This is a genomic window from Borreliella burgdorferi B31, from assembly GCF_000008685.2.
Lineage (GTDB): Bacteria > Spirochaetota > Spirochaetia > Borreliales > Borreliaceae > Borreliella > Borreliella burgdorferi.
On record NC_001857.2, the window covers coordinates 1 to 53,657 of the forward strand.

Annotated in this window: 62 protein-coding genes and 1 pseudogene; 44 read left to right on the top strand and 19 right to left on the bottom strand. The window is 28.1% G+C overall.

Features of this window, described 5'->3' with window-relative positions; translation table 11 throughout:
• Positions 1 to 651: 651 nt before the first annotated feature.
• Both BB_RS05120 and BB_RS05125 read left to right on the top strand, forming a co-directional pair.
• Positions 652 to 1,137, top strand: coding sequence for a P13 family porin (locus BB_RS05120; RefSeq protein ID WP_010258574.1), 486 nt, complete (start codon positions 652 to 654; stop codon positions 1,135 to 1,137).
• A 323-nt stretch (positions 1,138 to 1,460) separates the two neighbouring features.
• A complete protein-coding gene (locus BB_RS05125) occupies positions 1,461 to 1,970 on the top strand; it encodes a BBA03 family outer surface lipoprotein (RefSeq protein ID WP_010258570.1) in 510 nt (169 codons plus the stop codon).
• A gap of 74 nt (positions 1,971 to 2,044) precedes the next feature.
• Here BB_RS05125 and BB_RS05130 read toward each other — a convergent pair whose 3' ends face one another.
• The 3 genes from BB_RS05130 to BB_RS05140 form a co-directional block, all read right to left on the bottom strand.
• A complete protein-coding gene (locus BB_RS05130) occupies positions 2,045 to 2,893 on the bottom strand; it encodes a S2/P23 family protein (RefSeq protein ID WP_010890375.1) in 849 nt (282 codons plus the stop codon).
• Between the two features lie 109 nt (positions 2,894 to 3,002).
• Positions 3,003 to 4,256, bottom strand: coding sequence for a hypothetical protein (locus BB_RS05135; RefSeq protein WP_010258562.1), 1,254 nt, complete (start codon positions 4,254 to 4,256; stop codon positions 3,003 to 3,005).
• A gap of 410 nt (positions 4,257 to 4,666) precedes the next feature.
• Complete coding sequence (locus BB_RS05140; protein ID WP_010890376.1) at positions 4,667 to 5,140, bottom strand: BBA07 family lipoprotein; 474 nt, start codon at positions 5,138 to 5,140, stop codon at positions 4,667 to 4,669.
• Positions 5,141 to 5,313: 173 nt separating this feature from the next.
• Between BB_RS05140 and BB_RS05145 the strand changes: the two genes are divergently transcribed.
• The 15 genes from BB_RS05145 (at position 5,314) to BB_RS05210 (ending at position 15,801) form a co-directional block, all read left to right on the top strand.
• The gene (locus BB_RS05145) at positions 5,314 to 5,649 is read left to right on the top strand and encodes a contractile injection system sheath initiator (protein ID WP_010890377.1); all 336 of its coding nucleotides are present in this window, start codon (positions 5,314 to 5,316) and stop codon (positions 5,647 to 5,649) included.
• Positions 5,646 to 6,518 (top strand): DUF276 domain-containing protein, encoded by an 873-nt coding sequence (locus BB_RS05150; protein ID WP_010258108.1) that lies wholly within the window; start codon positions 5,646 to 5,648, stop codon positions 6,516 to 6,518. Before BB_RS05145 ends, BB_RS05150 begins: the two co-directional genes overlap by 4 nt.
• A 2-nt stretch (positions 6,519 to 6,520) precedes the next feature.
• The gene (locus BB_RS05155; protein WP_010258110.1) at positions 6,521 to 7,147 is read left to right on the top strand and encodes a DUF735 family protein; all 627 of its coding nucleotides are present in this window, start codon (positions 6,521 to 6,523) and stop codon (positions 7,145 to 7,147) included.
• A 61-nt stretch (positions 7,148 to 7,208) separates the two neighbouring features.
• Entirely contained in the window at positions 7,209 to 8,243 is a 1,035-nt protein-coding gene (locus tag BB_RS05160) for a DUF685 domain-containing protein (protein WP_010258113.1), read from the top strand.
• Between the two features lie 22 nt (positions 8,244 to 8,265).
• A complete protein-coding gene (locus BB_RS05165) occupies positions 8,266 to 8,445 on the top strand; it encodes a BlyA family holin (protein WP_010258115.1) in 180 nt (59 codons plus the stop codon).
• Positions 8,442 to 8,867 carry a BlyB family putative holin accessory protein gene (locus BB_RS05170; RefSeq protein WP_010258117.1) on the top strand — a complete coding sequence of 142 codons (426 nt, stop codon included), beginning with the start codon at positions 8,442 to 8,444 and terminating at the stop codon, positions 8,865 to 8,867. Before BB_RS05165 ends, BB_RS05170 begins: the two co-directional genes overlap by 4 nt.
• Entirely contained in the window at positions 8,857 to 9,222 is a 366-nt protein-coding gene (locus tag BB_RS05175; RefSeq protein ID WP_010258119.1) for a BBA14 family lipoprotein, read from the top strand. The genes BB_RS05170 and BB_RS05175 overlap by 11 nt, the downstream gene beginning before the upstream one ends.
• A gap of 234 nt (positions 9,223 to 9,456) precedes the next feature.
• Positions 9,457 to 10,278, top strand: a complete 822-nt coding sequence (ospA, locus tag BB_RS05180; protein ID WP_010890378.1) for an outer surface lipoprotein OspA — start codon at positions 9,457 to 9,459, stop codon at positions 10,276 to 10,278.
• Positions 10,279 to 10,287: 9 nt separating this feature from the next.
• Positions 10,288 to 11,178, top strand: a complete 891-nt coding sequence (ospB, locus tag BB_RS05185; RefSeq protein WP_010890379.1) for an outer surface lipoprotein OspB — start codon at positions 10,288 to 10,290, stop codon at positions 11,176 to 11,178.
• A gap of 572 nt (positions 11,179 to 11,750) precedes the next feature.
• Positions 11,751 to 12,947 carry a plasmid maintenance protein gene (locus tag BB_RS05190; protein WP_012622799.1) on the top strand — a complete coding sequence of 399 codons (1,197 nt, stop codon included), beginning with the start codon at positions 11,751 to 11,753 and terminating at the stop codon, positions 12,945 to 12,947.
• A gap of 47 nt (positions 12,948 to 12,994) precedes the next feature.
• Positions 12,995 to 13,579, top strand: a complete 585-nt coding sequence (locus tag BB_RS05195) for a DUF226 domain-containing protein (protein ID WP_010258127.1) — start codon at positions 12,995 to 12,997, stop codon at positions 13,577 to 13,579.
• Positions 13,555 to 14,307, top strand: a complete 753-nt coding sequence (locus BB_RS05200; RefSeq protein ID WP_010258131.1) for a ParA family protein — start codon at positions 13,555 to 13,557, stop codon at positions 14,305 to 14,307. Before BB_RS05195 ends, BB_RS05200 begins: the two co-directional genes overlap by 25 nt.
• Before the next feature lie 30 nt (positions 14,308 to 14,337).
• Positions 14,338 to 14,883 (top strand): chromosome replication/partitioning protein, encoded by a 546-nt coding sequence (locus BB_RS05205; protein WP_010258133.1) that lies wholly within the window; start codon positions 14,338 to 14,340, stop codon positions 14,881 to 14,883.
• A 264-nt stretch (positions 14,884 to 15,147) separates the two neighbouring features.
• A complete protein-coding gene (locus BB_RS07755) occupies positions 15,148 to 15,306 on the top strand; it encodes a hypothetical protein (RefSeq protein ID WP_010259080.1) in 159 nt (52 codons plus the stop codon).
• A 63-nt stretch (positions 15,307 to 15,369) separates the two neighbouring features.
• Positions 15,370 to 15,801 carry a DUF261 domain-containing protein gene (locus BB_RS05210; RefSeq protein WP_010259081.1) on the top strand — a complete coding sequence of 144 codons (432 nt, stop codon included), beginning with the start codon at positions 15,370 to 15,372 and terminating at the stop codon, positions 15,799 to 15,801.
• A gap of 199 nt (positions 15,802 to 16,000) precedes the next feature.
• Here the strand turns inward: BB_RS05210 and dbpA are convergent, their stop codons facing one another.
• The 3 genes from dbpA to BB_RS07950 form a co-directional block, all read right to left on the bottom strand.
• A complete protein-coding gene (gene dbpA, locus BB_RS05215) occupies positions 16,001 to 16,576 on the bottom strand; it encodes a decorin-binding protein DbpA (RefSeq protein ID WP_010890380.1) in 576 nt (191 codons plus the stop codon).
• Between the two features lie 119 nt (positions 16,577 to 16,695).
• The gene (dbpB, locus tag BB_RS05220) at positions 16,696 to 17,259 is read right to left on the bottom strand and encodes a decorin-binding protein DbpB (RefSeq protein WP_010890381.1); all 564 of its coding nucleotides are present in this window, start codon (positions 17,257 to 17,259) and stop codon (positions 16,696 to 16,698) included.
• 558 nt (positions 17,260 to 17,817) lie between these two features.
• Positions 17,818 to 17,943 carry a hypothetical protein gene (locus tag BB_RS07950; protein ID WP_010258358.1) on the bottom strand — a complete coding sequence of 42 codons (126 nt, stop codon included), beginning with the start codon at positions 17,941 to 17,943 and terminating at the stop codon, positions 17,818 to 17,820.
• A gap of 184 nt (positions 17,944 to 18,127) precedes the next feature.
• Between BB_RS07950 and BB_RS05230 the strand changes: the two genes are divergently transcribed.
• The 3 genes from BB_RS05230 to BB_RS05240 all read left to right on the top strand — a co-directional run bounded on the left by BB_RS05230 (position 18,128) and on the right by BB_RS05240 (position 21,626).
• Positions 18,128 to 18,721 (top strand): helix-turn-helix domain-containing protein, encoded by a 594-nt coding sequence (locus tag BB_RS05230; RefSeq protein WP_010890382.1) that lies wholly within the window; start codon positions 18,128 to 18,130, stop codon positions 18,719 to 18,721.
• Between the two features lie 3 nt (positions 18,722 to 18,724).
• Entirely contained in the window at positions 18,725 to 20,077 is a 1,353-nt protein-coding gene (locus tag BB_RS05235) for a PBSX family phage terminase large subunit (protein ID WP_010258365.1), read from the top strand.
• A 1,009-nt stretch (positions 20,078 to 21,086) separates the two neighbouring features.
• Positions 21,087 to 21,626 (top strand): lipoprotein, encoded by a 540-nt coding sequence (locus BB_RS05240; RefSeq protein WP_010890383.1) that lies wholly within the window; start codon positions 21,087 to 21,089, stop codon positions 21,624 to 21,626.
• 57 nt (positions 21,627 to 21,683) lie between these two features.
• Here BB_RS05240 and BB_RS05245 read toward each other — a convergent pair whose 3' ends face one another.
• Positions 21,684 to 23,273: a peptide ABC transporter substrate-binding protein gene (locus BB_RS05245; RefSeq protein ID WP_010890384.1), complete on the bottom strand. Its 1,590-nt coding sequence runs from the start codon at positions 23,271 to 23,273 to the stop codon at positions 21,684 to 21,686.
• Between the two features lie 503 nt (positions 23,274 to 23,776).
• Here BB_RS05245 and BB_RS05250 point away from each other — a divergent pair.
• The 21 genes from BB_RS05250 to BB_RS05350 all read left to right on the top strand — a co-directional run bounded on the left by BB_RS05250 (position 23,777) and on the right by BB_RS05350 (position 38,110).
• Positions 23,777 to 24,415: an Mlp family lipoprotein gene (locus BB_RS05250; RefSeq protein ID WP_010890385.1), complete on the top strand. Its 639-nt coding sequence runs from the start codon at positions 23,777 to 23,779 to the stop codon at positions 24,413 to 24,415.
• Positions 24,416 to 24,497: 82 nt separating this feature from the next.
• Complete coding sequence (locus BB_RS05255; protein ID WP_010890386.1) at positions 24,498 to 25,103, top strand: hypothetical protein; 606 nt, start codon at positions 24,498 to 24,500, stop codon at positions 25,101 to 25,103.
• A gap of 349 nt (positions 25,104 to 25,452) precedes the next feature.
• A complete protein-coding gene (locus BB_RS05260; RefSeq protein WP_012665573.1) occupies positions 25,453 to 26,694 on the top strand; it encodes a phage portal protein in 1,242 nt (413 codons plus the stop codon).
• A gap of 11 nt (positions 26,695 to 26,705) precedes the next feature.
• Entirely contained in the window at positions 26,706 to 27,293 is a 588-nt protein-coding gene (locus tag BB_RS05265; protein WP_010257708.1) for a DUF1357 family protein, read from the top strand.
• A gap of 96 nt (positions 27,294 to 27,389) precedes the next feature.
• The gene (locus BB_RS05270; RefSeq protein ID WP_010257711.1) at positions 27,390 to 27,998 is read left to right on the top strand and encodes a DUF228 domain-containing protein; all 609 of its coding nucleotides are present in this window, start codon (positions 27,390 to 27,392) and stop codon (positions 27,996 to 27,998) included.
• A gap of 15 nt (positions 27,999 to 28,013) precedes the next feature.
• Positions 28,014 to 28,931: a hypothetical protein gene (locus tag BB_RS05275; RefSeq protein ID WP_010257713.1), complete on the top strand. Its 918-nt coding sequence runs from the start codon at positions 28,014 to 28,016 to the stop codon at positions 28,929 to 28,931.
• A gap of 3 nt (positions 28,932 to 28,934) precedes the next feature.
• Complete coding sequence (locus tag BB_RS05280) at positions 28,935 to 29,387, top strand: DUF3890 domain-containing protein (RefSeq protein WP_010257716.1); 453 nt, start codon at positions 28,935 to 28,937, stop codon at positions 29,385 to 29,387.
• Positions 29,384 to 29,758, top strand: a complete 375-nt coding sequence (locus BB_RS05285; protein WP_010257720.1) for a DUF1506 family protein — start codon at positions 29,384 to 29,386, stop codon at positions 29,756 to 29,758. Before BB_RS05280 ends, BB_RS05285 begins: the two co-directional genes overlap by 4 nt.
• Positions 29,755 to 30,072 carry a hypothetical protein gene (locus BB_RS05290; protein ID WP_010257723.1) on the top strand — a complete coding sequence of 106 codons (318 nt, stop codon included), beginning with the start codon at positions 29,755 to 29,757 and terminating at the stop codon, positions 30,070 to 30,072. Before BB_RS05285 ends, BB_RS05290 begins: the two co-directional genes overlap by 4 nt.
• 21 nt (positions 30,073 to 30,093) lie before the next feature.
• Positions 30,094 to 30,633 (top strand): DUF764 family protein, encoded by a 540-nt coding sequence (locus BB_RS05295; RefSeq protein WP_010257727.1) that lies wholly within the window; start codon positions 30,094 to 30,096, stop codon positions 30,631 to 30,633.
• A gap of 76 nt (positions 30,634 to 30,709) precedes the next feature.
• A complete protein-coding gene (locus tag BB_RS05300) occupies positions 30,710 to 31,780 on the top strand; it encodes a DUF787 family protein (protein WP_010890388.1) in 1,071 nt (356 codons plus the stop codon).
• The gene (locus BB_RS05305; protein ID WP_010257097.1) at positions 31,780 to 32,202 is read left to right on the top strand and encodes a DUF1463 domain-containing protein; all 423 of its coding nucleotides are present in this window, start codon (positions 31,780 to 31,782) and stop codon (positions 32,200 to 32,202) included. Before BB_RS05300 ends, BB_RS05305 begins: the two co-directional genes overlap by 1 nt.
• A 58-nt stretch (positions 32,203 to 32,260) precedes the next feature.
• Positions 32,261 to 32,749, top strand: coding sequence for a DUF1473 family protein (locus tag BB_RS05310; protein WP_010257732.1), 489 nt, complete (start codon positions 32,261 to 32,263; stop codon positions 32,747 to 32,749).
• Positions 32,742 to 32,960, top strand: a complete 219-nt coding sequence (locus BB_RS05315) for a DUF1322 family protein (protein ID WP_010257105.1) — start codon at positions 32,742 to 32,744, stop codon at positions 32,958 to 32,960. Before BB_RS05310 ends, BB_RS05315 begins: the two co-directional genes overlap by 8 nt.
• Positions 32,961 to 32,968: 8 nt before the next feature.
• Positions 32,969 to 34,366, top strand: a complete 1,398-nt coding sequence (locus BB_RS05320; protein ID WP_012622802.1) for a hypothetical protein — start codon at positions 32,969 to 32,971, stop codon at positions 34,364 to 34,366.
• 18 nt (positions 34,367 to 34,384) lie between these two features.
• On the top strand, positions 34,385 to 34,948 hold the full coding sequence (locus BB_RS05325) for a DUF792 family protein (protein WP_010890389.1): 564 nt from the start codon (positions 34,385 to 34,387) through the stop codon (positions 34,946 to 34,948).
• 39 nt (positions 34,949 to 34,987) lie between these two features.
• Entirely contained in the window at positions 34,988 to 35,833 is an 846-nt protein-coding gene (locus tag BB_RS05330) for an outer membrane protein (RefSeq protein ID WP_010890390.1), read from the top strand.
• A 120-nt stretch (positions 35,834 to 35,953) separates the two neighbouring features.
• Complete coding sequence (locus BB_RS05335) at positions 35,954 to 36,229, top strand: hypothetical protein (protein ID WP_010257117.1); 276 nt, start codon at positions 35,954 to 35,956, stop codon at positions 36,227 to 36,229.
• 38 nt (positions 36,230 to 36,267) lie between these two features.
• Entirely contained in the window at positions 36,268 to 36,534 is a 267-nt protein-coding gene (locus tag BB_RS05340; RefSeq protein WP_010257121.1) for a hypothetical protein, read from the top strand.
• 87 nt (positions 36,535 to 36,621) lie between these two features.
• A complete protein-coding gene (locus BB_RS05345; protein WP_012665583.1) occupies positions 36,622 to 37,551 on the top strand; it encodes a DUF693 family protein in 930 nt (309 codons plus the stop codon).
• On the top strand, positions 37,541 to 38,110 hold the full coding sequence (locus BB_RS05350; RefSeq protein WP_012622810.1) for a DUF777 family protein: 570 nt from the start codon (positions 37,541 to 37,543) through the stop codon (positions 38,108 to 38,110). The genes BB_RS05345 and BB_RS05350 overlap by 11 nt, the downstream gene beginning before the upstream one ends.
• A 50-nt stretch (positions 38,111 to 38,160) precedes the next feature.
• Here the strand turns inward: BB_RS05350 and BB_RS05355 are convergent, their stop codons facing one another.
• From BB_RS05355 to BB_RS05370, 4 genes are all read right to left on the bottom strand, one after another.
• The gene (locus BB_RS05355) at positions 38,161 to 39,405 is read right to left on the bottom strand and encodes a hypothetical protein (RefSeq protein ID WP_010890392.1); all 1,245 of its coding nucleotides are present in this window, start codon (positions 39,403 to 39,405) and stop codon (positions 38,161 to 38,163) included.
• Between the two features lie 467 nt (positions 39,406 to 39,872).
• Complete coding sequence (locus tag BB_RS05360) at positions 39,873 to 40,112, bottom strand: hypothetical protein (protein ID WP_010890394.1); 240 nt, start codon at positions 40,110 to 40,112, stop codon at positions 39,873 to 39,875.
• A 99-nt stretch (positions 40,113 to 40,211) separates the two neighbouring features.
• Positions 40,212 to 41,045, bottom strand: coding sequence for a surface lipoprotein P27 (locus BB_RS05365; RefSeq protein ID WP_010890395.1), 834 nt, complete (start codon positions 41,043 to 41,045; stop codon positions 40,212 to 40,214).
• Between the two features lie 350 nt (positions 41,046 to 41,395).
• Positions 41,396 to 42,019: a hypothetical protein gene (locus BB_RS05370; RefSeq protein ID WP_010257147.1), complete on the bottom strand. Its 624-nt coding sequence runs from the start codon at positions 42,017 to 42,019 to the stop codon at positions 41,396 to 41,398.
• 247 nt (positions 42,020 to 42,266) lie between these two features.
• On the opposite strand from BB_RS05370, the gene BB_RS05375 reads away from it, so the two are divergent.
• Positions 42,267 to 42,473 (top strand): Lp6.6 family lipoprotein, encoded by a 207-nt coding sequence (locus tag BB_RS05375; RefSeq protein ID WP_010257151.1) that lies wholly within the window; start codon positions 42,267 to 42,269, stop codon positions 42,471 to 42,473.
• A gap of 150 nt (positions 42,474 to 42,623) precedes the next feature.
• Here BB_RS05375 and BB_RS05380 read toward each other — a convergent pair whose 3' ends face one another.
• From BB_RS05380 to BB_RS05420, 8 genes and pseudogenes are all read right to left on the bottom strand, one after another.
• Positions 42,624 to 43,532 (bottom strand): complement regulator-acquiring protein, encoded by a 909-nt coding sequence (locus BB_RS05380; RefSeq protein ID WP_010257154.1) that lies wholly within the window; start codon positions 43,530 to 43,532, stop codon positions 42,624 to 42,626.
• A gap of 152 nt (positions 43,533 to 43,684) precedes the next feature.
• Positions 43,685 to 44,533 carry a complement regulator-acquiring protein gene (locus BB_RS05385; protein ID WP_010257157.1) on the bottom strand — a complete coding sequence of 283 codons (849 nt, stop codon included), beginning with the start codon at positions 44,531 to 44,533 and terminating at the stop codon, positions 43,685 to 43,687.
• 178 nt (positions 44,534 to 44,711) lie between these two features.
• Positions 44,712 to 45,947 carry a complement regulator-acquiring protein gene (locus tag BB_RS05390; protein ID WP_010890396.1) on the bottom strand — a complete coding sequence of 412 codons (1,236 nt, stop codon included), beginning with the start codon at positions 45,945 to 45,947 and terminating at the stop codon, positions 44,712 to 44,714.
• 525 nt (positions 45,948 to 46,472) lie between these two features.
• Positions 46,473 to 47,228, bottom strand: coding sequence for a complement regulator-acquiring protein (locus tag BB_RS05395; protein WP_010890397.1), 756 nt, complete (start codon positions 47,226 to 47,228; stop codon positions 46,473 to 46,475).
• 247 nt (positions 47,229 to 47,475) lie between these two features.
• Positions 47,476 to 48,267 (bottom strand): complement regulator-acquiring protein, encoded by a 792-nt coding sequence (locus tag BB_RS05400; RefSeq protein ID WP_010890398.1) that lies wholly within the window; start codon positions 48,265 to 48,267, stop codon positions 47,476 to 47,478.
• Positions 48,268 to 48,583: 316 nt separating this feature from the next.
• Positions 48,584 to 49,381 carry a complement regulator-acquiring protein gene (locus BB_RS05405; RefSeq protein WP_133155335.1) on the bottom strand — a complete coding sequence of 266 codons (798 nt, stop codon included), beginning with the start codon at positions 49,379 to 49,381 and terminating at the stop codon, positions 48,584 to 48,586.
• A 65-nt stretch (positions 49,382 to 49,446) separates the two neighbouring features.
• Positions 49,447 to 50,095, bottom strand: a pseudogene (locus BB_RS07955) (complement regulator-acquiring protein).
• A gap of 190 nt (positions 50,096 to 50,285) precedes the next feature.
• The gene (locus BB_RS05420) at positions 50,286 to 51,176 is read right to left on the bottom strand and encodes a complement regulator-acquiring protein (RefSeq protein WP_010890399.1); all 891 of its coding nucleotides are present in this window, start codon (positions 51,174 to 51,176) and stop codon (positions 50,286 to 50,288) included.
• Between the two features lie 529 nt (positions 51,177 to 51,705).
• Here BB_RS05420 and osm28 point away from each other — a divergent pair.
• Both osm28 and thyX read left to right on the top strand, forming a co-directional pair.
• Entirely contained in the window at positions 51,706 to 52,479 is a 774-nt protein-coding gene (osm28, locus tag BB_RS05425; RefSeq protein ID WP_010257191.1) for a porin Osm28, read from the top strand.
• Between the two features lie 226 nt (positions 52,480 to 52,705).
• Positions 52,706 to 53,503: an FAD-dependent thymidylate synthase gene (thyX, locus tag BB_RS05430; protein WP_010890400.1), complete on the top strand. Its 798-nt coding sequence runs from the start codon at positions 52,706 to 52,708 to the stop codon at positions 53,501 to 53,503.
• The last annotated feature ends 154 nt before the right edge of the window (positions 53,504 to 53,657 follow it).

A 53,657-nucleotide genomic window follows, 5' to 3' on the forward strand; every position in this document is an offset into this window, starting at 1 on the left:
AAGATAATTTATTAGTATACTAATAAATTATCTTCTAGAATTAAAGAATATTAATATAAAATACGGAAGCCCATGCCAATCATAATACAATTTTTATTTTTAATACAAAAATAAAAATTACTACATTATCAAAGAACTTTTTTTTAAAAAAATTGTAAACATTAATTTGAATTAATAATTTAAAATTATATAAACATAAAAACAAATTAGAAAGTTAAAGTATAAAAACATTATAAAAGCTTAATGCCATTAATAAATGGTCTTAAAAGATTTTAAGAAGAGATAAATTAAAGATTAATCCAAGCTCAATAAGAAATAAATAAAATTCGAAGCTTTAAGACAATCAAAGATCAAAAGAATCTTAAATAACATGGATAACTAGCAGATAGTATTATTCTCACAAAAGAATTTCGAATTAATTATATGGCTCACTTTGAAAACTTGCTTTTCAAAGCTAGATTAAACTTTTAAAAAGTCTTCTTTTACTTTTAATTTATCTTCTTAAGATCTTACATATTTTTAAATATCTATTATTGCAAGCAAACGAGCTCAATCCAAACTTTATTTGCTTGCAATAAATTAATATTAATTTATTATAAATTGCGCTAATATTTTACTTGTCAAAACTTACCATTAGGAGATAATAAAAACATGAAAAAAATTTTCACATTAATATTAATTTTTGGGTTGACAATTCAAATCTTTGCCACAAAAGACACACAAAATAGAATTGAAAAAGGCATTGAAAGTTTTAACAAATATGATAAAGAGAAAAAAAATCCAATAGGGCCATTCCTTTTAAATTTATTTTTGCCCTTTGGAATAGGATCCTTTGTCCAAGGGGATTATATTGGTGGAGGCTCAGTGCTTGGATTTAATTTATTAGGAGCAATCCTTTGGGGAACTGGAATTATTCTTAATCACCGAGAAACACAATTAACCGGATACATATTAATAGGGGTAGGAGCAAGCATGGTTTTAACATCCTACACAGTTTCACTTATTATTCCATTTACATTCGCAAATCGGCACAATGAAAATCTTAAAAAAAGACTCAGCGCTGAACTTGCAGGCTTTGAGCCCAATTTTGATCTTGGAATAAACGGATTCCAATTATCGTTTAAAAAAAGTTATTAAATTAATAATAGATAATAATTTTTATAATCTAATTAAAATTAAAAATCAATTTGGCAACAGAGAAAGTATTCGCACCAATGCTTTCTCTGTTGGCTTATCAAATGCACTTAAAATATCGTTAAACCCCGCCTCCTGAATACTAAACATTGCAAATCTTAAACGCAATATTGAGCCTAATAAAGAAATTATTTTTAATGCTAAATTAGTACAATATTTTTAATAATTAATAATAACAATTATTAAATTAAAATGTTCTAAACATATTATTAAAATGCTATAATTACTAATTAATAATAATTAAAATACTTTTTAAGGAGACTATTTTGAAAAAAACGATTATTGTATTTATAATATTAGCATTTATGCTTAATTGCAAAAACAAAAGTAATGATGCCGAGCCAAACAACGATCTAGATGAAAAATCGCAAGCCAAATCAAACCTAGTTGATGAAGATAGAATTGAATTCAGCAAAGCAACACCTTTAGAAAAATTAGTAAGCAGATTAAACTTAAACAACACGGAAAAAGAAACACTAACATTTTTAACAAACTTATTAAAAGAAAAACTAGTAGATCCAAATATTGGCTTACATTTTAAAAATAGCGGTGGAGACGAAAGCAAAATAGAAGAATCTGTACAAAAATTTCTATCAGAGCTAAAAGAAGATGAAATAAAAGATCTGCTTGCGAAAATTAAAGAAAATAAAGATAAAAAAGAAAAAGATCCAGAAGAGCTAAATACTTACAAAAGCATACTTGCTAGCGGATTTGATGGAATTTTTAATCAAGCAGATTCCAAAACCACACTTAATAAACTTAAAGACACTATATAGCAAATCCAAGTCTGAAATTTATAATTAATTTAAAAAGCTAGTGGTTTTAAACTGCTAGCTTTTAAAATATTTTTTTAGTTAATTAACGAATTAAATGCAAAACTTGCACTTTTTATTTTAGGATATTTTTCAATTATTTTTTTCATAGCAACATTAAAAAGCTGAGAATCAAGCGTAATTCTGTAAACTTTTTCATTTTTTGGATATTGCTTTGACTTAATAGTAATCTCGGCAATCATATCACTCCAAGTTCCATTATTATAAAGAGAAGCAAAAGCTTCAATCACTTTTTTAGCATCGCTAGAACCAAAAGGATATGCGGTTACAAGCCCAGATTCAACTGATTTTTCAGACATTGGAAGTCTTCCCCAAAATCCGCTTTTATTTTCATTAAAATTTATATCATTTCCCTTGCTTATTAATTTAAACCCAGAAACAGAATAAAGCGGATCACTCTCTCTAGTAGTTTCAAAAACTATTATAGGCATGGCATAAGAAATATAGCTTCCATCAACAGGAGAAACAAGATAAGAATACTTAATGCCCTTAAGCTCTTTAATAAAATCTCCACACTCCCCAAACAAATCTCTGGCTTTAATTTTTATCCAACGAACAGAAACTGCCCAAATAAAAGCATTTATTGATTTTGTTCCTTCTAAAAACTCTATTTTAGAGTAATCAATAAATTTATTTTTATTTTCAAGAGCTTTTAAAGTTTCATAATTTTGCAAATCATAAACTACACCAGAATCTCCAGAAAAAAGCCCAAAATTCATCGCCCCCAAGGCTCTATTTTCTTGACCCCGCCTATCTGATCCACTTTCTCTAATAAGCTTATTACTACCCTTTCTCTCCATTTTTGAATTATCATCTAAATTACACCCTAGGATTAAAACCACAAAGGATACAATGACTCTTTTCAAAATGCTCCCCCTTTTAAACTTTTAAAATTCTATCTAATATTTAAAGTTTTTAAATTAGATTATTAGAAGAAAATGTAGAGCAATTAACAAAAAAATCAAAATAAAAACTTTAACGCCTGCTAATCTCTTTTATCAAGCTGTTTAACATGCGATTTATATAATCATAAAGTTTTTTATTCCTGCCAATATTGTTGTAATAAAGTTTAAAAATTTCCAAAAGAGAATTTCTAACCTTAAAAATCACTACTCTTTTGCTTTTATTCCTAATAGAACCTAATGCTTGTTTGAAAGATTTACGTGATTTCTCCATTTCTTTTAAAAACCTATTAACATCGTAATTTAATGTTATTTCTTCTAACTTTCTTAATATCAACCTAGAATATTCCTTTCCAAGCCTTTTAAACAAATCGTCAAGATTTTCAAAATCCAATTCTCCGCCCAACAAAACCCTGCAACATTGCAAAGTCTCTTCTTCTTCGTCTGTTAAATTGCGCTTCCAATTTAAATACCAATCAAGCTCTGACTTTGTAGTAAGAGAAAAATTTTTTAATTCAAGAAGTTCTTTGCTAACACCGCTAATTTGTTGATCGATTGTTTTTTCAAGAGCAACAAGAATGTCTGCGCTTGAACCACCAGCATTAATCTTGGTTAGATAAAATTGTTGACACAAATTCATATCCAGAAGAGAAATTTCATCTTCTCTGTCACTTTTGTCGGAATAATTTCCAATCAATCGCACCAAGGTGCTCATTTTAGAAGACAAATCTCCCCACCGCTTTTTTCCTATATCAATTAAAAACTGATTAACATCTTTTTCGCTGTATCTGTATTTTACTAACACCTCATCATTGTTTAAAAGCCACCCACCAAGAGCATATCTATTCTCATCGTTTTGCAAAGATTTCTTGAAAAACTCAAAATTTTTGTCTTCTTCCAAGTTTAAATGGGGAATCCAAATCTCATCGTGATCATTTTTCAGCAAAGCTTTACCGTATCTTGACTTGCCAATATTGTGCTTTGAAGAAGCTTCTTGCAAAGACTCAGAATTGTCTAAATTTTCAAAATCATTACTCGACTGATCCAAGTCTTTAGGCATTAAATTTTTTGAATTTCTTAAAGTTTGTAAATCCTTTTTAAAGTCTTTGGATTTTTTTAATGTCTGGTCATTTTTTTTGCTTTCAAAATTACTTAACCGAGAATCTTTAAGCCTATTGTTCTTAGAATTTAGAGACTTTTTTTCATTGCTTATTAAATTTTGCTTATTGTTAGAAGTGGTGCTTTTTAAATCTTCTTCTAAAGATTTGCCCTTACAATTAACAAACAACAGAAAGCTAATAATAAATGCAATTCCTATTTTATTCATAAATTAAATTACCTCTATTTAATTATTGGTTTAAATAAAAATATAGCTCACTTTACATACACTAAATGTATGTATTGCACTATTTCTTACTATAAAAGGAATTAGGCTTGCAGCTGCCTTAATAAATTGTTTTTTTAAATAAAAAAACAATTTAAAATAGCTTAAATAAAGTTTTAAGCCTAAATTAACCTAATAATGCCTTTTAAAGCAAAAAAGTATTAATAATCTGCATTATTTAATAATCTAAAATTACACAGATAAATTAAAATCATTAACATCAATCTAAATTACAAAAATTTAAATTTTCAAATCTAGACATATTTACAATAAAAAAACAAAAACAAGCACAAACGGAAAGATTAACTCTTAAGCTTAAGAGCTAATCTAAGGATGAATTAAAAATAAAAAAGTTAAAACGAAGCAGATGCATCATAATTTTTTACAAGATTACAAGCCTCTTCAATGTTTTTAGTAGTCATAAAAGATTGTCGCAAATTATCTATGTAAGTTTTTTCAACCTGTAGCAATTGCTGTTTAGCATTGGCAACATTTGCAACATTTGAGCTCTCAAGAGCCATTTTAGCCTTTCTTTTGGCCTTTAAACACTTAACAACAGTAACAAGCATTTCTTTTACCTTCTCTTCATTTAAATTAAAAATTTGATTAAACTTGTCGGGATTGCTATCAAGAACTACCTGTTCAAGAAAAAACAAAGCTTCTTTTTGATCATCATTTAAAGAATCTACAAAAGAAATTTTAAGTTCTTTATTTGATGCACCATTAGAAGCATTTAAAACCTTTGAAGGCCTTCTCCTAAGATCAGAATAATTAAATTCTTTACAAGAAAAGAATAATAAAATAACAAATAATAAAATATTTTTCATACGTCTCCCACACACATTACTATTATGTAAATATTTAAATTTTAAAAATTAAATAAAATTTTTTAAAAAAAATATAAATTATAATATATCTCAACATTTAAAATAATAAACATTTTGTAAAACTTTATAGTAATATCGAATAAAATATGTTAAAATGACTTTGGTAGTTAAAAATGGAAATTAAAATTGATGAAAAATTTAATATAGTATTTAACAACGATCTTAAATTAATAGAAAACATTGAAGAACAAAAACAGCGTTTATTTTTTTACCTTAAGACACCAAAAGGCAGTTTAAAAGAAAATCCAAATTATGGGCTTGACTACAGCTTTTACTTTAAACTTTGCAAAGCCAATAAACTAGAATCTATTAAAAATTTTTTTTTAAACCTTTCAAAAGAACTCAAAATAGACCTTATCAACGTAAGGCCAAGCATTAAAAACAAAACAATAACAATAAATTTTTTCTTTTTAGGAAAAGACAATTTAAAAATGGATTTTAAAATATGAGTATAATTTTTGATAAAAACTTGGGAATATTGGAAAAAACAATAGAAGAAATTCAAAATGAAAAAAAACATATACTGAGAACAAAATACGGTATAAACATTAAAGACAATTCAATTTACGACATAATAAACTTTCCAAGTTCAAGCATTGACAAACAAATATCAGAAGTCTTAAAAGAACTTTTTTCTAAAATAAAAGAAAATGGAAGCTACTTTAATGCACTAAAAGAGGACTTAAGCACGCCCAAAAGCTCAACTTACGAAGCAATAAGAAAAGCTCTGCTAAATGTTGAAGGAGTTAAGCATATAAATATTTTAAGTGGGCCTGGAACAATCAACCTCTACTTAATACTACAAGACGATTGCTTTCAAGACCAAGAAAAAAAACAAATCAAAATTGAAACTAAACAAAATATTTGGCAAGCAATCTACTATACAGCGCCAAGCGGAACAGTTTTTAAAGGCGACATTGAGATTGAGTTTTTAAACAAGCACAACCAAAAAAAAACATACAAATTCAGCTTAGGCAAGAAGAAATATGCATATCTTAAAGTAGTCTACAAAACAGAAGCAAAAGACGCAATCTACAAAGAAATAGATACTCAAATTAGAGACATTTACAACAAAATATTAACTGACAAATACATTGAAATGGGAACATCTCTTAGGTATCAAGACTTTCTTGCACCAGTTAGCATTATTCGGGGAATAAAAGAGCTTAAAATCGGAATTTGCATTAAAAATGATGAGACAAAAAAAATCACACAACTTAGTGATAGCGATTTCACATTTAATAAAGACGAAAACACCAAAGAGGATGAAATTATTATTTTTAATACAAACAAAAGGCTTCTTATTAACAGAGAATAAAAATGAATAAAGAGATACCAAAATTTTTAGAAAATACCCAAATTGAAAAATTCATTTGCAATGAGCTTGATTACAAAAAAGAGATACTAAGAGAGTTAAAAGAGCTGCTTGAAAACTTTAACACAATTAATGTTAAAAATAGCATTAACTCTAAATACATTGCATTGCTAATGCTTTCAATATTTAATGCATTTCACTTTAAAAAAGAGCTTAACAAAAATCTTGTTAACTCTTTAGATGCTATTATTTTTGCAATAAAGTCCATTGGCACTGATGAGAGCTTTATTGTGCTCTTTAAAGCCTTTTTACACGCAAATGTAGAAGTCAGTTCAAACGAAGACGCTCCAGGCGAAATAATAATAAAATTGCTTGGAAACATTAAGTCCCCCATTGAATTTAATATTGCAGCAAAAAATCAAAACAAGCTAAAAAAAATAACTGCTAAGCACGCGGGATTTAAAAAAGCTCTAACTTCTAACTATATGCCCAAAGATTACAAAAACTCAGTATATGAGTTTATTAAAATATTAATTCCCATAGGAAGAATAGTTAAAATCATAGACAAAAAACAAATAGAAATAAAAGGCACAAGAACAAAAAAATTTAGCACAGCAGATCATTTTTTTTGACCTTCTGCTTACTAGCGTGTAAACACAATTTAAAACTTAAAGAAATTTAAAAGGAGAATTTATGAATACCAACGAACCACAAGAAAGCGTACAAATAAAAGACTTAAACAGAAAAACAAAAGTTAATCAAAGCGACCTTATTCCTATTGATGACATAGTAGAAGATACTTGCGCAATCACATACAAACATCTCCTAGAACAAATACAAAACGATACATTTTATAACAACGAATTTGGATGCTTTAAAAAAGCAATAAAAGACGTAATTAGCAAGGAACTTTTAGAAAACAAAGAATATATAAAAAACATTTACATTAAAGTAATCTCAAAGCTTTTAAAGCTAAGCACACCACTTGAAAACATAGATTTTGATACTGTTTTTAGAAAAGTTAAATCTACACTTATTGAGAGCTTAAAGCACACAAACACAAAGCCATCTTCAAACAAAATTTCAATTTACAACTCAGAAACAAAAGATATTGAACTTATTCAATTTGAAATCTTGATTGAAAGTTTAAAAGAATTTCTTGCAGAAAAATCTGAAATAAATGAGCTTAAAAGCGACCTAACGGGGTGCGTACAAATAAACGATTTTACAGATAAATTTAAAAACTCTTTTAAATTAATACCCAAACATACTCTTGATACAAAAACTGAACAACTTGTAAGCTGCTATAAAAACGGAATTCCGCAAATTGTAGAGATTCCTATTTGGTGGCAAGGAAAACCATACGACTTTGGGGGGCTACACACAATAGTTGATGATGCTAGAATAATAGAATTTCAATATAAAAATAAAGCTACAACCGTTGCACTTAAAAACAGAAGTAGCACATCAATTGTAATAAACGAATCATACAAAGACAATTACATTTATTTACAAATAGATGCAGAAATCAGGTATTCAAGCTCAACAGAAGATCACAATAAACAATTTTACCTTCAATTTGAAAAAAGCTCTGCAAAAATTTTAATAGCTTCATTTTCTTCTCAAAACATGCCCACACTTAAAACACCAATTTACAATGGCTGGTACTACGTTGGATCGGGCAAACTAAGCACGGGAGAAGAAATGCCAATACTAAACAAAGTATAAAAATAAATAAAAGGAGACATTTATGGATACAATACTTATTTTTTTGTCAACAATTGACAATACAAAACTAATTATCTTAGGAGGATTTATTGTGCTGGTAATAATGCCGATGATTTTGGCAATAAAACCACAGTTTAGAGAAAATTTAATTTTGCTTATTCAAAAACTCTTAAAAAATATAAATAAAAAGGAAAAAAAATGAACAATAAAATGAATATCAACTCTGGCATTGACGCTTTAAATAATTTATATGATTTTCTAAAAAGTAGCGATTCTCCAACAGAAGTCAAAGTAGAAAAGGGTATATATTTGGGGCTTAATCTTTACAATCTAATAATGAGCATCTACAAAGACAAAATCACAACCCTTGAGAAAGAAGAATCATTAAAAATATTAAATGAAATTAAAAATGTTAATAATAAGATTACTCAACTTATATCAAGCATTAATGATGAGAGAGATGCAAGCATCATTGAACATTTAAGAGAAGAGAGAAATGAACTAATGTCAATCAAAACTCAAGCACTCCAAGAACAAATAAAAGAGTTTCCAGAAAATACAAGCACTGCTAACAGCAAAGCCCAAAACTTAAAAGAAAATAAAGGAGATAAAATTGCAAATTAAAAATTTCCCCTTTTTGTTTTTATTAAACAGTCTTATAATTTTTTCATGCTCTACAATAGCAAGCCTTCCAGAAGAACCATCATCCCCACAAGAGTCAACACTAAAGGCTTTAAGCTTATACGAAGCGCATCTTTCAAGCTATATTATGTATTTACAAACATTTCTTGTGAAGACTAAACAAAAAGTAAATAACAAAAATTATCCTGAATTTACGCTTTTTGATACCAGCAAATTAAAAAAAGATCAGACTCTAAAATCAATCAAGACAAACATTGCTGCTTTAAAAAATCACATTGACAAAATAAAACCAATTGCAATGCAGATTTACAAAAAATACTCAAAAAATATACCTTAATACTTTAAAAGACATTTAACTTTTCTTTTTCCTGAAAGTCCCAAAACTGGGACTTTTTTTAAATAAAAAATCTACATTAAATCTAAGCTTAATTAGAACCAAACTTAATTAAAACCAAACTTAATTGAAGTTATTATCATTTTATTTTTTTTCAATTTTCTATTTGTTATTTGTTAATCTTATAATATAATTATACTTGTATTAAGTTATATTAATATAAAAGGAGAATATATTATGAAAAAATATTTATTGGGAATAGGTCTAATATTAGCCTTAATAGCATGTAAGCAAAATGTTAGCAGCCTTGACGAGAAAAACAGCGTTTCAGTAGATTTGCCTGGTGAAATGAAAGTTCTTGTAAGCAAAGAAAAAAACAAAGACGGCAAGTACGATCTAATTGCAACAGTAGACAAGCTTGAGCTTAAAGGAACTTCTGATAAAAACAATGGATCTGGAGTACTTGAAGGCGTAAAAGCTGACAAAAGTAAAGTAAAATTAACAATTTCTGACGATCTAGGTCAAACCACACTTGAAGTTTTCAAAGAAGATGGCAAAACACTAGTATCAAAAAAAGTAACTTCCAAAGACAAGTCATCAACAGAAGAAAAATTCAATGAAAAAGGTGAAGTATCTGAAAAAATAATAACAAGAGCAGACGGAACCAGACTTGAATACACAGGAATTAAAAGCGATGGATCTGGAAAAGCTAAAGAGGTTTTAAAAGGCTATGTTCTTGAAGGAACTCTAACTGCTGAAAAAACAACATTGGTGGTTAAAGAAGGAACTGTTACTTTAAGCAAAAATATTTCAAAATCTGGGGAAGTTTCAGTTGAACTTAATGACACTGACAGTAGTGCTGCTACTAAAAAAACTGCAGCTTGGAATTCAGGCACTTCAACTTTAACAATTACTGTAAACAGTAAAAAAACTAAAGACCTTGTGTTTACAAAAGAAAACACAATTACAGTACAACAATACGACTCAAATGGCACCAAATTAGAGGGGTCAGCAGTTGAAATTACAAAACTTGATGAAATTAAAAACGCTTTAAAATAAGGAGAATTTATGAGATTATTAATAGGATTTGCTTTAGCGTTAGCTTTAATAGGATGTGCACAAAAAGGTGCTGAGTCAATTGGTTCTCAAAAAGAAAATGATCTAAACCTTGAAGACTCTAGTAAAAAATCACATCAAAACGCTAAACAAGACCTTCCTGCGGTGACAGAAGACTCAGTGTCTTTGTTTAATGGTAATAAAATTTTTGTAAGCAAAGAAAAAAATAGCTCCGGCAAATATGATTTAAGAGCAACAATTGATCAGGTTGAACTTAAAGGAACTTCCGATAAAAACAATGGTTCTGGAACCCTTGAAGGTTCAAAGCCTGACAAGAGTAAAGTAAAATTAACAGTTTCTGCTGATTTAAACACAGTAACCTTAGAAGCATTTGATGCCAGCAACCAAAAAATTTCAAGTAAAGTTACTAAAAAACAGGGGTCAATAACAGAGGAAACTCTCAAAGCTAATAAATTAGACTCAAAGAAATTAACAAGATCAAACGGAACTACACTTGAATACTCACAAATAACAGATGCTGACAATGCTACAAAAGCAGTAGAAACTCTAAAAAATAGCATTAAGCTTGAAGGAAGTCTTGTAGGCGGAAAAACAACAGTGGAAATTAAAGAAGGTACTGTTACTCTAAAAAGAGAAATTGAAAAAGATGGAAAAGTAAAAGTCTTTTTGAATGACACTGCAGGTTCTAACAAAAAAACAGGTAAATGGGAAGACAGTACTAGCACTTTAACAATTAGTGCTGACAGCAAAAAAACTAAAGATTTGGTGTTCTTAACAGATGGTACAATTACAGTACAACAATACAACACAGCTGGAACCAGCCTAGAAGGATCAGCAAGTGAAATTAAAAATCTTTCAGAGCTTAAAAACGCTTTAAAATAATATATAAGTAAACCCCCCTACAAGGCATCAGCTAGTGTAGGAAGGGTTTATTACAACCTAAAAATTGAATTTATATATTTTTCAATTTGTTACTTCTGGAAAAAGTCTCTTAGGAGGCTTTTTCTCTTTTTAAAAAGAGAAAATACAATAATGCATAAGTCAAGCTATTTAGGTCCTTAACCTTTAAGTCTTTAAAATCAAAATAAAAAGCGCTAATACACTGAATGCATAAAATTTAATAAAATTAATGGGGATAATTCCTTCACCCAAGCCCAACTCTTGAATGAAGGATAAATAAATAAAATAATCTAAATTCTTAATAAAATTAAACCCATCGCTAATAAGCTCACTATTTTAAATAAAAATTAAAGCGTAAAAATAATTTACTCCTAATATAAGTTTATTATTTATTATATTTTATTACAAAAACTTACTTTTGTAAAGTATATTTAACAAATATGTATTAAATATACTTTTTTTTATTTTTTATATAAAAATACTTTACTTTTTTAAGAAACTGTACTATTAATTAAATTATAATTAAAGAAACTACTTATATTAGGAGTATAAAATTGAAAACATTAAAAAAGAAATCACCAAACACTACAAAAAGAGTAAAAAAAACCACAATGAACTTCCAACACAACTTGATTGTATTAATCTCTACCCTTAACTTTATCAACTTAAACTTTAAAAAATACACACAAAAAAACATACTTTATTTACTAAATAAAAACCTTGAAAGAAATAAACAAAAACTCATAAAGCTCAAAACACTACAAAACTATTTATACATACTAGAGAAAAAATTTAAAGTCACGCTAAACTACTGTAAACATTTGGGAAAAAATTCTGGAAGTGAAACTTATTATAAACTTAAATACGAAAAAGAAAAATGCTATTTGATAATTAACACATACTTTAAAGAAAAAATAATAAATAAAATTAACGAATTTACGCAAAGAATAAAAAAATTTAATCAAATAAATAGTAGTGTTAAATGGGAGTGTATTAATAATACTAATAATATATATAAATATAAAGAATATAGAAATATACACAAAAATTCCAAAAAAACAACAAATAATGAAATAATAAAAAAATATTTAAGTAAATGTAACTTCAAAACAGAAATTCCGGCTTTAATAATGAATTTGAAAACAACAAACAGCACTAAAATCTATCATTTAAGAAACCTAAAACACATTGAAAATGACCTAAAAGAAATAGATCCTAAAAAGATTGAAAAGCACATATCAAATGTAATAAAAGAAAATATAAACAACCCAGGATATCTGTGCAAATTTTTCAGAAACAGTGGATATAAAAGAATAATACATAAAATAAAAGAACCGGAAAAAAAATATAAAAACAAAAACGAAATTCTAAAAAAAATACTTGAAGAAAAAATAAAAGAATTAGAAAAAGAACAATATAAAAAAGAAGATCTTGAAAAGTTTTTTGGCAAAACATACGAAATTTACAAAATAAAACCACATTTCATAATAGAACACAAAAAATATCCAGATTTAGAAAAGCTCGTAAAAAGAGCAAAAACAGAGATCCCCAAAATCCAAGATAAAATGGTAAGACAAAAAAGTATAAAAAACAACATTTTTAGTATATTATTAGAACAGTTGAGGCATAAAGTAGATAATGATAAGCTAATTCCTACTTTAAAAAAATTCATTGAGAATGAGCCTGATCTTAAATATAGTAAGGTATTTGACAATTCCTACTATAATAATTTGATTAAAATAGTGAGCTAGGGAGAAAATGTACAGCTTGGCTTTACTATTAAGGAAAAAGGAAAAAAATGACGGCTTTACTTGAACGACTAAAGCAAAAGCAAAAAGAGTTAAAATTGGACGCAGACAACAAGCCAAAGGCCAAAAAAGGAAAAAAGGCTACCGTTTTTTCTAAGATTGAGGAGGTTAAGGGTAGAAAGATATACCATACTAAAATCTTTAATGACTTTTATACATTTGGAATAAGCAAGAATGAACCTACGAAATTTTTCATTTCTTTAAGGGGAATCTTTAACATAGAAGACATAAGCATGTTTCATTTATTCTCTGTAAGAGAAGATGATGAATTTATGGGAATTTATTACGGAATAAGAAAACTTGACAAAGCATTTATTGTAAAGAATTTCAACAAGAAAGAAACTTACACTCTTAGAAAATGTGAATACATTGAATTTAGGTTTAAAAAAGGTTCTGTTTTTTGTTATTTAAACGGTCTTCATATTTTACTTAAAAAGGATAGGGTAAACAGCCCCTATTACAACACACTATTAAATATTATTTTAGAACTAGAAACTGAACTCTACGCTTTTTATAGCAAAAAATTGTCAAAAGGGGGAATTATTCCTGAATGGATAAAAAAGAGACAAAAGTAATAACAATCGCAAGCATAAAGGGTGGTGTTGGCAAGAGCACAACAAGTTTAATTTTTGCCACATTGCTTTCAATCAAATGCAAGGTTCTTTTAATAGACATTGATACCCAAGCTTCAACAACAAGCTATTTTTTTAATAAAATTAAGGACAATAATATAGATTTAATAAATAGAAATATATATGAGGTATTAATATCAAATTTACACATAGATAATGCATTAATCACAATTAACAAAAATCTGGATTTAATTCCAAGTTATTTAACATTACATAAATTCAATTCAGAATCTATTCCATATAAAGAATTTAAATTAAAAGAACAGCTAAAGTTATTAAGTAATCATTACGATTATATAATACTTGATACAAATCCCAGCTTAGATTTTACCCTAACAAATGCCCTTGTATGTAGCAATTACATAATAATACCAATAACAGCAGAGAAATGGGCTGTTGAAAGTTTAGATTTATTTACTTTTTTTATGAACAAGTTATTATTAACTTTGCCAATGTATTTAATTAATACTAAATTTAAAAGAAACAACACGCACAGAGAACTTTTAAAGGTTTTAGAAAAAAACAATAATTTCTTAGGCACAATATCTGAGAGAGAAGATTTAAACAAAAGAATAGCAAAAAATGATAGATTTGATTTGACGAAGGATTACATAATAGAGTACCAAAACACGCTTACTGCGTTTTTAAATAAATCAAGTTACGTACACTAAGTGTACTCAAGCTGTAAAGGAGGATTATAAGTGGAGATAAAGATAAATAAAAGAAATTTATCTGAAAGCGTTAGAGAAGAAGAGCAAGCACTTGTTCATTATAATAAACTTAAAGAAAAATTAAACATTAATTTTCAAAAAGAAATTTATTGCAAAATAGAAGCAATGAAGGTTTTAAAAGAAATTAAAGATAAAGAATATTATAAACTTGACAATTATTCCAGTTTTGATGATTTTGCAAAAGACTATAGACTTGCCAGAACTCAAACTTATAAGTATCTTAAAATTGCAACAGCAATAGAAGAAGGGCTTATTGAAGAAAAGTATGTAGTTAAAAACGGAATCAATGATACAATTTGTCTTCTTAAAACAAAAGAAAGTCCAAGTTTAAAAAAATCTAATCAAAACCCAATAAAACCACTAAGATTTCAGCTTAAAAAGGAAGAAGCTTATTCTTTTTATAAAAAAAATCCCAAGCTTACAAGCTTTCTTTTAGAGAAAATTTTTTTTAAGGAAAAAGATTTTTTATTAAAAATAATTAAAGAATTTGAAACTTTAAGAAATAAACGAAAATGAAATATTTATTTGCAAAACTTGAAAAGTTAGTGTATACTTTATAGGTACAGACTGACACGCAATGTGTCGCTCTTAATATAAGGACCTGTTACCTTAAAGGGTTTATTGGGGATTCTTTTAAAAGAATCCCCAATAAACCCTTTAACTTTTGATTTGAAGTTTTTATTTTTTAACAGTAATTTTGGAAAAATTTAGAAAAGTATTTACAAAACATAAATTTTTTTATACTATAGTATTAGTAAAAAACTTATATTAGGGGTTAAGATGAAAAGGCTTAATAAGATCAAAAGGAAAGAATACTACAAACTTTTAATTGAAACTTTTGCCATTAAAACAATGGTTTTGAGTGGCTTGGTTCTAACAATATTAAAGATTCTTAAACCCAAATGTTTTCTTATTAAGCTTTTAGATTCTAAAGTTTAGATAAAAATTGGTCGGGAATGTTTAATTATTTAAAAATTATATTTAAAAATTGTGTATTTAAAAATGTTTATTGAGAAAATATTACAAAGCAATGCAGAATTGTTTAAAGACGTTCAAAAGTCCGGATGTTATTTTTTGTCTTTGCACTATTGGATATTTGTTTTAACGGGGTTTGATTTTACAGCAAAAGACGTTAATTTAAATTATCAGCGGTTTTTGGAATTAGGCTACATTAGAAAGGATTGTTATATTTTAAATCCATGTAAAATTCTTAGTTGTTATAAAATATTTTCCAAGGTTAGATACGAGAGTCCACTTTATTTGCCTAAAGCCGGCAGAGAGTTTGAAATAACAGAGATTAAGGTGAAAGATCAGGTTTTTGTGCATTTTCTTGTAATGGATAATAATAAGGTGCTTTACGACAGTCTTGATTTAAAGTCTAAAGGAAAGAAATTCCAAATAACATCAAAAAGGATATTTAATTATTTTGTTTGAAAAGATTAATGTCATTTTAAATTCTAAGTCTTTTAGGTGAATTGTTGTAACTTTAACTTATTTTATGTCTTGATTATCGGGCGAAGAGTTTAATATTTGTTGATTTTAATTGCAAGCTAACATTTAAATTATAAGCCCAAACCCAACCAGATGGATTTGGTTGGGTATTGTTTTTAATTGATTATAAAAATGTTGTTTATTAGTTATTTTTGCATTTTTCATCAGTAAAAGTAGAATTTTCCTTCTTTTTAAGGGTGCAGTAGTTTTTTGTATGAACCCTTTGTAATTTTTCTCTCATTTTTTTTGCAATTTCAAGCACTCCTTGAGCTGTAGTTGGAGGATTCTCTTCAGCTGCATCTGAGACTGTTTTTGTCATCTCTTGTATTCCCAATTTTTGTAATGGTTTTGAGACTTCAAACATTAAATCATACATTGCTGAAAATTCACCACTACTTCCAGTTTCTTTGAGTTTAGTAGCTTCCTCTTCTATTGCTATTACGAATTTTTCCGCTACTGTAGTAGCTCGCACTTTTGCTTCAAGTATGAATGGATTTTCTGATACCCCACTACCCGTTTTTTTATCTTTAAAGGCATCAAAATTTACGCCCTTAAGAGCAGCGTCTTTTTTAATTGCATCTATTTCATCTGTAATGTCTTTAGCGCTTCGTTCTAATCTAATTTTTGTTGCTCCTGTTAGTCCACATGATATAAGTAGGTTAACAAGTATAGTTAGTTTAAGTAAATTGTTAAAAGTTTTATTATTACATTTAATCATAACATTATCCTTTTTTTGTATTTTAGTAAAAGCAATAAACCAATATTATTAAATTGTAAATATTAGGACGAGCTAAAAATTTTACTTTTAGTCCATTCTAATGACAATATTTTTAATATTTATTTCTTTTTTTTGCTTTTATTATTTTTTTTCTCTCCACCATTTTCAATATTTTGTTTTTCCTTAACCACTTTAAGTTGATTTTCTATTTGAGCTTTAGCCGCAAGCAATCTTTCAGCTGTGTTTATAGGATTATTTTTAGATTCCTCTAAAACACGGGCTTTTAAGCCTATTATTCCAACGTCTTCTAGCGATTCTACAACCTCAAGCATTAAGTCAAACATAGCCAAGAATTGACCACTGTTTCCAGTTTCTTTAAGCTTTAAAGCTTCTTCTTCTATTATCTTAAGGAACTTTCCTGTTTCAACAATGGCTTGTACTTTTGCTTCTCTTAAGGCTAGTCCACCACTTGTTACCTTGGAACCGGTTTTAAGACCTGTAAAAGCTTCAAAAAGTACACCTTTTCCCGTGGCTTCTTTTTTTATTTTTAAAATTTTGTTTTTTAAATCCTTAGAGGACGATTCAAGAGCTGCATTTGTTCTTTCTACTAATCCAATACTACATGCGACCAATAGTTTAAAAAACAAGGCTATAACTATTGAATTTAGCTTTCCAATTTTCATTTTTTCCTCCTTCTATTAAATTTAGTTAAATTTAAATTTTAGCCCACTTTATGAAAAATAAAATAAAATAAATTAGTTAGTATGTTGATGTAAAAAGTTAATATAATGCCTAGATTTGTACTAAAGTTTAAAACTTTTATTTTAAAAGCGTATCAGTTTAAGTTTTATTTTTATTATTTTTATTGTTAGTGTGAATTTGTTTTATGCAAATATAGCAGTAACATTGTTTGGAATTACAAGCTTGCTATGCAATCTGGCTTGTGATTTTAAGACTTGTTTCCAGTTTGCCAAAATATTTCAAATTGGTTATTTTGCAAATTGAATCAAAGATCTAAAATAATTAGGTCTTAAAAATAAAAGAGAAGCCATGCTCCCGCAATTTATTGGCTTCTCTTTCAAGTATTTTGACTATTTTGATATTGCTTTATTTTTTTTAATTAGGAGTATAAGGATTGGCAGGCTTAAAAGGCATAAAAATACCCTTTAGGCCTTTAAAGAAGTATCCTTTTTTGCTTGCTCCTGAGGCTATTTTGTTTTTTACTTTAATTGTCATGTCTTTTAAACTTTTACTAGATGTATTTTTCCATAAGCTTTTATTAAGCGTTTTAATCTTTCATTTTGTTCGTTAACAACGATTTTTTTGATTTTTGTTTCTTGCTCTTGAGTAAATACCTCGCTATACATATTACACAATAATGTTATTGCTGGCAACAGAATATATTTTGTTTTAAATATTCCCTTCTCCTTTTACCACTTATTTTTATTAATTTTATTATATTTAAAAAATAGATCTCTTTAATTAAATTACTCACGGTAAAAAACATTAATTTTTATTGAGTTTTTAAAAGAACTTAATTAAAATAAAATAATGATATTTAAAAATAGAAAAGAAGAATATATTTTTTTATTTAAAAAAGGTTTAAAAGATTTAGATATCGCTCAAATTTTAGGTGTTAGTGAATCTTTTGTAGCAAAAGCCCGAAATAAATATTTTAAATCCGGTGATTCTGTTTGTAAAAAGAATTCTTTTTCTAGCGACCTGGCAGAAGAAAGCACTACTAAAGTGTCTTTTAATGAGGACAATTTTAACAATTTAGTGCTGCTTGCTACAAAAAAGGCCTGTGAGCTTGAAAATGCCAAAAATGAGGCTGAAAGGTTATTTTACGAGATAGTTTGTTCTTTTATTGATTCCCACCACAGATGTAAAAATCTCAGTTTAGCGGCAATAAAAAAGGAAGTATTAATTTTGGATTTAAAAATTAGCAAACTTCAAAGCGAGATTAGCGCCAATAAAAAAAGAGGGCTTAAAAGCCAAGAAAGCCTTGAAAGAGAGCTTGCTGATAGGATTAAAAAGAGAGAAGAGATTGAAAAAAAACTTATTACTATTTGCATGAGAGAGGATTTTGATACTCTTGTTAAGCTTAAATCTGTTTTAAGTAGTAAGAATTTAAAATTGGAGTAAAATTTGAAATTCTTAAGATCATTAGCGTTTCTCAATCTTCAGAAAAAGTTTAAAAATAAGTTTAATATTAACATTTTGGATTATATTAAGCCAAAACCAACCAAAATTTGTTTTAAAGATTTTGAAAATAAATACTTAACTGCTAAGCAAAAGGAAGTTCTTTTTGACATAGAAAGTAACAATTATTCAAAAGTAATATTTAGCGGTGGGATTGCAAGTGGTAAGACGTTTTTAGCTTCATATTTGCTTGTTAAAAAGCTTATTGAAAACAAATCTTTTTATGAGCAAGATACCAATAATTTTATTATAGGCAACTCAATTGGTTTGTTGATGACAAATACTGTAAAGCAAATAGAGAAAATTTGCAGCTTGCTGGGAATTGATTACGAGAAAAAGAAAAGCGGGCAGTCTTTTTGTAAGATAGCAGGTCTTAAGCTTAATATTTACGGGGGTAAAAACAGAGATGCTTTTTCCAAGATTCGTGGGGGCAATAGTGCAATAATTTATGTAAATGAAGCAACAGTAATTCACAGAGAAACTTTACTTGAAGTAATAAAAAGGCTTAGAAAGGGTAAAGAAATTATTATTTTTGATACAAATCCGGAAAGCCCTGCGCATTATTTTAAAACCGATTATATTGAAAATACAGATGTTTTTAAGACATATAATTTTACAACTTATGACAATCCTTTAAATTCAGCAGATTTTATTCAAACTCAGGAAAAACTTTACAGGCGTTTTCCCGCCTATAGGGCTCGTGTGCTTTACGGGGAGTGGATTTTAAATGAATCTACGCTATTTAATGAGATGATTTTCAATCAAGATTATGAATTTAAAAGCCCAATAATGTACATTGATCCTGCATTCTCAGTGGGTGGAGACAATACAGCTATTTGTGTTTTAGAGCGCACTTTTGAGAAGTTTTATGCATATATTTATCAAGACCAAAAACCAGTAAGTGATAGTTTAATGCTTGCTTCCATTCAAGTTTTAATAGAAAATTTCAATGTAAATACCGTTTACATTGAGGAGAGAGACAGTACCAAGGGGGATGGAATTTTAACTAAAACAATTCTTTTCTTGAGAAACAAAAGCAGTCACTATTTTAAAGTTGCACCAATAAAACCTTTAAGCAATAAATTTAAAAGAATATGCGCGCTTATTCCTTTGTTTGAAAGCCGCAAAATAGAATTTTTAAAAATAATAAGTAAAAATGTAATATCTGATATTTACAGCTACAAAGGAGATGGCAAAACAAAAGACGATGCGCTTGATTCTCTTGCAAATGCGTATCTTCTTTTAACGCTAAATTATAAAGAAAAATTATTTCATTTCGGCAGGTTTAAATATTTATAATTTTATCTAAATTTTTAGTTATCAATTTAAGTTTATTGTAATTAATAATTGTTTAAAAGTTTTTGTCTTTTGTGCTGATTTTGCTAAAAATTCTTTTTTGCCTTGAATTTAGGCTAAATCAATATTAAATCAATATTAAATAAATATTAAATAAATATTAAATAAATATTAAATAAATATTAAATAAATATTTAAAACAATTAAATTTTTATATTAAAAAATGCAAATTTTTGTAAAAAATATAAAATTAATATTCAATCTTTTAAAGATTTTGAAAAATTTTTTTTAAAGTTTATTTTTTTGGAAAATATTATTGATATGATTTATAATTTAATTTTTATTATTTTACCACTAAGGAGTCTATTATGAAAAACAGATTTTTTCTATATTTTTGTTCTCAAACTTTGATTTTTTTAATTGTAATGCTTTTGGAAGCATAATTTTGACTTTGAAAAAAAGCTCAGTTTGAAATATTTAAGCTAATTTTTTTTAAAAGAGAGTTTATTTTACATCAATTTTGATTAGATTTTATTAAATTAGCATTAGAAAAATTTGCTAAGTTTGTCAAATTTGCCTAGTGTAATCATTTTTAAGATTTATTTTTTCAATCTATTCAAATGTATTTCTGGGGGAGTGAAATATGAGAATTACCGGTCTTCTTTTTTTTTTAATATGTCTTTTAAGTTGTAGTTCTTTTAATAAGTCGAGCAATAAAAGTTTATTGGCCAAAAATAAGCAAAAAGCATCAGATTATAACAGAGAGTATTATCAGAAAAACAGAGAAAAACTTAAATTAAGAGCCAGAGAGCGATATCGTAGAAACAGAAAGCTTTAAATTAACTAGAAAAAATTAAGTTTATTAAACTTATTAAGAATTTTTAAGTAATTTTAATATTAAATAATATATTTAAATTGAATAATAGGTTCATGAAAAATTTGTATGTTTTTTAGTTATTTGAAATAATTTTGCACTTTTGAAATAAATTAAATTTTCATTAGGAGAATATACATGAAGAGATATATTTATGTATATATCATTTCAGTAGCTGTAATTTCTTGTTATTTAAATGATTTTTCTGGTATGAAAGAAAATAACTGTAATAAATATGATTTAAGTTTTTTTGAGCTTTCTTTAGCTGAAAGAGAAAATGCTATTTTAAAAATTCAAAGAAAATTTAAGAGCTTGACTGACAAAATAAGCTCCAGGATATCTAATTACAGCGAGATTAAAGTTGGCAATTTTTTTAGCGAATCTAGTGAGCAAAAGATTAATCTTTTAAACAAAATATTAGAGATTTTAAAAATACAGCACGGGTTAGTAGAAAAAAGCAGCAATACTTTAAGTAAGCTTAAAATGTTAAGTGTAGGCAATTATGATGTTCTTGATCCACAGCCAGAGTTGAAACTTTTAAATCAAAAATATTCAGATATAGATGAAAAATTAAGAGAAATATGTAGTTGCATTCTTAGTAACAGCATTGACTTTAATAAGGTTTTAAATGATTTGATTTATTTAAAAGAGAGTGCTTTAGCACTAATTCAAAAATAAGTTTTCATAAATAGGGTCAAAATTTTGACCCTATTTGTGAAAAAGTTTAAAAATCAGTTATTCTTCTATAGGTTTTATTTCTGATAGGGCAAATCTTTCTGAATTGTTTGTATTCCACCCTAGCCATTTGTCGTTTTTAAAAAGATAGTTTCCCGCAACACTGTATATTGGAATTATTGGATAATCATTTTCAATAATTATTTCTTCTATCTTTTTTAATATTTCTAATCTTAGTTTTTCATCCTCTTCAAGATCGGATTTTATTATAAGCTCATCAAGTTCAGGATTTGAATATCCGTAAGATGCAAAATGTGAGTTTTTAGTTTCAAATATATTAAAGAATGCCATGGGATCTAAATAATCTCCTTGCCAGGACCTTACTGAGATCTCATATTGACCTTTTAAAATATTTGATATGTGGTTGACCCATGTTTCAGGCTCAATTTCTACATCAATATTTAAAACTTTTTTCCATTGGCTTTGAATAAAACTAGCAACTTCTTTTTCAAGGTCATTTTTATTGTATTTTATTGTAAGAGTTGGAAAATTTTTACCATCTGGATATCCAGCTTCGGCTAAGAGCTTTTCTGCTTTTCGCGGGTTGTATGGCTTAAGCTTTTTCCCATAATTATAGTTGTTAATATTAGGGCTTATTTTTCTTGTTGCTTTAAAGTTGTTGTCAAGAACTCTGTAAGTTAGAGTTTCTCTGTCAACCGCAAGAGCCAATGCTTCTCTTACTTTTACATTGTTAAGAGGTTTAACATTTGTGTTTAGTGAAAAAAACCCAATTTGATTAATGTCAGCTGAATAAAAATCTTCTCTTAAGATAAGCTCATTAATAAGGCTTAAGGGGATGTTATTAAAAATAGCATCTATTTCGTTGTGCTCGTACATACTGTAAATTCTGCGGGTGTCGTTTATAGTAACAAATATGAGCTCATTAATAGCAACGTTTTTAGCATCATAGAATTTTTCATTTTTTTCAAGAGATATTTCTTCGTTTAAGATCCTTCTTTTTAGCTTGAAAGGCCCGCTTGTAACCATGTTTTCTGAGCTTGTCCATTTGTTTCCAAACTTTTTAACAATGTGCGTAGGAATGGGTATAAATATTGGGTGTGTAAGCATGTCAAGAAAATATCTTGCTGGGCGAGAGAGAGTTATTTCTAAAGTTTGCTCATTGATTACCTTTACTCCAACTTCATCTGCATTTAATTTTGTTTCGTAAAATTCTTGTGCATTTTTTATCTTTGATGTTAATAGGTTAATATGTGGCACATCAAGCTCATTTTCTAAGGCCATTATGTAGGAATCTCTAATGGTGCTTGCTGTTATTTTAATGCCGTCACTCCAATAAATGTCGTCTCTTAAATGGAATGTATAGCAGGTGTTGTCGTAAGAAATGTCCCAATTTTTTGCAAGTCCTGGCCTGTATCCACCCGTTTTGGGGTCACCCCTTAAAAGCCCTACAAATAGTTCGTTTATAATTAAATTACCTAGCCTATCGCTGCAAAATTGTGGATCAAGCGATGTTGGTTCGTTTCCAATTCCAACACCAAAGACAATATCATCTTTTGGTTTAGACATTGCTGAGCACGAGATTACAGTAGCAATGCCCAGTATTAAAAGTCCTCTTTTTTTTATTATCATATCCTTATGACCTTCCTTTAGCTGATTGAATATCCTTTTTTTATTTCAAATATTCAATTTTTATTAGCAAATTATATTGCAATATTTTTGTAAAGTATTTTATTTCTGCTGCTGGGAATCCCAAAAGGCTTGTTGTTTTTCATTAAAAGGAGATTTAAGGCAAAAGGCTTAAAAAGACGCATTTTTTATTTTAAAACTACAAATAAGGCCTTAAGACCCTATTTGTAGTTTTAAAGAAGTTTTCAATGAATTGTTGATTTATAACATTAGACAAATATATATCCCTCTTTGTTTTTTTTCAAATAAAATTTTAACCTTTACTTATATGTTTAGGCCTGTAAAGGAAATAAAAATTTAAGTTTTAATTTCTTTTTTGTTCTTAAGGGATAAAAAGGGATAAAAAGAATAATTTTAAAGAATAAAACAAAGAGATTGATTTTTTGTATTTCTTGATAATGCTAAAAAATGAACTATAATGACGACTTATTTTAGCGGAGGTTTTGATGCAAAGGATAAGTATTTTATTAATGTTATTGGCGGTGTTTTCTTGTAAGCAGTTTGGCGATGTTAAATCGCTTACAGAAATTGATTCTGGGAATGGCATCCCTCTTGTTGTTAGCGATGTAGTTAAGGATTTGATTCCCAAAGAGATTTCTTTAACTCCCGAAGAAGCTGAAAAGCTAGAGTCTTTAAAAGTCTTTTTAAAAGATGCAATGAGTGTTAATGGTAGAGAAGAAGCTTTAAAAGCTGAGTACGAAAAATCTTATAAAGAATTTTTTGATTGGCTTTCTAAGGATGTTAACAGACAAAAAGAATTTATAAGCTCTTTTGACAATATTTCTAGCATTGTTTCTAAAGCAGTAGATGCAAGCAAAAAGCGACGCCCCACTGAGCAACAATCTTTAGGCTTTAAAGAATATGTTTGCTATAAAATTAAAAATAGCAAAGGGGAGGCTTTAAGTTTATTTTTCCAAAAGGTAGTTGATGCATTTGGTGCTGATCCTTACAAAAAAGATAATGATGAGAGTGTTCAAAAACCTGTAAAATGCAATGAAGAGATTTTTAAAGTAATTAAAAAAGTGCTTACTGAAAGCGAGAGTAACAACGAATTGAAAAATTTGAAAAATTATGGAAATGTTTAAATTTGAGATATGATTTTTTAAAGACAAGTTCTAGTGAGAACTTGTCTTTTTCTTTTTTAAAAGACTTTTAAGTGTCTTTATTATGAGTGAAGTCAATAACGCAAAGAGCAATTTACAAGATTTTAAATTTAATAATGTTAAATTTGCCAAGGAATTATCAACTCAAGTGATTAATTCTGCTTTAGAAGTAGAGACCAATTTAAATAAGGTTTTAAATGCAAATAATTTAAATGATGCTCATTTAAAGGTCCAAAAATCAAAATCAAAACTTGTTTCTACGATCAATCTAGCCAAAAAGCTAAACAATCATCTACTTTTAGAATTTGATAAAATTTCTGATTTTGACATTCCCATAACATTTAGGATTGTTGACAAGATTTTAAAAGTATTTTATTGGACAATAGTCAATTTTGATTCTCACACAGTAAGTGAAATTGACTCAGTAGGGTTAAAAGAGATTGATTTTTTACATAAAGATGAAGAAGGAATAAAATCAGCCGAAGAAGAGATTAATAGCATTGAAAATTTAAAAACAAGAGAATTTCTCCTTGGACTACTTTTGGTTATTAAATCTACATTTCAAGCAGACAGAGCTTTAATAAAAGCAATTAGAGCATCTCTTTTAGCAACATCTTTTATTGCTCAAAGGGGAATAGAAGGCAAGAAGACATTATTTTTTTATTTTTAGTTTAATTAGATTTTCTGCATTTCAATATTAAAAGGTAGAGAAACAGCTCTCTACCTTTTTAATATTTATTGGGATTGGATAAAGTATTAATTTAATTTTCTTTTTAATATCATTTTACAATGTCTATTTTTTAACAATGCTAGCAAAAGTAAGTAGAATATTTTGTAAGTTTTACTTATATTCTTTAATTAATATTAGCATAAATACTTTAAAACGTATTAGTTTTTTATAAAATTTTAAATCAATTTTAAATTTTAATATTTACATTTTGAATATCAATATTGTTTAATAATTAATATCAAATAATAACAATTTGAATAAAAAACTGTTTTTGATATAATAATGTATAATGATATTTAAAAAAATGATTAACGAATTTAAAATGGAAATAAAAAACAATAAATCCAAAATCAATCCTATTGATGTTTACAGATATTCAATTTTTTTTAGAAACTACATAGAAAGTACCGCAGAAGATGCACTTAAGAATGGAATTAATTTAAGCCTGCTTGAAAAGTCTTGCTTGAAAGAAAGCAGCAAGTCTCTTTTGGGGTTAAAGGTTCAGTTAAAAGAAGCTCTTCTTGAAGCAATGATAAGCTACAGATTTAATGGAGCAGGTTATATTTTGGTAAAACCCAAAAGTGAAGATGAAGATTTAAGCAAAAAGGTTAACAGCGAATTACCCACAGGTTTTAAATATTTGGATTTTCAAAAAATTATTAACAAAAGAGATTCTAGTTACGTGGAGTACCTTTCTAACTCAAAAGACCCGGATGATTTTGAGAGAGCAAGAGTTGTAAAAATAGATAAAAGCAGAGTAATAATTTATGAAAATTATGATTATGTTTTAGGCGAGCAAGAACCTGCTTACACGCAAAGTTTGCTGCTTAACATTTGTCTTTTAGAACAAATTTATTTAGAAATAGAAAAAAGAATAAGAAATTATAATTTTTTGTTTTACAAAGACGAACATTTGGTGGGACTTGTTGAATCTTTAGAGATTGCAAAAGAAGAAATTAATGTTTTGGCAAACAGCAAAGGCAAAATATTTTCTACCTTTTTTAAAGCTCAAGAGCCAAACAAAAGTTTTCAAGCATTAAGTAGCGTCTCTGACGAGCTTAGCAGAGAGCTTAGCAAGATTAAAAACACTCTAAACAATGATGGAATTTTTTACACAGCATCAGAGAATGCACGCCTAGAAGTAATAAAATATGATTTAGAGTTTTTAAAAGACGCATTTGAACTTGTTAAAGCAAAAATTGGCGCTGATACCAAAGAGCCTTTAACCAGAAGCTTTAATGAGCAAGTCAAAGGGCTTGGCAGCAGCGGCAAGGGAGATAAAAGCAATTATTATGATTATTTAAAAGGCGTTCAAGAATCTGTTGCTAATGCGTGCAATCTCAAGCTTAACAAATATTACAGATTAAATATGAAGTTTAATGAGCTTGAAGCTTTAAGCTATGAGCAAAGACTTCAAAAAGACAATTTGCTTCTTGATGTTTATTTTAAATATTTAGAGCTAATTAAAAATGAAAATCTAAGCGACAAGGCAAAAGAAAATTTAAAAGAACAATTAAGTTTGGTTATTTAAAAGGAGTAATTATGGAAAAAATGGCTTCAGGCACAGACAAAAACCAAGAAGATTTAAAAGAGTCTAAAAGTAAAAACAATGAAGTTTTAAGCGACTCTTTGGTTCGTGAGTTTTTGGAATATAAAAATCTCAAAAGTGCAAGTAATAACTTAACTGTTAATTATTCTCACAATGACTTAAGAGAATCTGTTGAGATAAATAAACTTGCAAATGATAATTTAAGTTTTGAGTATAATACAGAAAATCTTTTAGCAAAAGGGTATTCTTTTAAAGAGGTTGTAAAAGGACAAGCTGAAGAGCTTATTAGAAAGTATGTAAAATCAGCTCAAATATTTGCTGTAGCTGGAACTTACAACCTTGAAGAGATTGACCCGAGTTCCCGCGCAATACTAATAAGGCTTGCAAAGACTAACATTGATCAGAACAAGAATTCAGAAAATTCATACAAAGTCATAAATTTTCAAAGAATAAAATCAGATCAAAAAAATAATTTAAGAGACAGAAATGCTTTTTTTAACACATATCATGATTTAAGAAAAGCAATGCTTAATCAGTGGGAAGAGATTAAGAATGAATTTTATTGTAATAAATTAGCTTAAATTAGCTTAAATTAGCTTAAATTTGTTTGAATTTTTGTAATTTAAGCTTTTAATGAAAAATTAAACAAAAAATTAATTTAAAAAAGGAGATTATTAATGAGCGATTCAATTGATTTTCAAAAAGAGATAGAAAAGCTAAAAGCATCAAAAGTAGAACTTGAGAGCCAGCTTGAAAGTTTAAAGAAAAATCAAGCTCAAAAAATTGTTTTAGACAAACTGCAAAGCGTTAATGCTAGCAGTTACCCGGTATTTGAGAGCCACAAATTTCAAGACGAAGGGCTTTATTTTGCTCAAAAAGGCGGACTTAAAAGCTCTTCTGCTGATAAGTTTGAAAATTATCAAGCTTTAGATTTTTGCTACAAATGCGGAGTTAAGCTTATTGTTAACGGTTCAAATTTGCAAATAGCAAAAGGCGGTGGTAGTGATCTTTATGGGGTTTGTGTAGACTTTGACGATTTTTCAAGAACCGGCACGGTTGTTCCAATCACTTGTAGTTTTGAATGTGTTTTGATTACTAAAGACAAAACCATCAAAGCAGAAGACAAATTAATAATAAACAGCGAAGGGGTTTTAGAAAAATCTAGCAAAAATGCATCTGTTATTCACGCTTTAGCATTAGGTCCTGCTTTAGAATTTAAAGACAGAAGAGATGTTTATGGAGTTAGAGTTCTTTTTTTAGTCAAGCAAATAAAAGATTCAATTTAAAATAGGAGAATTTGAATGGATGAGAGCATATTAAATAACGACGAGTATGTAAACACAGTAAGGGATGTTTTAGTTAAAGAGTGTCCAATCCCAGAATATTATCATTTTCTAGATTCACAGCAAATACAAAGTAGCAATATTTCCCTTGGAAGCGACAGAATTATTAAGTGGTATTCTAATTTAACAGACATTCCCACATTAAAGGTTAATGATTTTAACACAGTCTCAACAATAAAGTTCCAAAGACAAATAGTAAAAATTAACTATTTACCTTTTCAGTATGCATTTACTTACTATGCACCAGATGGAAAAGTTAGCGTAGAGGCAAACACAAATATTAACATGAGAGAAGGGCTTTTAGGAGCAATAATTGAGATACAAAAGTTAATGAGTGCGCACTATTTAAGAGGTGGACTTACACTCTCAAGAGGCAGTAAAAGAACTCTTCTTGTTGATGAGTCTAACAATGAAACTATGTACGGACTTTTGAATCTTCCAAATCAAATAGATAAAACAGTTAAACAGACAAACATATTAGATCAAATAAAATCAATAAATGATGATCTTTCAAAAATTAATTTGGAAGACGAGAGAAGGGTGCCTTTTAAAATACTTACAACCAGTAAAATCAAAGGCCGCCTACTTGAAAGACTTCCAAACAACAATTATTCATACAAAGACATGCTTTTTGATTTTATAAGCGCAATTAATAATGATGCAGATATTGAGCTTGAGACTACAAATTTACTAGATGATGAAATTTTAATATATCCAAGAAGTAGCAAACTACTGCTTTTAAAAGACGGTCATCAGCCGATATTAAATTCATACACAGAAGTTTCAAGTAGCAATTTTAGAACAAGTTTTCTTGACTTTTCTATTGGAACAATTTTGGCAACAAAAAATTCAATCCTTAGGATAAAATTGAGCTAAAAAATGAATGACAGTAAATTAGATACCAATCAGGCCTTAAGTGCAAATTTAAAAACTCTAAAGAGTGAGAATTTAGAATCACTGCAAAGAGTGTATGAGCAAATACTTAAGCTTTTAATGCTTGATTTTAAAGATCTAAGTATCAAAGAATTTTTTTTATATTTAAATTTACTTGAAAATATTTTAATTCTCAAGAGAATAAGAATTGAAAGTTTAAATGATTCTACAATGTTTGTTTTAATTTATTATTTTATTGGTTGCGAGTTAAAAAGACGAAACAGATTAAAGGGTTTTAATTTAAATAACATTAAGTCTGAAAAATTTAAAGAGATATCATTGGAATATTTTCCCACAAATCTTGACTCTAGCAGCTGTGGGGGCGATTTTTGCAAATGCTTGGATGATTTAATAAAAGATTTAAGAGCAAAAGGCTCTCTAATAGGAGTAGTTAAATGAAATCTTTAGAGATGATTAATATTAGTTTAAGTAATATTATAAGTATATATTCACAAGAACTTTTTTTCTGTAAATTCAGAGTAATCAAAGATCCAATAAATGCATCTTATGAAACTAGATTTAAAAGTTCTGATACTGTTGTTTTTAAAGGAATGTTTTTGTTAATTAATCCAGAAGAAGTAGTTGAGATTGAAGGTGTAAATATTTTTGATCAAAATAGTTACGCCAAGGTGTATACTCTTGAGAATTTGGAATTTGAGTACGGAGATTTGGTTAAGATTTTTGATGATGTTTATTCGATCTTGGGGGTTCAAAAAAGTTACAAAGAAGGTCTAAATTACAATACTCTAGTTTTAAGGAGCTCTTGTTGAGTGTAAAGATTAAATTTAAAGACATTTCTTTTAATGCAGAAAATAGCATTAATATCAAATCCGAAGAAATTAAAAAAGAGCTTAATTTCAAACTAGCAAAGGCTTTTTACAAAGAGTTTTATTCTAATATTTTTTCAAACAAAGAAATAAAAACAGCTTTTAGAAAATCTATTCAAAAAGGACTTATTGAAATAAAAGATCAATTTAGAGTTTTTTGTAAAAATTATTCACTTATCATGCAAAAAGATCTAAGTCCAAAAAGAGCTTTTAAGGCCAAAGAGGCTAATAAAAGCATTGAAAAACCCAGGATCTAAAAGCAAAAGAAGGGGATAATCATGATTATAGGACTAAATGAGTCTGTACAGTTTTTAATAAAAATACTTACAAATTTTAAAAAATATTTATATCTTAAAGAAATAGAATTGGAAATCTTAAACACTTACAACCACCCGTATTTGGAAAAGTTTGCTACAAATACTAGCAATTTACTTGTATTAAAAAGTGAGTCTTTCGAAGGTCTTACCCCCAGAAATCTAAGGGGTAGAAATTCTTGTAAAGAGTTTAATGAATTTAGATTAAGGTTTTCGCTTTATTTTTTAAGTTTTGTTTTATTTAAAGCTTACAAAGATTCTTATGAGAACATTTGCAAAGTGTATGAACACTTTTTGGAATTTTTACACGAGAATAGATTTAAGTTTGAGTTTACAAAAGAGCTTGAAGGCGATTCTTATTTGCTTTTAACTTATTATCTTTGCTCGATTAGCAATTTAAATAATGATGGGCTTCTTGGTGTTTCTAATATGCACGCCAATATGTGTTTTAGTTTTAATCAGATTTTTGTTGCAAATATACAGGTTTTAAAACAAGAGAGATAAATTTTTTTGAAAAAATAGAAAGAAATAGAAAGAAATAGAAAGAAATTAAAAAAAAGAAATTTAAAAAGGAGTATAAATGCCAAAAGATACAATAAGCGTTAGTTTTGTGCAAAACAGACTAGCTTTCAATAATGTTAATTATTACAATCCGCTTTTAATCTACAAAAGCAATGTTTTAGCAAGTAAGCACTTAGCATTAAGTGTTACAAATTTACAAGATCTTCTTGAAAAACTTGAGATGCAAAAGGCCCAAGAGTCTGATTCTTCCAAGAAGAAAATAGCAGAAGAGCAGCTGAGCGCTTTAAAAAAATCAATGAGCGATTTTTTTGGGCAAGACGGGCTTAAGTCTGTTGATTTTTATGTTTACAACCAGATTAAAGAGATTAAAGATTTTTTAAAATCCAATTTACATCCGTTTGTAGTTTTTGTAAATCAAGCAGAAGATGTTATTAGTAGCGATTTTGAAGAGATTAGAAAAATTTGCAATTTTATTGTAATTTCTACTAAAGATGCCAATTTGCCTGATTTTTTAAAAGGCAAAGACAAAAGTGAGCTTAAAAATATTATTGCTGTTTACGCCGGCAAGCAAAATTTGCACCTTAAGTTTACAGCAGCGTATTTGCATCAAGCAAGTATTTTTCACGCTGTTAATCCTTATGGGATGATTTTAAACGCTGTTCCTGTTTATGATGATTCTCTTATTGATTCTCTTAGAAAGACCAATATTAATTTTTACTCACTTCTTAATGAAACCGGCAATGACGGCATTTTAGCTTTCAAAGAAGGGGTTAGTCTCTCAGGCGATCCGATTGATGAGACTTTTACGCTTTTTTACATTAAAAATGAAGCAATCAAAGAGCTTATTAGAATTTGGAATAAAAACAATAGAGCTAACAGCAAGCTTGGTTCTTTAAATTTGGACGGCAATTTGCCAAACGAATACACAGCAGGGCTTGAATGTTTTTTCCATGAACTTAAACAAAAAGGTCTTATTGTCTCTTACAAGGAGATTAAACTTAAAATTAACTCTTCTGAGGGCTTAAGCTTAAGCTTAGAGGTTGCGCTTAAGTACAATGACAGCTTTAATAGCGTTAATTTAATAATAACAACACAAGAGATAAACGAATATTTAAGGAGAGCATCATAATGAGAGAATATTATTCACTTGATTTAATATTTTTTAGCTTTAATGACAATTTAATAGACACAGGCACTCTTGAGTACAGCACAGAGCCTAATGTAATGGCTAAAGCAAGCACAGAAGACAGAAATTTTCCAATTCCAAGCTTTAGAGATCCAAGAACCGTTGTTCATATTTTTGATTTAGAAGTAAGCAAAGGGTCTCTTGATTACAAACTCTTAACAAAGCTAAGCAACGAGCAATTTTACGAGAATGTACCAAAATCTAAAAAGTTAAAAAGATTGGTGTTTAACGATCAAATGGGACTTAAAATTATTTCAAATAGTGCCTTTTTTGCAGAAATTCCAACTAGAAAGTATTCAGCTGATAATGATACTGTTAAGTTTACAATTCATGCAATCAATTGTGATGTTGAGAAAGCAAGTTAAAAGTGTTAAAAACAAGTTAAAATTGTTAAAAGCAAATTTAAAAGGATAAGAATTAAAAATGAGATACAAGTTAAAAATATTAACCAGAGCCAAAACACATACATACGTTTTAAAAGATATTCCCATGTACGATTGGGACAGCGTTTTAGGATTTGACGTTGAAAGAGATGAGCTTATTAGCAAGCTTAATGATCTGCGAACATTAAAAGAAATAACCAAACTAATGATCTCAAGAGGTTTTTTAGATGAATTTTACGAAATTTTAAACAAAGAGAGAAGATATTCTGAGCTTTACAAGTACGCTCTTCCCACAATTCTTTTTTCAGTTCAGTATTCACTTTTTGAAACAATTGAAGGTTTTAAAAAGCCCGGGTTGGTTTACATTGAAAGTTTTCAAGATAAAAACGGCGACTACATTAAGTATGACTACATTAATGAGCGCTGGAGTTATGATTTAATCACAAACAGCAAGCCTTCAGACTTAAACTCAGAAGATTCTTTAGAGCCTGGTTTTGAGTCTTTGTTGCAAGAAGGTAGCAATGAATAAGCAAGAGATTGCGACTAGTTATTTTAAATACATAGACTATTTGACAAGAGAAACTAATAAGTATTATTTTCCTGTTGTAATGGGCATTTGTACATACAAAGATGTTAAAAAAATGGGCTACAAGGAGCTTGTAGAGGTTAACCGAGTAGCCAATTTAAAGCTTAACAAGGAAATATACGAGAGGTTTTTGTCTTTTAGTAGCGTGTTTTAAAGGTTTTTATGTACGAAGAAAACAATAATGAGAATAAATTCACAATTACATTAGAAGGCGTTCTTGACAGAAATGCCACAAAGAGTAATTTAAAAAAAGAGTTTTTAAGTCTAAAAAGGGAAAATTTTTTCAGTCAGGGTTTTGGTGGTTTGGGTGGAAAAGGTAGTAAGGATTTTTTATCCTTAAGCCTTGAAAAACTTGAAAGTTTGAAAAGACCCAAAAGTGATAATTCTAAAAAATCAGCAAGTTTTAAATCTTTAAATGTTTTAGGCAAAATTGATTCTTTTAAGGATTTTCTAGGTCCTGATTTTCAGAAAAACAATCCAAAAAGCGTTTTAAAAGATTTGGATTTAGACTTAGATTTAAAAGACAAAATCGCTTTGCCTGATGGGCACTTAAATAAGAATAAAAGTAGTCTAAGCTCTTATTTAAAGCCAGAAGTAGATAAATTGGATCTTGGCTCTCAAGAGCATTCATATTTTAAAACTGAAAATATTAAAAACACTTTTAAGCAGAATTTTGTTAATAATTCTGGTGAAGCTCAAACTAATCTACCAAAAGACTTTAGATTAGATTCCAATTTTAACAAGACTTTCCCTTTTGGGGATTTGCAAGAACCATTAGGTTTAAAAAATGCAAACAGCCAGATTGTTTGGAAAAATTTAATGTCTTTTAGAGATCTTTTTAAAGACTCAAGCCTTGTAGATTTTTTTAATATAAAAAATGGTTTTAATGATTTAAATTTGCCTTTAGAAGAATTTAAAAATTTAAAAGACAAAAAGACTGCTCTAAGTCTTGAAAATTTGGTTTTCAAAGATGATCAAAAAGAAAGTGCAAATAAAATACTAAAAAGAAAAAGATCTTTTGAAACAGAGCTTGAGAGAAATGATTTTTTAAGAAAACTTTACATTCTTCAAAGTTCACAAAATTCAAATCCAGATTCAAATTTAAATTCAAATTCAAATGATTTCTCTTTTATGGTTGAGCTTGCACAGAAATTAAAAAACGAAGGGCATGCCAAAAATGATTCAAAAGCAATTAGCTTGGTAAGTGATTTTCTAAGGGGTGAGAATAATTTAGAAAAAGTTTTAAGTTTTAGGATGCCAACAATGTCTTTAAAGAGTCCGGGGCAGCCTGAAGTTTTAAATAGCAAAATAATAAACACTGCCTTTGAGCCTGGATTAGACTCAATTTTGGAAAAAACTTTAGAACTTTTGGAGTGGGCTAAAAATTACGATTTTACAAGCAGTGTGCTAGACCCATTAAGAAATACTTTTTCAAATCTTGGTAGTATTTTGGCGCAAGCTTTTGAAAGTTTACCTTTGGTTGAGCACATGACAAATTTGCTAAATAGCGCTAGTGAATTAAATTCAAGAGGAATTGATGACGATTCTAGAATGCCTTAAGTGCAAAAGAGGTTTTAAGTGATTAAAGAGCAAGCTAGTAAGTTAATAAAAGAGATTGTAAATCAAATTTCAAGTTTAGCAAGCATTTCTAATTTTGTTTTACTTTTTCCAAGGCTTGATTTTAAAGGCCTTGGGTACATTCCCCAGCTATTTTTTATTTTTGTAAAGCACGATCTAATAGAAGAAAATCTCTCAAGTGTAAGCTCAGCCCGTGCAGTAATTGATTTTACAAATACAAAAAGTGAATATGTAAACTTTAACATTACTCCAAGGCCTGAGATTGTAACAATTAATAAAGGGATTTTGTCATCTATTTATGATCAAACTTTGATAAGAGCTTTAAGAGAAACTCCTTTTATGAATAGTGCTTTAGAATTTAATAGCAATTTTATAAAAATGCAATTCAGGCAAAGGTTTAATCTGGGGGTTTATTACAGCATGTACAGCCCTTCGGTGGGGTTTCACGAGGTGGTAAGCATTAGTTCATTAAAGCTTAAAGACACAGTTTATCTAGAGGAGGTTGAAATTAGTTTGCAAGTAAAAATTTGCAAAACGTTTAATATTTTGACTTATAAAGGTTAAAATATTAATTAAAAACATCTAAATATTAGGAGAATATTAATGATAAAATTTAAACTTATTTTAATATTTTTTTTATTTATTGTTTCAACGACATATGCAAGTGTTGCAAGACCATTTGATTTTAGAAAATGGAATTTCAAAAAAGACATAGATTTGGCGTATGTATTAATGCATGATCTTGACAATGGGATTTTAATCAAATCTCAAGATAAAGCTGGCAGCATCAAAAGTCAAGAAGTGCTTACTAAGCTTAATGCACTGAATGCCTATTGTAATAATTTGCAAAGAATAATAAAAGCAAAACTTGTTAGGGGTAGATTTCAAAAAGAAGTGGAATTACCACTACTTAAGATTATTAGAAAATATAAATATTTAACAAGAAATTACAAAAACAAAAGCCTTATTGAAAATCCGGAATATACGAAACTTATTGCAGAGAGAATTATTAAAAAAGCTCTTTTTCTGGAAAACTATTTTCAATCCAATAGGCTTAAGAATGTAAAATCTGGTGAAAATATTAAAAAAAGAATATCTGACAATCAGAGCAAACTGAAGTCTTTAAGGAGCAAGCCTAACAAATCTGTTGGTTCAAAGTTTTCAAAAAACTCAAGACCTTCCAAAAGCCCACAAGGTGTAAAAAAATGCAACAAAAGACGAATCTTAGATAAGTATGATCTTAACGGTGCAGAAAGTGAATTTTTAGATGATCCAAGCCAAGAATCAGACGAGCTAGAAAGAGAGTACCAAGACGATGAGCTAGAAAGCGAAGATCCAGATGATGGGGAAAGAGAGTACCAAGATGATCGAGAAAGCAGAGACGATACATTTAATGAAGACCAGAGTGAAGATGAGTTTTTTGATTCTCTTGAAGATCAGTTTATTTAAATTTTTGAATTTGAATATTTTTTTGATTTGCTTTGGAAGTTTTTAATCTTTTAAGTTTAACTTTTTAAGTTTAATTTTTTAGGCTTTAAAGCCAGAATAATTTTTATTTGGAGAATATTAATGAGACAATTAATTTTAATTTCTTTTTTATTTTTAAGTTTTAATTTATATTCTTATGATCTTCAAGATGACGAAGAGATTGCAGTCAAGTTTTTATACGAAGAAGTAAAAATTAGTGGCAATTTAAACGAAGATCATTCTGTTTCTTCTGCTGAAGGGTTAATACAAAATGTAATTAATAAAATAGGACCTGAGAATATTTTAAACATTGAGCATAGCATAACTTTTAATGGTTTGTCTGTAATGGTGATCTATAAAGCCAAAAAGCAAAGGTAGCAAGGCATTTACAAGTTTAAGGCAAGTTGGTGGCATTTGTGAGAAAAGTTTGTACAATTTTTATTTTATTTTTTTGTTTGTCTTTCAATTTGCATTCCTATGCTGTTGAGAATGGTGTAGTTATTAAGGTTAAAATTTTCAATTTTAAACTAAATCAGCAGAGATCTTTTGAGGAATTAGAGAGAGATTTAAGACTTTTTATTCAAAAGATAGGTTCAAAAAATGTGTTAGACATTAATCATAAGATTTTGTTCACCGGGTTAGAAGTTGTAGTGATGGTGATTTACAAATCAAATAAGGAGTAAAAAATTAAATTTTGCTTTTAGGCTGATTTGTTAAGAATTTAATCAATCAATTTAATATTGATTTAAAAGGAGTTTTATTTAAAAAAGATGTTAATATTTCAGTACGATTTTAAGATTGAATTTTACAATACAGTTAATTCTAAGAATAGCATTGGCGGCAGGCTTTCAGGCCTTAGGCCCAGAGTTGTTATTACCACTCAAAATGGTGCTCCTGATTTGAATATTTTTATTCAAAATACATATTCTGAGAATAATTTAATAACTAGTAAAAAGGCTAAACTTCAAATTTTTAATGTGCCTTTAGATTTTTCTGATTTTAAAACTGCAGACATTGTAAAAATTTATTATAAAAAGTTTTCAGATCAGCAAGATTACCAGTTTATTATGGCTGGGTATTTGGGAGCGCCTGTTGAGAGAATTGGTGGGGCTGAGAATTTTAGTTTTGAGTGTGAATTGTATCTTTTGTCCAGAGCAACCTTTTTAGAGAGAAAATTTGAGTATAAGAATTTCAAAGGCAGCACTATTGCTGATGCAATAAATTATGCGTTTAAGGACAAAGCAATTTTTTTTATGAATGAGCTTGAAAAAACAAAAGTGATCAAAGAGAGCTTTGCTTGTAACTCGCCAAAAGGATTAATAGAATACCTAAGGCGGCAAGGATACGTTGACGCTGTGATTGTTGATATTGGAAATCCCGGGCAAGATGTTGATTTGAAATTTATTTTCATGAATTTTGAACAGTTTGGCGCTGCTGAGTACAAAAGACTTGAAGATTATGGGCTTTTGTTTGTACCTCAAAAGGATGCTTTAGGTTTTAAGTCTGGTTTAAGTTTGTATCAAGCGCAAGTGATGTTTACTCACAACATTAAGATTGCAGATAATCTAAGCTTTAAAGACAGACATGGAAATACTCTTGACTGCAAGGTTAAAAACACCAGTGCCAGATTAAGTAGTACCAGAGAGTGTGTTTTAAACCTAGAGCTTTACTCTAAAGGGGAAATGTATTATGCAAAATAATGATTTTCGCACAGGGTCAGGCAGCCTAAAAGGTTCTTCTACTGGTGTGTTAAAGCAATTTCTTTTTGAAAATGTTTTTATTTGTAGAATAGGTGTTATTAAAAGTTTTGACTTTGAAACTCAAAAGGGCGTTGTTACTATTAAAGAGTACGAAGGGTTAGAGATTAGTACTTGTAGTATATCTAACTTTAATTTTGATTTAACAGCAGAAGATGAGGTGATTTTACTTCAAAGTAATTTTAATATTTTCCAAGAAAGTGATAATAATCATTTTGATAAAAATTATTTCTACATTCTAAGTGTTCTTAATCCTAAAAAAATTGGCATTAGGCTTGATCAGTTTGAATTGAGCGTGCAAGAGCTTGGTGCGCAAAGTGAGAATATAAAATTTAAAGCAAAAAAATTGATCATTGATGTGGATAATATTGAAATTAAAGGCAATTTAAAGATTAATGGAACTAAGTTTGAAAATCATATGCACAGTTCTGGTACTCTAACTTATGTTAATAGTAGTGGTGTGCCAACAACTACAACCGGAAAAACAGGCCCGATTGCTTAAAATAGTTTTTTCTTTTGCTTTTTCTTTTTTAGTGTAGCTTTGCCAAAGATTTATTGATAATTTTTTTCTACCAATAAGATTAAGTTTATTACCTGGTTTGCAAATTCTTTTGTTGCGTTAATTATTTTGCTGATGCTGTTGGTTGTTAATTTGGACTCAGCTTTTAGTTGTTCTTTTGTGTTTTTGTATTCATTTTTAACTTTAGTAAATTTTTCAGCCAAAACTTTATATTCTTGAGCTGTCAATTTGTTGTAAAATTTTGGGTTTGGGTGAAACTTAAAGCCCAAGTCCCAGTCTATTTGACTTGAATTTTCTTTTTCCTGCCATTTTTTAGCAGCATCTATGACCTTTTTTATTGTGCTTGTTCCTAGGGGATCTTTAGTGTCTTCAAAAATAAGCTCACTTTTGTTTAGCTCTTCGAGCAATCTGTTTTTTATTATTTCTATGTTCTCGGTATTAGTATTATTAATGTTGCTCTCAGTTGATTCTTTTTTTGCGCTTGGAGAGTTTTCTTGATCCTTTGGTAAATTTTCAAGCTCTCTAAATTCTTTAGATGTTTCTAAATTTTTTATTGCATTTAGCGCTTTATCTAGAGAGTCTCTAACTTGCTTTAAGTATTCTTTTGTTATGAATTTGTCATCATTTTTTAAGTGAGTGGTGTATTTTTGGTTTTGTGCTAAGGTTATTGTGTTTTTGTTTAAAGTTGCATTTTCTAAAGAGTTATTTCCTAAAGTGACATTTTCTTCTTTGTGGTCAAAAATTTTGTCTTTGTTGTTATTAATTTCTTCTTCTTCAATTGTGGTAAGTATTGTTTCGTTGGTGGTTGTTGAAATTTTAAATTCTACTGTAGTTGGATTTAAAAATTTTTGCATATTTTCGCCCAATTCTTGATCTGTGATCTCGTCAGAAGCTCCAATTAACAATAATTTTTCTTGTATTTTTGCAATTTCTTCTTCTGATTTTGCCATATTTGCTTCTTCTGGTTCTTCTAGTGGCATTAAGCTTTCGCTGCCAAATTCAGATTTTAAGGACATCTCTTGTTTTCCAGGTTCGATTTTTTCAATTTCTAAAATAGGGGGTGTGCTTTGATTTATGTTTGATTCAGGTTCTTTTTTTAATTTAGGGTCTGATTCAAGCTGCAAGCTGTTCTTAATGACTTCTGAAATATTTTTTAATTTATATTCGTTTAAGGCTTTGTTTTTATCGTTTGTATCCATATTTGCATTACAGCTAATAACTAGCAGCAATGTTGTAAATATTGCAATTTTTAAAGCTTTTCTAAGCTTGCCGTTCAAAGCCTCTCACTCCTTTAAAAAAGAATATTGAGAAACATTATACCACATTTTTTGCATTTTGATTTTATTTTTAAATATAAAAATCCCCTTTAAGGGGATTTAAGGGGGTATCATAGATTTTGTACTATTTTTTTAAATTTTTATTCTTACTATTTTTTTAAAATTAAAATTTAACAATATATAATGCGTTGCCTTTGGCTCATTTGTAATTTGGTGTTGAAGTAGTGGTGCTGTTTTTAAATTTTCTAAATTTTTCTAAAACTCTAAGCACCATTCTTCTTTTTTATATTGATACAAAGGATTTGCTTTGTACTAAGTGTACAGCATACTTAGAATTTTTCAGATTTATCAATAAAGGAGAACATCGGATGAAAATCGATGTTCCTTTGAATATATTAAGATATTTAAATGTAGGCGTAAGATTTTAACTATTAGCTAATAAAATGCTTTTAAAATATGAAAATGATTTAATTGCTCTGCTCACTCTCTTCATTTTGATCATCATCATCTTCTTCTTCGGGGTTGTTGTCAGCATTTTCTTCTATTGAGGCTTTTGATTGTGGGTTTTTCTTTTTTTCATCTTTTTTTTCTTGTTCTAATTCTTTGTGCACATTGTTAAGAATAGAATCTATTAAAATCCCACGACCAATTGCACTGCAAGACACAATAAATATTGAAAATGAAATAAATATTATTTTTTTAACCATTTAATCATTCCTTTAACCTAAGCAATTTAGATGTAATTATATATCATTGGATTTAATTAATCAATTAAATGTATTTTATTTTTAAAGCCCGATTTAATTTTACACTAATTCTTTTTGAATTACTAATTTTAGATTATTTAAGTCTGTTATTGTGTCTAAAATTTTAGTGAAATTTTTATTCATTTGAAAGACTTGTTCGTGAGGCAGTAGGTCCAATTCTATTGTTTTTTCGCTAATAGTCACTTTGTTGTAATCTATTGAATGATAATCTTTTTTGTTTTTTATTTGAAATCTATAGATAGGATTTAAGTATTTCTCACCAGTACCCTTTTTAATTGTGTCTTTAAGGTCTTTTAAAATATAATCTTTGGGTTTTTGGATGTCGTTTGGGGGATTGAGCATGATGTTAATAGTGTTGTTGTTATTTTTATCTTTAAGGGTTAAGACAAATAATAAGTCTTGATTTTGGAAGAAATTCTCAATATTTTTAATTTCTTTGAAATTTTTTAAAGTTGAGCTTTTTGGATTTTCTGGGGCTTTAAAGTCTAACAATTTTTTATTTATTAAGATGCTCAAAGACTCCACTTTCCCCTGTGTGGGCAAGATTTTATCTTCTGGTTTTAGAAATTCCTTTTCTCTTGTGATGCTAAAATCAAGAGTGAATGTTTGAATCGGATAAGCTTGCTTGTAGTACTTCTCAATGCTTTTTGGAATTTGATTTGATTCCCTTATTTCTACCGTTTGAATTGATACCGTAGGGATTATTTTTGCTGCATTTTGTTTCTGTTTTTCAGGCTCTTGTTTTTCAATATTTTGTTTTTCAGATTCTTGCTTTTCAGATGTTTTTTCTTTGGTTTTTTGTTCTTTATTTATAGATAAATCACAAGACAAGATCAAAATTTCTAGTAATATTAAAATTACTTTTTTGCTCATTTATTTCTCCTTATCCTTTGGTTTTTTCATTATATAATTAATATTAATTATTAATAAGTTGTTTTAAAGCTAATTTGATTAAATTTATTAAAAATAATAGAAATTAATTATTGAAAAAAGAAGTTCTCTAATGCAAAAGAACTTCTTTGGAGGTAGTTAAAAGTAGTGTTATTTCATATTGATTTAAACAGTCTACTGGCCTTGATGAAGTATGTAGCTATTCTTAAAGTATAGCTCACATTTTAAAATATGAATTTTACTTATTTTTAAAATTTGTACAAAGAAGGCTCGCGTTGGGAGCCTCTTTGAAACGTGTGTGGGAAGTGTTTAAGTTTAATTTTAATAAATAATTATTTGATAAATTCTTTTAGCCTTGAAGCATTGGTCAATATTTTTAGTGCATCGTAAATGCTTTGACTTACTTTAATGTAATATTTTTTATTAGAATAATTAGAGTAGATAAGTTTAATTTTATTTAGACTTTTTTGAAATTTGGCAAAGTTTAAATATTTCCAGCTGTGATTGGTTGATACGTAAAATGAGCTTCCAAATTGCAAATTGCCTTCTTTGTCGTTACTTAGAATTGCCTTATTGATGCTTAACAAACTGTGATAATGAAACAAGGGCATTAAATTCAGTTCTTTTTTTTGTTTATCTTCAAAATTTAAACAACATCTTATGTAATTATTTTCATAAAAATGATTAAAATCTTTGTGATTTTTTAATTGAAGTAGGTTTTTTAAACCTTTTTTATCCATACTGGTTTTGTGAGCCAATATGCTAATTGATTTTAGCTTGCCTTTTGTTAGTGTGATTTTATCGTATTGGCCTAAATAGTTTGCTTCTGATTTTATTTCAATTGCTGCTTTTGAATCTATGCTGTAAGTTCTAATGTAAAACTGTGCACAAAGAATGGGATTTAAAGGCTTTGCATGTTCATTTTTGTAAATCAGGTTGTTTTTAATTGCACTCATATTTATCTTTTGTAATATTAAATTTATTTAAATTATTTTTTAAAATATTAAAATTTATGTACATACAAATATTTAATTATTCCTCAGTCCAAATTTATTTGTATAAGATATCATTTTATACGGATTTTATCAATAGTTTGTATATTGTTTAATAATTTTTTTTATTTAGAACAAAAAACCAATTGATATTGATTATTTTAAGATTATATTTTAATATAATATCAGTTTTAAAGAAGGAGAATAAACAATGACAAAATTAATGTACGCTATATTTTTGAGTGCAATATTATTTGTTGCTTGCGAAACTACAAGAATTTCAGATGAGATGGAAAATACTAGCGATGAAGATTCAAAAGTTACAGCTCCAATGACAGATAAAGATATGATGAAGTCAATGCCAGACAAAAATACCAAATCAATGAAGCAACCTATGACAAAGTCAATGAAAAAGTAATAATACTTGCTTGTAAATTAATTTAAATACAGTACTAATAACTATTTATTATTTTGATTTAGAAAAATTAAATTAATATTAAAATTAAATATAAAAAAGGGGAAAGAGGTTTTTAAACCCCTCTCCCCCCTTTTGAATGCAAAACCAGTATTACTGAATTGGAGCAAGAATATTGGTAGTCGTGTTTACTAAGTCCAAAATTATATCGTGAATGTTTGCAAATTGAGCTCTTGAATTTTTTGATCTTAAGGTGTCATTTAATTTTGAAACGTCAGTTTGTAAGTCAGGGTTAGTATTGTACTCGTCAATAAGGTCATCTGTGTCTTTTAGCCATTTTTCTTTAAGTGATGTAAGTTTTTCAAAATCATTGTAGAGTGTTTCCAAATTAGGTTTGTTTAGCTGTTGTAGTTTATCTTTTACATTTAGTATTTTTGCGCTGATTTCTTCCATTGCTAATTGAATGCTAAAGCCTCTGTTTATAAGAGTTTCTTTAACCAAACCTCTGTAGTTTGAGTCTTGGCTGAGTTTTGATAAAATTTGCCCAAGATTAAAAATTTTTCCTTCGTTGAAATTTAAAGATGTGTAAAGCATCCTTCTCTCTTCTGTATATTCGTGGCTGTCAAAATGCACTGTTGAGTTTGCATTGAAAAATATTTTACTAAATATTTCTGCTCTCATTCCAAATTGGTCATTAGGTTCACCCCTGGAAGAATCCATTTCGCTTATTTGAATAATATTCTCAGATCTGTCCAGTATTTTTTGTATTAGCTTTGCAACTTCAGGATCTAATATTTTTTTTGGAGCATTGTTGGCATTAGCGTTGGGATTATTTTTTTGTTTTGAAGCCTTTGAATTTGCTTTATTTTTTCCAGCTGCGGGCTTTGTTGGATTTTTTAAATTATTAATAGCAACAAGCAGATTTTCTACTTTTCCTTTCCTTTTCTCTTTTTTATGCTTTTTGCTTTCATTGCTGTCTTTGACTTCCAGAGAGCAAGAAATCAAAATTAGCACAGTTAATACATGCAATAAAAATATTGCAATTAATTTATTATTTTTCAAAATGTTATCCTTCAATAAAAATTTTAAGTAATTTATATTAATTAATAATTTTAATTACCCCATTAATAACTTTAATTCAAAATTGTTATTGTACAAGAAGAATTCAAAAAAAAAGAGAGCATGCGCTCTCTTTGGGTACAAGGTCTTATTTTTTAATTATTATTAAATTTAAATAATGTGTCTAAGTGAAGTAATGTTTGCTCGGATTTCAAGCAAAGAGAAATCATAGTATCTTTATATGTTTGCTCAATGTGGTCGTTTAGCTTTTCTGTATTGTATTGTAGCTCCAAGGTAGCATTTGAGCTTTTAATTAGTGTTTCTATTGTGCTAAGCCATTCTTTTTTTATTAAGGTTAAATCAACAATTAAATTATAAATTTCTTCCAAAGTATTTTTGTTAAAATCATTTGCTTTTAGCTTATCCATGTTGATTGCTAAATCTTCAAGTGCAACTTCAAATCCTTGTTGGATTCGTATACCACCTGATATTTTTTTTATTGTATCGTGGGCTTTTGGGTCTTTGTAAAGTTTGTTTACAATCTCTGCTAAATTGAAAATATCAGTGGTGTTATAGCTTAGTGATGAATAAAATTGTCTTCTCATTTTTTGAGATTCTGCGAGGCTTGAGTTCATTTTTTCTTGAAGCCTTGTGCCATTTGTGGAGTCAATTTTGTAAACATTAAGCAGTTCAAACATGCTATTTTTTAGTCCAAATTGGCTGGGTATTTCTGTTTGAAGTTTTTCTTTTTTTATTATTGTCATTTCTCTTGCTAAAATTTCAAAAAGCTTGTCAATTAGATCCGCTTCGCCTTTGTTTGAAACTTTTAAGTTTTTTGTTGATCTTTGATCTTGTGTTTTTGTGCCTTTTTGAGGACTTAATTCATTGTATTTTGTTTCCGTAAAGCTTGCTACTTTGTCTTTGTTGTCTTTGTTGTTTAGATCGCAAGAGAAAAATGTCGTTATCCCCAATGTTATTAATATTGATAATTTTATTTTATTCAAAATTTGGTCCTTTAATAAAAATTTTAAGTAACTTTAATTATTTAAAATTAATACTTAATGATTTAAATTTAGTTCAAATTTGAAATAGAACAATAAAAAAAAGAAGAGTCCAGTGCTCTTCTTTTGATTAAATAGTTGCAAAATAGTTTATTTTCGTTTTTTAAATAAACTATTTGAATTACATTATACTAATGTATGCTTCAAGAACAGACTGGCGAGCATTTTGCATATTATCTAGGTATCTTTTTTTAATGTACTCTGCTAAGGATTTGGAATCGCTTAAACTTGAATTAGAGCTAGCATTAGCAATAAGCCCATCAGCTTGTCTTGACCATTCTTTTCTTTTATCTAATATTTGATTTAGTTTTGATTTAAGCTCTTTTAGCTTCATGGTGAAATCAAAACTGTTGATTTTAGCGTTTAAGTAATCCTGGTTAAAGATTTCAATTTTTTTATTTATTTCTTCTAGTGCAAGTTCGAAAGAAATTTGTGTTCCAAGCCCTGATATCATTAATTCTCTTATTAAGCTGTGATTTTGATTCTCATTGTAAAGAGCTTCCATTATTGATCCAAATTGTTCAATTTTGTATTGATCAAAATCCATAAGCGCATAGAATTTATTTCTTTCATTTTCTGCTTCTGGTGTGTTAGAGTTAAGCTGTGGCGCGTAACTTCTGTCATAAACTTTAGCACTTGAAATAACATCTAGCAGTTCAAATGCAGAATCTTTCATTTTGAATTGATCGTAAGTTTCTCTAAATCCAAAGTTGTTTTGTGTTTTATTTTTTTCTTCAGAAATTGCTCTAATAAGTTCGTTTTTTAATGTTTGTAATTTACTGCCAGAAGATGTTGTTGTTTGTACAGCAGAGCTTGAATTTGTTTGCTGTCTTGTTGGTTGACTAAAGCTGTAGTTTAAGGCAAATGTTGGCAGCCCGCTATTTCTGCTGTTAAAAGTTCTTGTATTTCCGGGTACGGTTGTAACGGCTTGAATAGGTATTCTTTGTTTTGTTAGTGATGCAGCTCTTGCTGCTGTTGTTTTTGGCAGATTTGACAGATCTGCGCTAAAACTTAAGCTTTGCAATTGTGGGCTTGGTGCTGCTTGTTGATTTTGCGATCCTTTATTTGGTGTTGTTTGTGGTTGATTTTGCGATCCTTTATTTGGCGCTGCTGCTACTGTTTTTGCCGCTTGCGATTGTTTTTTTAGCTCTGCTGCTACTTTGTCATTGTCAGCAATTGGTATATTTTTTGCAGCATTTGAGTTTGTATCAGCACTTGTTGTTTCTTGATCATCTGCTGCCTTATTAAGTATTCCTTTTACTTTGTTTTTATAATCTTCGTTTAGATTGGCATCAATCGTGCAAGAAAATAAAAACAATCCCAAAAGCTTTAATTGTATTAATGGTTTGATTTTCAAAATACTATTCCTCGATTTCTTTTTAATGAATTTTAATAATCAAAATTAATTAAAATTTAAAATTAATTATTAATTAATAAAAACTTAGTTCAAATTAAGTAATAATCAATAAATATAAATAAAAAAGAGCAAATACTTTGCTCTTTTTTATTTATTCTACTACTGGCCCTATTATTTCTCTATTTTTGCGACAAGTTCTTGTTTTGAGCCAATCAAAGCACGAACACATAAATGAACACAAAAGTAACGTTTTTCCCAGTTTAGTAAACGCCAATTTGTATTTTTTCAAAATATATTCTCCTTTTGTAAAAATGTAGTTCTGGGTACAAAATAATTTTTATTACATATTATAAATGTATATCAAATTATTTAAAGTTTAAATTTAAACTATTATAAAAATTGAAAGACATTGTTGTGTTTTAGTTTGGATTTATTTGAATTTAGATTATGAGTCTAAAAAAAAAGAGAAGAATTAACTTCTCTTTTTAAAATATCAAGTGCAACATATTATTTTTTTTCTTTCTATTAGTAAAAGGCAGGTTTTAAAGTATCAAAATCTTTGTAATATTTATTAAAGTGTTCTGCCAGTATTTTCTCATTATCTTGAGTATTTTGATTGTAAACTTTAAGAGTTTCGTTTAAGGTTTTTTTAAGTCTTTGTTTTATCTCTAAGTTGGATTTTATTTGCATTAGCAATGATTTAGATTCTTCTTGACTTAGATTTTCTACTCCATTTTGTATTAATTCTAAATTTTGCTCTATTTGGAATTGAATGCCCCATGATATGTGATAAATCAATCTTCCAATTATATTGTAATGTTCGGAATTTTTTTTAAGTATTTCAAGAATTTCTTTTAATTTTTCTATATTTTCTTTTTTATAATCTAAAGATGAGTAAAGCGTTCTTTTTATTTTCATTTGGATATCTTCATCAATAAGATCGTAAGGACCAACTTTAAAAGTGCTTAGGAAATCAAATTTTTCCTTAGCAATTTTAGCTATTTGTATATTTTCTTCTTTTTTTTGATCTTCCAGTTCCTTACCAATTGCTTTTAGCTCTGAAGCGATAGTTTCCATAATTTTTTCATCAGAAGTGCTAAGGTCTCCAGATTTATCTTCAAAATTTTGGGTGTTTTCCCCCGGATTGGTGATTTTTTTTGGCTTAGTGTTTGCATTTGCTTTAGGATCGATTTTGCTAAAAGGTGCGCATGAGGTGCAAATTAAAGTTAATATCATTGCAATAATATTAATCTTGATTATATTTAGTTTGGCTTTTTTCAAAATACTCTCCTTATAAATTAAAACTAATATTAATTAATTCTAATATAAAATAATAATATAACTATATTACAATAATTGTCAAATAACAATATTATTATTTAATATTTAAAGATTAAATTTTATTGTTATTTTTAGATTGGATTTATTTGGATTTATTTGGATTTGGGTTGTGAGCCTAAAAAAAAGAGAAGTTTTAGCTTCTCTTTTTTAAAATATAAAGTTCAATATATTAATTTTTTTATTAAAATTAATAAAAGGCAGATTGTAAAGAATCAGAGTCTTTGTAATATTTATTAAAGTGTTCTGCTAGTACTTTATTTTCTTGAATGTTGTTAGTATTTTTACGGTAATCTTCAAGAGTTTTGTTTAGGGTTTTTTTAAACTTTTCTTGTAGCTGTAAGGCAGATTTTACTTGTTCTAGCAACGCCTCTAAATCTTCTTTTGAATTTTCTTTGCTTAGAGTGTCCAGTTTTTCATTTATTGATTTTAAGTGCTTTTCCAGTTTTAATTGAATATCCAGCGCTATGCGATAAAGGAAATTTGCAGCAATTTTGGGGTCGTTTTCGTAATTATTTATGAGTTTTTCAAGAATTTCTTTTAATGTCTCTATGTTTTCTTTTTTATAATCTAAAGATGAAAGAAGAAATCTTTTTAAAAGCATTTTTTCATTTTCGTTAGCTAGTTCATAAGCCCGAATATAAGTATCTAATAGGTTAGATTCTTCATTAGTAATTTTGGCTATTTGTATATCGTATTGATTTTTTCGATCTTCTAGCTCCTTACCAATTGCTTTTAGCTCTGAAGCGGTAGTTCCCATAAATTTTTCATCAGAAGCGCCAAGGTCTCCAGATTTATCTTTAAAATTTTGGATGTTTTCCCCTGGATTGGCGGGTTTTTTCAGTCTGGTGTTTTTTTTAAGCTTGGTGTTTTCATTTGCCTTGGGATTGATTTTGTTAAAAGGTGCACATGAGATGCAAATTAAAGTTAATATCATTGTAATAATATTAATCTTGATTATATTTAGTTTGGCTTTTTTCAAAATACTCTCCTTATAAATTAAAACCAGTATTAATTAATTTTTAATATAAAATAATATTATAATTATATTAAAAATATTGTCAAATAATAATAATATTATTATTAGATTGAATTTATTTAGATTTATTTGGATCTGGGCTGTAAGCTTAAAAAAAGAGAAGTTAATACTTCTCTTTTTTAAAATATAAAGTTTAATATATTATTTTTTATTTAGATTATTTTTTTAATTCATTTAATTTTTCTTGTTTAGATTTAGCATCGTAAGTAGAATAATCAAATATTGTTGGGTAATTTTCATCTATGTGGCTTATTATGTATTATTTTATATTAGTCTCTTTTTCAATTTTTTGAATTTCTTGGGGAACTTCTCCAACAGTTTTTTTCAAAGCTTTTTTGAACTTTTCTTTTAGTATTAAGTCAAATTCTACGTGTATTAGTAGTTCTTTTAAATTTTCTTCGCTTAGAGTGTTTAAATTATCTTCTTTTGTTGATTCTAAATGTTTGTCTATTTGTGTTTGAATATCTAGAGCTTTGCCATAGAGTAGATCTATAATCATGTATTCGCCCCCATCTTTTCCCTTAACTTTTTCAATAATTTCTTTTAATTTCTTTATTTCCCCTTTATCGTAATCCAAGGATGAATAAATTATTCTTTTTATTTGCATTTTTACATTATTTTTAGTTTCTTCGGTTGTTTCTGGTTTAGTAAAATACACAGGCTGGATTTTACTGTCAAGAGTTTCTAAGAGATCAGATTCTTTTTCGGCAGTAATTTTTTCTATTTTTGTAGTTTCTTCATTTTTTTGAGCTGTTAGTTTATTGCCAAATTCTTTTAATTTTGCGATTGTAACTTCTTTTAGAGATTTTTGACTTAAAGAATTAATGTCCCCAGATGCATTTTTTAAATTTTCGGTGTCTTCTTTTGTATTGGTGTAGCTGTTTACTTCTGGAGCCATTGGACTAACGGCGCATGAGATGCAAATTAAGGTCAGTGTTGCTACGATGATGCTAAGCTTGGTTGTGTTTAGGTTAGTTGTTATTAGATTAAATTTATTATTGTGTTTTAGTTTGGATTTATTTGGATCTGGGCTGTAAGCAAAAAAAAAGAGAAGAATTAACTTCTCTTTTTTTAAAAAATATCAAGTGCAACATTTGTTTGTTGCTTATATTATTGGTTTAATTAGTTTTGTTTAAATTCAACACTGTAAGTAGAATAATCAAATATTTGGTAATTTTCATTTATGTAGTATGCTATGTAATATTTTTTATAAGCATCTTCATTTTTTTCAAGTATTTCTGTATCAAGACCCTCTGTAATTTTTTTTACAGAGTACTCTTCTTTAATTTTTTGAATTTCTGGGTAAACTTCTTTAACAGTTTTTTCTAAAGTTTCTTTGAACTTTTCTTTTAGCATTAGGTCAAATTCTGCGTGTATTAGTAGATCGTTTAATTCCTCTTTTTTTTGTATTAATTCTAAATGGCTGTCTAGTTGTTCTTGAATGCCCAATGCTTTGTGATAAAGTAGTCCTATAATTATATTTTCGTAATCGGGGCTGCCTTTAAGCGTTTCAAGAATTTCTTTTAATTTATTCATTTTTCTGATCTTTTAACTTCTTGGTAGGTGCTTCTAATTTTGAGACCTTAGTTTCTTCTTGATATTTTTGATTTAAAGACTCTGGATTTCCAGATTTTTGGTTGCTTTCTTTTATATCGGTGCGGCTTTTTACTTTTGGACCAATTGGATTAACAGCACATGAAGTGCCAATTAAAGTTAGTATTGTTGCAATGATATTTAGTTTATTTTTTGTCAAAACACTCTCCTTATGCATATTTATAAGTCAAAATTAATGGTGATTGATTTTAATACAAAATAATATAACTGCATTTCAAGATTTGTCGAATAACAATATTATTATTTCATATTAAAAAATCAAATCTCTATTTTATGTTTTTAATATTTTAAATTTTTTTAATGTTAACCTCCTTTAATTCGTACACCAACCGCACATACACCACCAATTAGTAGTGTATGTGGTCACAACAGGTTTTTAGCGGTGTTTCAATATTGTTTAAAATTTGCATACTTTTATTTGAGTCGAGTTCATGCTCGTATCCAACCCTTATTACTTCTCCGAGAATTTTTCCATCAGCTTTGCATCCTCCCGTATTTTTGTCATATTCGCCAATAATGTTATCGACGATTTTTATCCATGAATTTCTCTCTTGCATTAGTTTTTCAAAATTTTCCTGAATCTCTTTTACTGTTTTTGTTCTAAAATTAAAAATTAGGCGCTTTTGCTCGTCTTTAGTTAAAATATTAACAGCGCTTTCAAATGCTTCTTGGATTTTAAATCCTGTCCAAAAAATTAAACCAATAAGTGTGTAATGGTAGTCGTTTGAGCTTGATGTTTGCGCGAGTATTGTGGCTAATTTTTTGATTTTATTTTCATCATAATTTAAAGATGAGTAAAATAATCTTCTAAGTCGATTGTCTTTTAACATAAAGTCAATATTATTGTCTTTTTTTTCTGTGAATAAAGTTTTATTTATTCCAAATTGATCATTAGGTTCGATTTTTTGAATATCCGTGTTTATTGTTTGAGCAAACATTTCGATATTTGGACCTATTTTATTAATCAATTTTTCATTCTCATCAAATTCTTGTGCAATTTTTTTAATTATTTTTTCTTTTTCATTTTTAAAGAACTGGCTTTGTTGTAAGTTTTGAAGATTTTGGGTGCTTACAATCTTTTCTGTTTTTTGTAAAACTTTAATTTTTCCAAGTTTAATAGGGCTTGATTGTAATTCACTTATCGCTTCTGTGTTGTTTGATTTAGAATAAAAAGAGCATGAGAACAGTAAAGTTATTTGAAACAGTTTTAACGTTTTCCAAATTTTGTTTCTTTTCAAAACGTAATCCTTAAAAAAAATTAATCATTAGTTTTATTTGGCAAGCTCAATATTTTTGATTTCTAATATAAATATATTTCAATTTGTTTAATTTTCAATGTTTTTTTATACATTTAAAATACAAATTAATAAATTAATTGTTTAAAATATTTTTTTTAAAAAAACTTAAAATATTTCGTTTGGTTTTTTGAATTTGTTAGCAATGTAATTAGTATTGATCTTAATGGCAATGTTTGCTAAGGTGTATTAATTTTAAAAATTTTTTGTTATTAGCCTTGTTTTTGTTTGTGATTGAGTTATATTTTTCATGTGTTATTTTATAATAATAAATCTAACTATTATGAAATAACACCGTTCTCCCCATTTTAATGTAAAATCTAAGTGTTTAATCTTTATTAAAACCCTTTATTTTTAAGGTCATTCTTAATTAAAAAAGTTAATTATATATTTTTATTTAAATATGTATTGATTCTAATTTAGTTATGTTTTAAAATAATAAAAATAAATGTTTAAATAAGGAGAATTAACAATGACTAAAATATTTAGTAATTTAATAATTAATGGATTATTGTTTGGATTTGTAAGTTTAAATGTGTTTGCAGATTCTAACAATGCAAATATTCTCAAGCCTCAATCCAATGTTTTAGAACACTCAGATCAAAAAGATAACAAAAAATTAGATCAAAAAGATCAGGTTAATCAAGCTTTAGATACTATTAACAAGGTAACCGAAGATGTTTCTAGTAAATTAGAGGGAGTTAGAGAATCATCTCTTGAATTGGTAGAATCAAATGATGCAGGAGTAGTTAAAAAGTTTGTAGGCTCAATGTCTTTAATGTCAGATGTTGCTAAAGGGACTGTTGTTGCATCACAAGAAGCAACTATTGTGGCAAAGTGCTCAGGAATGGTTGCTGAGGGTGCAAACAAGGTTGTTGAAATGTCTAAAAAGGCTGTTCAAGAAACCCAAAAAGCTGTTTCTGTTGCTGGTGAAGCAACATTTTTAATAGAGAAGCAAATAATGTTAAATAAATCCCCAAATAATAAGGAATTGGAATTAACAAAAGAAGAATTTGCTAAAGTGGAGCAAGTTAAAGAAACTTTAATGGCTTCTGAAAGGGCTTTGGATGAAACAGTTCAAGAGGCTCAAAAAGTTCTCAATATGGTTAATGGTTTGAATCCGTCAAATAAGGATCAAGTATTAGCAAAAAAAGATGTTGCAAAGGCTATTTCTAATGTTGTTAAGGTAGCTCAAGGCGCAAGAGATCTTACAAAAGTAATGGCTATTTCTTTATACATGAGATAGTTAGATATATAAATTTATAAATAATTAGAGGTTAAAGCAAAAAGGTTTGAAGCTAATTGTATTAGTTTCTGCCTTTTTTATTTAATAAGATCAATATTGATCTCCCTATTAAGGCTGTTCTTATGATATAATATATTTTCGTTATGAATATTTACATTTTCAATATTTACTTGCATATTTATATTCTTAACTAATAAAATTTGCCTTAAGGAAGGAGAATTAATTTTTGAATAAAGAATATAAAATTTTGGATAATGGTTTTTTAAAACTTATTGATTTCATGGGAGATGATAGGAGAATAGTTAAGGCTGCAAGGATTTCTTATCGAGAAGAGAGCGTTAAAAGAAAAGATGCGGAACTTATTGACTATTTAATAAGAAATGGGCACACAAGCCCATTGGAGCAGGTGGTTTTTACATTTCATGTTAAAGCTCCAATATTTGTTGCAAGGCAATGGATGAGGCATAGAACGGCAAGGATTAATGAAGTTTCTGGATGCTACAGCTTGGCAAGAGAGGAATTTTATGTCCCTTTAGAAGAAGATTTAAAGTGTCAAACTTCTAGTAATAGCTCTGAAAAAGAGTTTAAGTCTTTGGAAAAATTGTCGGACAAAATAAAGCATCATCAAAAACATTCTTATGAGCTTTATCAAGATATGATCAATGCTAATATTCCAAAAGAACTCTCAAGAATAGTTTTGCCCTTAAGTTTATATACCGAATGGTATTGGCAAATTGATTTAAATAATCTTTTTCATTTTATTAAATTGCGATTAGCCCTAGACAGTCCAAAAGAAATTAAAGAAAATTCGCCAAAAGAAATGCGCGAATATGCTAAAGCATTGATAAGCATAGTAAGAGAAATTGTGCCCATCGCTTTTAACAGTTTTGAAAATCATTTTTTAAGAGGAAAGAGATTTTCCCACGAAGAGATAATTGCAATTATTAATGCTTTGGATTTAAATAAGCTTAGTATGGATGCTGAAAAATTGAACTTATTGAAAGATAAGCTAGGAATTGATTGATTGTAAGTGTGTATTAGTATTTAGTTGATAAATTGTGGATTTGCGATTTTTGCGACCAAAAACTTATTTTTTAGCATAAGGTGTAATCTTTAAAAGATAGTTTAAATTGTAAATTAAATGCTATAAAATGCCTTTTAATAAGAGTTTATTAGTA

Excerpts from the sequence above, each read along its gene's own strand:
- BB_RS05210 (WP_010259081.1), top strand. The coding sequence starts at position 15,370 with ATGTTTATTGAGAAAATATTACAAAGCAATGCAGAATTGTTTAAAGAC.
- BB_RS05315 (WP_010257105.1), top strand. The coding sequence starts at position 32,742 with ATGAATAAGCAAGAGATTGCGACTAGTTATTTTAAATACATAGACTAT.
- BB_RS05245 (WP_010890384.1), bottom strand. The coding sequence starts at position 23,273 with ATGATAATAAAAAAAAGAGGACTTTTAATACTGGGCATTGCTACTGTA.
- BB_RS05365 (WP_010890395.1), bottom strand. The coding sequence starts at position 41,045 with ATGAGCAAAAAAGTAATTTTAATATTACTAGAAATTTTGATCTTGTCT.
- BB_RS05360 (WP_010890394.1), bottom strand. The coding sequence starts at position 40,112 with ATGGTTAAAAAAATAATATTTATTTCATTTTCAATATTTATTGTGTCT.
- BB_RS07755 (WP_010259080.1), top strand. The coding sequence starts at position 15,148 with ATGAAAAGGCTTAATAAGATCAAAAGGAAAGAATACTACAAACTTTTA.
- BB_RS05350 (WP_012622810.1), top strand. The coding sequence starts at position 37,541 with ATGCAAAATAATGATTTTCGCACAGGGTCAGGCAGCCTAAAAGGTTCT.
- BB_RS05155 (WP_010258110.1), top strand. The coding sequence starts at position 6,521 with ATGAATAAAGAGATACCAAAATTTTTAGAAAATACCCAAATTGAAAAA.
- BB_RS05135 (WP_010258562.1), bottom strand. The coding sequence starts at position 4,256 with ATGAATAAAATAGGAATTGCATTTATTATTAGCTTTCTGTTGTTTGTT.
- BB_RS07950 (WP_010258358.1), bottom strand. The coding sequence starts at position 17,943 with ATGTATAGCGAGGTATTTACTCAAGAGCAAGAAACAAAAATCAAAAAA.
- BB_RS05140 (WP_010890376.1), bottom strand. The coding sequence starts at position 5,140 with ATGAAAAATATTTTATTATTTGTTATTTTATTATTCTTTTCTTGTAAA.
- BB_RS05260 (WP_012665573.1), top strand. The coding sequence starts at position 25,453 with ATGATATTTAAAAAAATGATTAACGAATTTAAAATGGAAATAAAAAAC.
- ospA (WP_010890378.1), top strand. The coding sequence starts at position 9,457 with ATGAAAAAATATTTATTGGGAATAGGTCTAATATTAGCCTTAATAGCA.
- BB_RS05150 (WP_010258108.1), top strand. The coding sequence starts at position 5,646 with ATGAGTATAATTTTTGATAAAAACTTGGGAATATTGGAAAAAACAATA.
- dbpB (WP_010890381.1), bottom strand. The coding sequence starts at position 17,259 with ATGAAAATTGGAAAGCTAAATTCAATAGTTATAGCCTTGTTTTTTAAA.
- osm28 (WP_010257191.1), top strand. The coding sequence starts at position 51,706 with ATGACTAAAATATTTAGTAATTTAATAATTAATGGATTATTGTTTGGA.
- BB_RS05370 (WP_010257147.1), bottom strand. The coding sequence starts at position 42,019 with ATGAGTGCAATTAAAAACAACCTGATTTACAAAAATGAACATGCAAAG.
- BB_RS05275 (WP_010257713.1), top strand. The coding sequence starts at position 28,014 with ATGGATGAGAGCATATTAAATAACGACGAGTATGTAAACACAGTAAGG.
- BB_RS05270 (WP_010257711.1), top strand. The coding sequence starts at position 27,390 with ATGAGCGATTCAATTGATTTTCAAAAAGAGATAGAAAAGCTAAAAGCA.
- BB_RS05285 (WP_010257720.1), top strand. The coding sequence starts at position 29,384 with ATGAAATCTTTAGAGATGATTAATATTAGTTTAAGTAATATTATAAGT.
- BB_RS05250 (WP_010890385.1), top strand. The coding sequence starts at position 23,777 with ATGCAAAGGATAAGTATTTTATTAATGTTATTGGCGGTGTTTTCTTGT.
- BB_RS05120 (WP_010258574.1), top strand. The coding sequence starts at position 652 with ATGAAAAAAATTTTCACATTAATATTAATTTTTGGGTTGACAATTCAA.
- BB_RS05170 (WP_010258117.1), top strand. The coding sequence starts at position 8,442 with ATGAACAATAAAATGAATATCAACTCTGGCATTGACGCTTTAAATAAT.
- BB_RS05280 (WP_010257716.1), top strand. The coding sequence starts at position 28,935 with ATGAATGACAGTAAATTAGATACCAATCAGGCCTTAAGTGCAAATTTA.
- ospB (WP_010890379.1), top strand. The coding sequence starts at position 10,288 with ATGAGATTATTAATAGGATTTGCTTTAGCGTTAGCTTTAATAGGATGT.
- BB_RS05160 (WP_010258113.1), top strand. The coding sequence starts at position 7,209 with ATGAATACCAACGAACCACAAGAAAGCGTACAAATAAAAGACTTAAAC.
- BB_RS05145 (WP_010890377.1), top strand. The coding sequence starts at position 5,314 with ATGGAAATTAAAATTGATGAAAAATTTAATATAGTATTTAACAACGAT.
- BB_RS05300 (WP_010890388.1), top strand. The coding sequence starts at position 30,710 with ATGCCAAAAGATACAATAAGCGTTAGTTTTGTGCAAAACAGACTAGCT.
- dbpA (WP_010890380.1), bottom strand. The coding sequence starts at position 16,576 with ATGATTAAATGTAATAATAAAACTTTTAACAATTTACTTAAACTAACT.
- BB_RS05310 (WP_010257732.1), top strand. The coding sequence starts at position 32,261 with ATGAGATACAAGTTAAAAATATTAACCAGAGCCAAAACACATACATAC.
- BB_RS05165 (WP_010258115.1), top strand. The coding sequence starts at position 8,266 with ATGGATACAATACTTATTTTTTTGTCAACAATTGACAATACAAAACTA.
- BB_RS05375 (WP_010257151.1), top strand. The coding sequence starts at position 42,267 with ATGACAAAATTAATGTACGCTATATTTTTGAGTGCAATATTATTTGTT.
- BB_RS05265 (WP_010257708.1), top strand. The coding sequence starts at position 26,706 with ATGGAAAAAATGGCTTCAGGCACAGACAAAAACCAAGAAGATTTAAAA.
- BB_RS05200 (WP_010258131.1), top strand. The coding sequence starts at position 13,555 with ATGGATAAAAAAGAGACAAAAGTAATAACAATCGCAAGCATAAAGGGT.
- BB_RS05320 (WP_012622802.1), top strand. The coding sequence starts at position 32,969 with ATGTACGAAGAAAACAATAATGAGAATAAATTCACAATTACATTAGAA.
- BB_RS05345 (WP_012665583.1), top strand. The coding sequence starts at position 36,622 with ATGTTAATATTTCAGTACGATTTTAAGATTGAATTTTACAATACAGTT.
- BB_RS05230 (WP_010890382.1), top strand. The coding sequence starts at position 18,128 with ATGATATTTAAAAATAGAAAAGAAGAATATATTTTTTTATTTAAAAAA.
- BB_RS05240 (WP_010890383.1), top strand. The coding sequence starts at position 21,087 with ATGAAGAGATATATTTATGTATATATCATTTCAGTAGCTGTAATTTCT.
- BB_RS05295 (WP_010257727.1), top strand. The coding sequence starts at position 30,094 with ATGATTATAGGACTAAATGAGTCTGTACAGTTTTTAATAAAAATACTT.
- BB_RS05335 (WP_010257117.1), top strand. The coding sequence starts at position 35,954 with ATGAGACAATTAATTTTAATTTCTTTTTTATTTTTAAGTTTTAATTTA.
- BB_RS05330 (WP_010890390.1), top strand. The coding sequence starts at position 34,988 with ATGATAAAATTTAAACTTATTTTAATATTTTTTTTATTTATTGTTTCA.
- BB_RS05195 (WP_010258127.1), top strand. The coding sequence starts at position 12,995 with ATGACGGCTTTACTTGAACGACTAAAGCAAAAGCAAAAAGAGTTAAAA.
- BB_RS05255 (WP_010890386.1), top strand. The coding sequence starts at position 24,498 with ATGAGTGAAGTCAATAACGCAAAGAGCAATTTACAAGATTTTAAATTT.
- BB_RS05305 (WP_010257097.1), top strand. The coding sequence starts at position 31,780 with ATGAGAGAATATTATTCACTTGATTTAATATTTTTTAGCTTTAATGAC.